This is a genomic window from Devosia equisanguinis (assembly GCF_900631955.1).
GTDB classification, from domain to species: domain Bacteria; phylum Pseudomonadota; class Alphaproteobacteria; order Rhizobiales; family Devosiaceae; genus Devosia; species Devosia equisanguinis.
This window is the reverse complement of sequence record NZ_UZWD01000022.1, coordinates 1-56161: the sequence shown is the minus strand read 5'-3', so window position 1 is coordinate 56161 and position 56161 is coordinate 1. Positions and strand designations below refer to the sequence as shown.

The following is a 56161-nucleotide window of genomic DNA, read 5'->3' as shown; positions in this document are numbered from 1 at the left end:
ATCGGTTTTATCAATGGCTGGCTGATCGCGCGGGTAAAGCTGCCGCCCTTCATCGTGACGCTGGGCATCTGGCAGATCGCGCTCGCCAGTAACTTCCTCTATTCCGGCAACGAGACCATCCGGGCTCAGGAGATCGAGACCCTGGCGCCGCTGCTGCAGTTCTTCGGCAAGTCCTTTACCCTGGGTGGGGCGGTTTTCACCTATGGGGTGATCTTCTTCATCCTGCTGGTCCTGGTGCTGGCCTATGTGTTGCGCCACACCGCCTGGGGCCGGCACGTCTATGCGGTGGGCGACGATCCGGATGCCGCCGAGCTTTCCGGCGTCAACACCAAGCGCATCCTGATTTCCGTCTACATGCTCTCCGGCCTCATCTGCGCCTTTGCCGGCTGGGTGCTGATCGGGCGCATCGGTTCGGTGTCGCCCACCTCCGGGCAATCGGCCAATATCGAATCCATCACCGCCGTGGTGATCGGGGGCATCTCGCTGTTCGGCGGCCGGGGCTCGATCCTGGGCATGTTCTTCGGGGCGCTGATCGTTGGCGTGTTCTCGCTCGGACTGCGCCTCCTCGGCGCGGATGCACAGTGGACCTATCTGCTGATCGGCGTGCTCATCATCGGTGCCGTTGCGGTGGACCAGTGGATCAGAAAGGTGTCGGCATGACCAATCCTATTCTTTCGGCCCGCGGCCTCAACAAGCGCTATGGGCGGGTGACCGCGCTCGACAATTGCGACTTCGATCTGATGCCGGGCGAAATCCTGGCGGTGATCGGGGACAATGGTGCGGGCAAGTCGTCGCTGATCAAGGCGCTGTCCGGTGCCATCACTCCGGACAGCGGCGATATCTTCCTCGAGGGAGAGAAGGTGGCGTTCACCTCGCCCATCGATGCCCGCAATGCCGGGGTGGAGACGGTGTACCAGACGCTGGCCATGTCGCCGGCCCTGTCGATCGCCGACAACATGTTCATGGGGCGCGAATTGCGCAAGCCCGGCTTCATGGGCACTGTGCTGCGCCAGCTCGATCGGCCGGCCATGGAGCGCATTGCGCGCGAAAAGCTGACCGAACTGGGTCTGATGACCATTCAGAACATCAACCAGGCGGTCGAAACCCTCTCGGGTGGTCAGCGGCAGGGCGTGGCGGTGGCGCGGGCGGCGGCTTTCGGCTCCAAGGTCATCATCCTCGATGAGCCCACCGCTGCATTGGGCGTCAAGGAATCCCGCCGCGTGCTCGACCTGATCCAGGATGTGCGCGCCCGCGGCATCCCGATCATCCTCATCAGCCACAACATGCCGCACGTGTTCGAAGTGGCCAACCGCATCCATGTGCATCGGCTGGGCCGCCGCCTCTGCGTCATCGATCCCAAGGACTACACCATGTCCGATGCGGTGGCCTTCATGACCGGGGCCAAGCTCGCTCCCGGTGCGACAGCGGCCAGCGCTGCCTGATCCGCGAAACGAACGGCTGGGCTGGTCCCGCCGTTCGTTTCGTTTTCGGATTTCGTCATTTCGTCATCGAATTGTCGGGTAAAGGTCACTGCATCGAAAACCGGCTGTCATTTTGCGCTCCTAGATGACTCGCGCCTCAAGGCGACCCATCGGAGAGACGCTCAAATGACACGCACCCGGCTGCTCGGCGCAGCGACCACCCTTACCGCGCTTGCGCTCGTTACCGCCCCTGCCATGGCCCAGACCAAGTTCGAGTTCTGGTACGGCCTGTCCGGCGATCTCAGCGAGCGTATCCAGGACATGTGCAAGACCTTCAACGAGTCCCAGTCGGACTATGAGATCGTCTGCGTCAGCCAGGACAATTACGACAACAACCTGCAGAACACGATTGCCGCGTTCCGCGCCAACAAGCAGCCGACCGTCACCCAGATCTTCGACGCAGGCACGCTCGACCTGATGTTGTCCGAGGCCTATGTGCCGGTGCGTCAGCTGATGGAAGAAAACGGCTACGACATCGATTGGTCGAATTATTTCGCCGGTGTCGGTTCCTATTATTCCACTTCGACCGGCGAACTGCTGTCGATGCCCTTCAATTCCTCGACTGCGGTGATCTATTACAATACCGATGCGCTGGCCAAGGTCGGCTTTGAGGGCACACCCTCGACCTGGACTGAGGTCGAAGACGTCGCGCGCAAGATGAAGGCCGCCGGCTATGACTGCCCGGTCGCGTTCGATCCGGCTGGTGCCTGGCAGTGGTTCGAGCAGTTCTCCGCCATTCACGACCAGCCGATCGCCACTTTGGGCAATGGCTTTGGTGGCCTCAATGCCGAAATGGCCGTGTCCAAGGGCAAGTTCGTCGACCAGCTGACCTGGATCAAGGCGATGTATGACGAAGGTCTGTTCGTCCTCAAGTCCAAGGATACCGGCGAGACCGCCAACGACGCCTTCGTCAACGGCAAGTGCCAGATCACCTCGTCCTCGATCGCCGACCACGGCACCTTTGGCAAGCAGGCCGCCGAAGGCGTGCACTGGACCGTCGCCATGCTGCCGATGCTGGAAGGCTTCGAGCGCCACAATTCCTTCGTGGGCGGGGCTTCGCTCTGGACCCTCAAGGGCAAATCGGCCGAGGAATATAAGGGCGCTGCCGCCTTCTACAACTTCCTCGCCACCCCCGAGCAGACCCAGTGGTGGTCCACCGTTACCGGCTATATCCCGGTCACCAATTCCGGTTTCGAGGCCATGAAAGCCGCCGGCTTCTATGACGGTGCTCCCTATAAGGGCCGTGAACTGGCTATCGAATCCCTGACCATGCCGGCCGGTGAAAACACCCGCGGCATTCGTCTGGGCGGCTATGCCTCGATCCGCGCCGAAATGGTCAAGACCATCCAGTCGGTGCTGTTCAACAATACCCCGGTTCCCGAGGCGCTGGCCGATTTCGACGCCAAGGGCAATGAAATGCTCCGCCGCTTCGAGCAGACCTACGCCGGCAAGACGCTCCCCTGATCGCTTGAACGCTTGCATGCGGGCGGCTTTGGCCGCCCGCAGTCCTGTTCCGATCTTTCAGGAGACTTCAGTTGGAACGATCCGCCTATTACCGCAACCGGGTGCTGCCCTGGCTGCTCCTGGCCCCGCAGCTGATCCTGGTGCTGGTGTTCTTCTACTGGCCGACATCGCAGGCGCTTTACTGGGCCTTCACGCTCGAGCAGCCTTGGGGTGGTGGCAATAGCTGGGTGGGGTTGCAAAACTTCATCAGCATTTTCGGCGACAAGTCCTATTGGTCAACCGTGCTGCGTTCGGGCCTTTATGCGGCGGTGACAACAGGCATTTCGATGTCTATCGCGCTGGTGCTGGCGTCGTTTGTCGACCGCTCGCTCAAGGGCACGAAGTTCTTCCAGTCCGTCTATGTCTGGCCCTATGCCATTGCAGCGCCGGCGGCCGGGGTCGCCTTCCGCTTTATCTTTGCCCCCGAATCCGGGCTGATCGGCGCGCTCAACACCATCTGGCCGGGCCTGTGGAATCCGGCCATCAATGGTGGCCAGGCGCTGCTGATGGTCATGGTGTGCCATGCCTGGCTCGGCATCGGCTACAATTTCATCTTCTTCCTCGCCGCCCTGCAGATGATCCCGCGCTCGATCAGCGAGGCCGGCGCCATGGATGGCGCGCGCCCGGTGCGGCGTCTGTTCGACCTGCAGCTGCCGCTGATCGCGCCGACTGTCTTTTTCCTCATGATCATGAACCTGATCTCGAGCTTCACCGACAGTTTCGGGCTCATCGATGTGATGACCGAAGGCGGCCCCTTCGGGCAGACCGAGGTGATGGTCTACAAGATCTATTTCGACGGCTTCAAAACGCTCGATTACTCCGGCGCTGCGGCTCAGTCGATCGTCCTCATGCTCATCGTCATCGCGCTGACCTTCGTCCAGTTCAAATGGGTCGAACGGCGCGTCCATTACAATTGAGGCGTCAGAGATGATCGAACGCTCCCCCATTTTCGACGCCGTCACTTACCTGGCCATGGCCATCGGGGCCTTTCTCGTGGTCGTGCCGTTCTGGATCACGCTGGTCGCCGGCAGCCAGTCGCTGCAGGAAGTGAGCCAGGTGCCCATCAACCTGCTGCCATCGTCCCACCTCTGGGAGAATTTGCAGGTGGCCTGGGCGCGGGCCGATCTCGGGCCCAAGATGATCAACAGCTTCATCGTCGCCGTCGGGGTGACGGTAGGCAAGATCGTGCTGGCCTCGCTCTCGGCCTTTGCCATCGTCTTCTTCAACTTCCGCGGGCGGATGATCAGCTTCTGGTTGATCTTCATCACCCTGATGTTGCCGCTCGAAGTGCGCATCGTGCCCACCTATGCCATCGCTGCGAACGCCTTCCTGCCGTTCCAGGTGATCCTCGATACGCTTGGCATCACCGGGCTGGTCGAGGCGGTGTCGAGCGTGCGCATCAGCCTCGAATGGAACCTGCTCAATTCCTATACCGGCCTCATCCTGCCGCTGGTCGCCACAGCCACCGGCACCTTCCTCTATCGCCAGTTCTTCATGACCATTCCAGATGAACTGGTCGAGGCCTCCAAGATGGACGGTGCCAGCCCCGTCCGCTTCTTCTTCGATGTGCTGCTGCCCTTGAGCCGCACCAATATGCTGGCGCTGGCCACCATCATGTTCGTGTCGAGCTGGAACCAGTATCTCTGGCCACTGCTGATCACCACCGATCGCGCCACCTACGGAACCGTGGTCATGCAGCTCAAGGCGCTGATCCCAGCCCAAAACGGCACGCCGGACTGGAATGTCACCATGGCCGGCGCCCTCATCATCATGCTGCCGCCGCTTCTGGTCGTTGCCTTCATGCAGCGCTGGTTCGTGCGCGGCCTCATTACCCGAGACAAGTGAGTATCCCATGGCTGCCATCAGCTTCACCGATGTGCGCAAGCGCTATCAGAAAAACGACGTGATCCATGGCGTGAATGTGGAGATCGAAACCGGCGAATTCGTCGTTATCCTCGGCCCTTCGGGTTGCGGCAAGTCCACCCTGCTGCGGATGATTGCGGGGCTCGAGGCGATCTCCGCGGGAACCATCGCCATTGATGGCCGGGTGGTCAACGCGCTCGAGCCGCGCGAACGTGGCTGCGCCATGGTGTTCCAGAACTATGCGCTTTATCCGCATATGAGCGTGCGCCAGAATATCGGCTATGCGCTCAAGGTCGCTGGCATGAAACGCGCCGAGCGGGACGCCAAGGTGCTCAAGGTCGCCAAGTCGGTGAGCCTCGAGCCCTATCTCGACCGCAAGCCGGGCGAATTGTCCGGCGGGCAGCGCCAACGTGTCGCCATGGCCCGCGCCATGGTGCGCGAGCCCAAGGTGTTCCTGTTCGACGAGCCCTTCTCCAACCTCGATGCCAAGCTGCGCGTCGCCATGCGGGCGGAAGTGCGCAGCCTGCACCGGAGCCTGGGCGTTACCTCGGTCTTCGTCACCCACGACCAGACGGAGGCCATGACCCTGGCCGACCGGCTGATCGTCATGAATGCGGGTATTGTCGAACAGGTTGGCACGCCTTCGGAGGTCTATCACCGTCCGGCAAGCCTCTTCGTCGCCGACTTCATCGGTTCGCCTGCCATGAACCTGATCCGGGGATTTTTCGGCGCGGACGGCTATTTCCGCCATGGCCAGGCGGGCATGATCCGCCTGCCGACCCTGGCGCCACATCATGTGAGCCGGGAAGTCTCGATCGGCATCCGCCCCGAATTGGTGCGTCGCGTCGATGCCGGCCACAAGGACGCCATTTCGGCAGTTGTGGACTATACCGAGGAGCTCGGCGCATCCCGCCTGATCTATGCCCGCGCCGATGGCAGCCCGATCATCGCCGTCGATGCCGCGAAGGATCCGCTCACCACCGGCATGCCTGTTCAGTTCGCATTTGCCGAAGACGATCTGCATGTCTTCAGCCACGACACCGGCCGTCGAATCGACCGGGCGCTCCAGAGCCAGCCCCTGCACACCCCCATCAATGCCTAATCAAGGAACCCCCATCATGGGCAATATCATCGGAACCGGTTTCAACGTGTCGTCGGCTGATGGCGAAATCGACAGTATGCACCAGGATCTGCGGGCGCTGGCTGAGATGGGCGTCGATACAGTCGAGCTCGGTATTACCGGCGTCGACATCATCGCCGGCGGTCGCATCATTCCCGAACGCCTGCAGCGTCTGCTTTCCAGCACCAGCCAGTTCGATTTCCGCTACACTGTCCATGGCCTGGTCTCTTCCAACTTCATGGACCCGGTGACGCAGCGTTACCAGCTCGACGCTGCCAAGGCGCTGGTTGAACTCTGCGACCGCGTCGGCGCCCGAGTGCTGGTGCAGCATGGCGGCAATCTGCGCGCCGACCAGATCGATGAACGTGCCGGCGCCGATGCGCGGGAACGCGAAGCGCTGACCGAACTGGCCGAATTTGCCCGTCCCTATGGCGTGCATATTGCGCTCGAGAACATCTTTACCACCGAGCCGGGCCAGTATCGCCAGACCCCGGCGCAGGTGGCCGAGACGGTTAAGGCGGTCAACCACCCCAATGTGGTGGCGCTGATCGACTTCAGTCACGCCTATATCGAAAGCACCTATCGCGGCCTCGATTTCTTCGCCGAGATTGCCGCCATGGCTCCGGTCACCGGACATCTGCATGTTCACGACAGCTTCGGTCGTCCGCAGGGGTTCTTCCGCGGCTACCACGTGCAGGAAAACACCGCGCTGGGCATTGGCGATCTGCATATGCCGCTGGGATGGGGTGATATCGATTGGGAGCGCATTTTCTCCGAACTCACCTTCTTGCCCGATACGGTGCTGATGATGGAAATCGGTCGCCGCTATCGCGCCGAGCAGCCGGCCAGCCTTGAGCGCGCCCGGGCGCTGGCTGGACTGCAGCCCATGATGCAGGCGGCGCAGTAAGCGCTGCGTTTTACGATCTCAGTGCGGGGGCAGGCTGCTGACGCGGCCCGCCCTTTGCCTTTCCTGGCCGCTGTGCCAAGAGAGGCGTGAATAGATCCACGCACGGGACGCAGCATGGCAGGCGCCAGAATCGGCATTATCGGAGGCGGCCCGGCCGGGCTGATGGCGGCGGAGGCCGCGGCCGGGCAGGGCGCCGAGGTGGTGGTGTTCGAGGCGATGCCGACCCTTGGTCGCAAGCTGCTGATGGCCGGCAAGTCGGGTCTCAACATCACCCATTCCGAGGCCGAACCGGCATTCACTGGCCGCTATGGTGCCGCCAGTGCGCGGCTGTCGACGGCGCTTGCGGAGTTCGGCGGCCCCGCCTTGCGCGTCTGGTGTGAGGGGCTGGGGATCAAGACTTTTGTCGGATCATCAGGGCGGGTGTTTCCCGAGGTGATGAAGGCGTCGCCGCTGTTGCGGGGGTGGCTGGCCAGGCTGGCGGGGCAGGGTGTGAGCCTCAGAACCCGGCATCGCTGGGTGGGGTTCGACGGCAACGCCGTTGTCTTCGAAACGTCCGACGGGCGGCAGGTCGAGCGCTTTGATGCGCTGGTCCTGGCGCTGGGTGGCGCGAGTTGGCCGCGCCTGGGCTCGGATGGACGCTGGACCGGCATTCTCGCCGACAGTGGCGTGCCGCTGACGCCCTTCCGCCCCGCCAATTGCGCCTTCGAGCGCGCTTGGAGCTCGATTTTCATTGAGCGTTTTGCCGGACAACCGATCAAGCCGGTGGTCGCCACCAGCGCCATCGGCAGCGTGCCGGGGGAATTCGTGATCAGCCGCTGGGGCGTCGAGGGCAGCCTCGTCTATGCCCATGCGGCGGCGCTGCGCGATGCTATCGCGCGGGACGGCGCTGCGACCCTGACACTCGATCTGGTGCCGGGGCGCGATGTCGAGCGACTGGCGCGTGATCTTTCCCGACAGCCCGCCAAGGCCAGCTTTGCCAACCGCTTGCGCAAGGGGGCGGGGCTTGATGCTGTCAAGGCTGGCCTCTTGCGCGAAGTGGCGCCTGAGGCAGCCAGCCTGCCGCCCGAGGCCCTGGCCAACCTGATCAAAGCGGTGCCGCTGGTGCTGGCGTCGACACGGCCGATGGAAGAGGCGATTTCCGTTGCTGGCGGCGTCGACCTTGCCGGTATCGACGAAAATTTCATGCTTCGACAAATGCCGGGCGTGTTCGTCGCCGGGGAAATGCTGGATTGGGAAGCGCCGACCGGCGGCTATCTGCTCACGGCGTGCTTCGCCACCGGCCGCGCGGCAGGGCTTGCGGCGGCGCGTTACATCCGGGCGTAGGTCGACGTTGACTGTTCCCCTCGGGTCGCCCGAGGGGAAGTTGGCGTAGTGTCAGCGCGGCGCGCGCTTGGCCAGAATGCGCTGCAGGGTGCGGCGGTGCATGTTGAGCCGGCGCGCGGTTTCCGAAACATTGCGGTCACAAAGTTCGTAGACGCGCTGGATATGCTCCCAGCGGACCCGGTCGGCCGACATCGGATTTTCCGGCGGCTCCGGCTTGTCTTCGCCCGTGGCCAGCAGCGCGTTGATGACGTCGTCGGCGTCCGCTGGCTTGCTGAGATAATCCATGGCGCCGAGTTTGACGGCGGTCACCGCGGTGGCGATGTTGCCATAGCCGGTGAGGACAACGGCGCGCGCCTCGGGGCGCTTCTGGTGCAGGGCCGAGACCACGTCGAGGCCATTGCCGTCTTCCAGGCGCAGATCCACCACCGCATAAGCAGGGGGACGTTCGCTGACGGCCGCCAAGCCTGCCGCCACTGTGCCGGCGATACGCACTTCAAAGCCGCGGCGCGCCATGGCGCGCTCGAGGCGGGTCAGAAAGGCCGCGTCGTCGTCGACGAGCAGGAGGCTCGGGTCGGCAGCCAGAAGATCTTCGATCGTACTCATGGCTTCTCCATATGCTGTTGCCGGCTCTACGTCAAAACGCGACTGTCAGATTGTGCGGCAAAAGCGCTGCGGGGCCAGGTGATGGTTACCCGCGCATTGCCCGCGGGCTGGTCATTGTCGAATTTGAGCCGCGCGCCGGTGCGCTCGAGCAGAGTTTTGGCGATGAAGATGCCGAGCCCCAGGCCGCCGGGCTTGTGAGAATCGCTGCCCGCCGGGTCGCGTGGGCGGCTGGTGAGATAGGGCTCGCCCAGCCGCGCGATAAGCTCGGGGGCAAAGCCCGGACCATCGTCGGTGATCGAGACGCTGATAGTGCTCTGGTCCCAGCCACTTTCGATACGGACTGTCTGGCGGGCGAAATCGGTGGCGTTCTCGATGAGATTGCCCAGTCCATAGAGCAAGCCGACGCTGCGCGGCAGCACCGGCGGCAGACCGGCGGCCTTTTCCGAATAGAAAAGAATGACCTTGCCGCGCCCCTCATGCGGGCGCGCCACTTCGGCAAGAATGTCGGTCAGTGGCGCCTCGGCAAACGGGTCGGCGGGATCGCTACCCAGATTGCGCAATTTGGCGAGGATGGCGCGGCAGCGCGCGGTCTGCGCGATGATGAGCTCGACGTCTTCGGCCAGAGGGCTGCCTTCCTCGGCTTCGGCCCGCATTTCCTTGGCGGCCAGCGCAATGGTGGAAAGCGGCGTGCCCAGTTCGTGCGCGGCGGCGGCGGCGAGGCCGTCCAGCGCCGAAAGCTGCTCCTTGCGCGACAGGGCCAGTTCGGTAGCCGCCAGCGCGTCGGCGATCTGGCGCGAATCATGGGCCACGCGATTGGTATAGGCGGAGATGAAGACCACGCCGCAGATGATCGACACCCAGATGCCGATGACATAGATGCGGTTGAAGACGATGATCTCGCCGGGAGCCCAGGGCAGGGGCAAGTGCAGCACCGATATAAGGGAGGCAATGGTCGCCGCGAGGACGGCGATCAGCAGTGCCGGGCGTTGCGGCAGAGTGGTTGCCGACACCGAAACCGGCGCCAGCAGCAGCAGCGAGAATGGATTTTGTAGACCCCCGGTCAGCGCCAGAAGGCCACCGAGTTGGCAGAGGTCGAAGGCCAGCAACAGGGCGGCGAAGCGCGCGGAGAGGCGCAGCGAATTGCCATGGCGCAGCACTAAACCAATATTGAGTGCGGCCGAGAGGGCGATCAGCGCCAGGCACTGCCAGAGAGGCAATGGAAAGCCCAGGCCCCATTGCACGAATAGCACGCCGATGGTTTGCCCGGCGACAGCCAGCCAACGCAGCAGCACCAGCGATTGCAACCGCAGGGGACGCCAGCCGGGCGGGCGGGCGAGATCGGGTTGATCGGTCAATATGGCCTCCCACTCGGCTCAACGGGCCGGCGCATAGGAAATGCCGGGGCCCATTTCAAGTCAAAAAACTCCATAGGCACAGGCTTGATCCCACCCCCTTGAGGACCACCTATCAAGCATCGTGACTGGGAGACGAAACGACATGAACACAGCACTTATCAAACCGCAATGGTCCCCTCTGACCATCGCTCTTATGGTCATCGGCTTCATCCTGTTCTGGCCGCTGGGCCTGGCCATGCTCGCCTACATCCTGTGGGGCGAGAAATTTGGTGGCTCTGCCGAAAAGGCGCAGGCCTACTGGAACAAGGGATGCAGCTATATGCGCAACAACAACAAGCGCCAGGGCTTCGGCCCGGCTCGCCACGCCTCGTCCGGCAATGCCGCCTTCGACGACTACCGCGCCGAACAGATGCGTCGTCTCGAGGAAGAGCGTGCGCGGCTCGATGCCGAAATCGACGCCTTCCACGAATATATGGCCAACCTCAACAAGGCCAAGGATCGTGAAGAGTTCGACCGCTTCATGAGCGAGCGTCGCGGCAATCGCCAGGGTTATGGCGACAATGGCGAGCAGAACAACAATTGGGGCCATAACGGCTAAGCCGGCCCCAATTTCTCCGACCTCCTCCTGACGAATGACTGGCGCCCCCAAAAGGGGCGCCTTTTTTGTCAGAGGCCGAAAACCAGGATGGCGATGAGCCCGGCGCCACCCACCAGGATGCGCCACCAGGCGAAGGGGGCGAAGCCATGTCGTGACACGAAATCGAGCAGGTATTTGACTACCAGGGCGCCGACCACGAAGGAGGCGGCGAAGCCGATGGCGATGTTGAGCCCTAGGCTCATGTCGATCAGCTCGCGGCTTTTATAGAGATCATAGCCGAAGGCGCCGATCATGATCGGCAGGGCGACAAAGAAGGTGAACTCGGCCGCCGAACGTTTGGAGGCGCCGAATAGCATGGCGCCGACTACGGTGGAGCCGGAGCGCGACACGCCGGGGATGAGGCTGAGCACCTGAAACAGGCCGACGACCAGCGCCAGATACCAGGGGAACTGATAGATATCGTCGTAGCGCACCGTCTTCGGCATGCGGTCCACCGCGAGAAGAACGATGCCGCCGAGCAAGAGGGAAATGCAGATCACCAAAGGCGATTCATAGATCACCTGCTGGATGTATTCGCGGAACAGGACGCCGATGATTACCGCAGGAATACAGGCGATGATTACCGCGACCGCAAAGTGCCAGGCATAGGCTTTGCCGGTCAGCGCGTCGCGGATCAGCACGCCCAATTTGGCGAAATAGATGGTCAGAACCGCCAGGATCGCCCCCAGCTGGATCAGTACGATAAAGGTGGCCGGCTGGCTGAGGCCGAAGAAATGTCCGGCCAGCAGCAGGTGCCCGGTTGAGCTGACTGGAAGGAATTCGGTAAGCCCTTCGATAATTCCCAGCACCAGCGGCACAAAAAGACCTTGATCGACGTTCATCTGATCCCCTAACTCGTTTTTTCGGATCGCATTGCCACCTGCTCTTAGTCCTGTTCGCAATGGGCGCCAAGGCGGCGGCGATCAACAGCCAGCAGAGCGTCATTTCATGCCAACACTCGTGCATTATCCCCTTGATCCGGCGTCCCGCCTCATTCGGCTGATGTGTGCCGAATATGGCGTGCCCCTGGATGTCGAGGAGGTGCGTCCCTGGTTGCGCGACGAAAATCTGCTGGAGCTCAATCCGGCCGCGACCTTGCCGATCCTGTTCGGCGATGCCGACACGCCGATCGTGGGGATCATGGCCTCGATCCATGCGGTGGAAGATTTTTACACGCCGACTGCGGTGCAGGGCCTGTTCCCCGCCGACCCCTATGTGCGCGCCGAGATGTGGCGACTGGTCGAATGGGTGCTGATCAAGCTCAATGACGAAGTGACGCGCTATCTGCTCGAGGAAAAGATTGCCAAGCGCGACCAGCGCGGCGCCACTCCGGAGCCGTCGGTGCTGCGCGCGGCCAAGGCCAATCTGGGCGAGCACATGCTCTATTTCAACTGGCTCCTCGCCAGTCGCAACTGGCTGGCGGGTGACGATATGAGCCTCGCCGATTTTGCGCTTGCTGCCCATCTTTCGACGCTCGACTATATGGGTGATATCGACTGGTCAAAGTCGCCCGAGAGCCGGGACTGGTATGCCCGGCTCAAGTCGCGCCCGGCCTTTCGCACCCTGCTCAACGACCGCGTCGTAGCCATGCCGCCGTCCAAGGGCTATGCAGACCTGGATTTCTGATCGTCTGCAATATGTCCCCTACACCGGCTCGTCACCCTCGGGCCTGACCCGAGGGCGTTTGCGATGATGGAAAAGCCTTCCGGCCAAGCCTGAGAATGACGATCTGGGAGTGTGAAGGTTGCGCGTTCCCTTGCTTGATCCGCAAAAACTGATCGCCGAGGTTAGGGCCCGTGCAGAAGCCTTGGGCTTTGACGCCTTCGGCATTGCGCGCGCCGATGCGCGGCCAGATCTGCCGGAGAAACTTGCTCATGCGCTGGCCGAGGGCTGGCACGCCGACATGGAATGGATGGCCGAGACCGAGGAAAGGCGCGGCGACCCGCGCCGACTTTGGGCGGAAGCGCGCTCGGTGATCCTTCTGGGCGTCAATTATGGGCCAGAAACTGACCCGATGGCGCTCCTTGCGGAAAAGAATATCGGCATCATTTCGGCCTATGCCCGCAATCGCGACTATCATGACATCATCAAGGGTCGGCTCAAGGAGCTTGCCGGGCTGATGGCGCGGCGTCTGGGCTCAGATGTCAAGGTGTTCGTCGATACCGCCCCGCTGATGGAAAAGCCTCTCGCAGAGGCCGCGGGGCTGGGCTGGCAGGGCAAGCATTCCGTGCTGGTCAGCCGGCAGTTCGGTTCCTGGCTGTTTCTGGGCGCCATTCTGACCGATGCAGAACTGCCCCCTGACACGCCTGGCGCCGAAAGCTGCGGCTCTTGCACGCGTTGCCTCGATATCTGCCCAACCGATGCCTTTCCCGCTCCCTTCCGGCTGGATGCGCGAAAGTGCCTCGCCTATTATTCGGTCGAGCACAAAGGGCCCATTCCGCGTGAATTTCGTGTGGCCATGGGCAATCGTGTCTATGGTTGCGATGATTGTCTGGCCGTGTGCCCATGGAACAAATTTGCCAGCGTCAGCCGCGAAGCCAAATTGCGCAGCCGGGCTGAATTCGAGCGACCGGCGCTGGCCGCGCTTGCATTGCTCGACGATGCAGGGTTCCGCGACCTGTTTGCAGGCTCGCCGGTCAAGCGCATAGGCCATGCCCGGTTTTTGCGCAATGTGCTGATCTGTATCGGCAATTCTGACAATGCCGCACATGTCCCCGCCGTTGTGGCACGTTTGGATGATGCGTCGCCGCTGGTACGTGGTGCCGCGATCTGGGCACTGCGCCGGCTCGACCCGCAAGGGGCCGATGCGGTAAGGCAGGAGTGGTTGGCGCAGGAAAGCGACGCCGACGTGCGCGAAGAATGGAACGGAGCGGTGTGATGGCGACCTTGTTTTTCGGCCTTGGTTTTTCCTCGCAGGCCAGCGCCAGAGCCATGCGCGCTTCCGGCGGTTTCGCGCCGATCTACGGCACGGTACGCACACCGGAAAAAGCCATAGCGCTGACCGGGGAAGGGGTCACCGGGCTGGTGTTCGATGGCGCCCAGGCCTCGCGTGAGGTGAGTGAGGTATTGCGGGGCGGCACGGTTGGTCATGTGGTGCTCTCCATCGCGCCCGATGCCGATGGCGATCCCGTGTTGCGCGAGCATCGCGCCGATCTCGATGCGGATAGCGCGCTGGAATGGCTCTGCTATTATTCGACGGTCGGGGTCTATGGCGATTTTGGCGGCGCGTGGATCGACGAGAGTGCTGAACTGGTGCCGCGCAATATGCGCTCGGATTATCGTGTCGTGGCCGAGCAGCAGTGGCGTGACTATGCCGCCGAACGCGGTGTGCCGCTTTGCATCCTGCGTTTGGCAGGGATTTATGGTCCGGGCCGCTCGAGCTTCGACAAGCTTCGAGACCGAACAGCGCGGCGGATCATAAAGCCGGGACAGGTATTCAACCGCATTCATGTCGAGGATATCGCCCGCGTCACCACGCTGGCAGCACAGAAGCGCCTCGCTGGGACTTTCAACATGGCCGATGACGAACCGGCGCCGCCCCAGGACGTAATCGCCTATGCTGCCGACTTGATCGGGATGGATGTGCCGCCCGACCTGCCCTTCGAGACGGCGGAGATGACGCCGATGCAGAAGAGCTTTTACCGCGACAATAAGCGGGTTTCCAACCGCGCCATCAAGACGGCCCTGGGCATTGAAATGCTCTATCCCAACTATCGCGCCGGCCTTGCCCAGATCCTGGAGAGTGAACAATGAGCCTCACGCCCGCCAAATCAGCACCCCAGCGCGTCGTGCTGGATGGTCGCTATGTGCGGCTGGAACCCATCGAGGATCGGCACGCCGCCGATCTTTATGCCGTCTCGAGCCTGCCGGGTGGGCCGGAGCGCTATCGCTGGCTTTTTAGCGACGCCCCGGCATCCCTGGCCGAGATGAAGGCGCGAATCGAACAGGTCAATGCCGGGGCGGACCGGTTCGTGGCCATCGTCGACAAGTCCAGCGGCAAGGCTGTGGGCCAGCAGGCCTGGATGCGTATTCGTCCCGAACATGGCTCGATCGAAATCGGCGGGGTCTATTGGGGCCTGCCAATGTCACGCACCCGCATGGCCACCGAAGCGCTGTATCTGTTTGCGCGTCACGCCTTCGATGATCTCGGCTATCGCCGGTTCGAGTGGAAATGCAATGTCCGCAACGAACCGTCCAAGGCTGCGGCGACGCGTTTCGGCTTCGTGTTCGAGGGCATTTTCCGCCAGGATATGATCCTCAAGGGCGAGAGCCGCGACACGGCATGGTTCTCCATTCTGGATGGCGAATGGCCCGCACTGCGCGCCGAATATGAGCGCTGGCTATCGCCAGAGAATTTTGACGCAGCGGGGCAGCAGAAGACCAAGCTGGCGATAAGGCAATAGGTCGCTATTGCGCTGCTAGACCAGCTCCAGGACCGCTTTGCGCAACACTGCAAGGTCTTCCTCTCGGCTCAGACGGTGGTCGCCATCTGGGATGCGGGTGAGTGTGGCAGGATCGTGCAGCAGATGGGTCAGGAGCTTTTCGGCATGGGCAGGCGGAACGTCCGGGTCCTTGCCGCCCTGCAGGATGTGGATGGGACAGCCGGTTTCGATGACGCTGCCGAAAAGGCTGTGGTTGGCGCCATCGGCGATCAGTCCGGCGGTGTAGCGATAGGGGCCGTCGCCATAGGCACTCTCTCGGTCAAAATAGCCCACTTGCTCGAGATCGGCCTGCTGCTTTGCGGACATGCGGGCAGGGATCAGGGTCGATGTGGCGTCCACGGCCGGGGCGATCAGCACCAGGCCCTTGAGTGGGGTGCCGCGCGCCAATTGCCGGCGGGCGAGGAGTAGCGCGATCCAGCCGCCCATGGATGAACCGCAGACGATCTGCGGGCCCGCAGTCGTTGCGAACACGGCCTCTGCTTCTTCCAGCCAGCGGCTGATGGTGCCGTCATCGAAGGCGCCGCCCGACGCCCCATGGCCGGAATAGTCGAAGCGGGTGACGGCAAGACTCCGTTCCGCCCCCAGAGCATCGAGCGCCTTGGCCTTGGCGCCACCCATGACCGAGCGGAAGCCATTGAGCCAGAAGAGGCCAGGCGTCGCGCCGGGGCGTTGTTCTACGGCAATGCTGCGCGCCGCCGGTCCACTGCCCAATTCTATGGAAAATCGCTTGATGGAACTCATGAGGAGCGCGTGACATTTCCCTTGCGAAGCAAGACAGGGTATAAGGGGCGCAAGACCTCAGAAAATCGCTGATTGCGCCAGTTGACTTCTGCTGCCGCTACCACGATTTTAGGGCCGATTTCACCCCCCTGGCACAATAGCATAAGGAAAGCTTGCCATTCGCCGTCCCATGAGACCCGTGGCGCCCCAGAAAGATGGGCCGCTTGCCAACGAGGATATTACCAGCCCCGACGTTCAGCTGATCGATGCGGAAGGGGAAAACCGGGGCATCGTACGCACCCGCGAGGCGCTGGCCGAAGCGCAGGAACAAGGTCTTGATCTTGTCCTGATCGCCGCCAATTCCAATCCGCCCGTGGCCAAGATGCTCGATCTTGGGCGTTACAAATATGCGGCGCAGAAGAAGGCCGCCGAAGCGCGCAAGAAGCAGAAGGTGATCGAGGTCAAGGAAGTTCAGCTGCGGCCGAACATCGATGACCATGACTACCAGACCAAGATGAAGGCCGTGCAGCGTTTTCTGGACGAAGGCGACCGCGTCAAGGTCACCATGCGTTTCCGTGGCCGCGAAATGGCCCACCAGGATTTGGGCATGCAGCTTCTGATCAAGGTCAAGGAGCAGACCGAGGCGATTGCCAAGGTCGAGAGCCAGCCGCGCTCCGAAGGCCGCCAGATGGTGATGGTGCTGGCGCCCAAGTGAGCCGCCAGGCTTTCAGATTTTGAAAGAGCGGGTCTTCGGGCCCGCTTTTTTATTGGTTGTTTCCGGGTTGGTGGCTCAGCGCCGTTCCTCTATTGTTCTCGCATCTGCAAGGGGAATCAATGTGGCAAAGCCTGCGCCTGTTTTGTCGAAAGCTGCGGCCCGTGCGCTCTGGTTGCGTGCGCAAAGGCTGGACGAGGCTGCGCCCTTCGGTGCGGGTCCGCAGGCGACGCTTAAGGCCATCGCCCATCTGGGCTATGTGCAGATCGACACCATCAACGTCATCGAACGGTGTCACCACCATATCCTGTTTTCCCGCATTCCCGACTATGCGCGCGCCGATCTGGGCCAGCTGCAATCGGCGGAAAAGTCGATCTTCGAATATTGGACGCATGCGCTGAGCTACGTGCCGGTCGAGGATTTGCCGTTCTTCGTGCCGGCGATGAAGGCCTATCGCACCAATCCGAGCGCCTGGTTCGGTTCGGTGACCAAGACGGAGGTTGCGGCGATGAAGAAGCGCCTGCGCGAACAGGGGCCGCTTTCCATCCGCGATATCGACGATGACGAGCTGGTCGACAAGACCCATCTCTGGGCCAGCCGCAAACCCTCCAAGCGCGTGCTGCAACTGATGTTCTATCAGGGTCTGGTGGCGATCTCGGGGCGCGACGGCATGCTCAAGACCTATGACCTGGTGGAGCGGCATTTCGGCTGGGAGACCATCCCCAAGGCGGCCACCGAGCGGCAGGTGACAAACTATCTGCTTGATCGGGCGCTGCGCAGTCAGGGCGTCGTCAGTCTTGATTCCATCTGTCATCTCAATGCCCGCGCCAAGACGGCAGTGCGCGAGGTCATTGAGGCCCGGGTGAAACGGCGGCAATTGGTGGCAGTGTCGCTGGACGGTGTCGAGACCGTGTCGCACTGGACCACGCCAGCGGCGCTCGAGGCGCCGTCGCTGCAGGCGAGCGGGCGCGTGCACATCCTCTCGCCTTTCGATCCGCTTATTATCCAGCGCAAGCGTCTCAAGCAGTTCTTCGACTACGACCACATCTTCGAGGCCTATGTGCCGGCGGCCAAGCGCCGCTATGGCTATTTCGCCCTGCCGGTCGTGGTCGATGATCGCGTCGTTGCCGCAATTGATCTCAAGACCGATCGGCAGGCGGGCAAGGTGCTGGTGCAGAAATGGAGCTGGCTCGAAGAGGTCGGGCAGGAGACCAGGATTGCCATCGATAGCGAACTTACTCGCTTCGAGCGCTTTCAACTGGACGCCTGAGGCGCGGGGCGGCTTTCCTTTGCGCGGCGGCGCGCGCTACAACCTCGGGGCGACGTGGGGATTGCAATGGCGACTTATACTGATATTGCGCGGCGGGTTTACAACCATACCTTCAAGCTCGACCCGATCGTGCGGAGCCTGCTCGACACCGATTTTTACAAACTGCTGATGTTGCAGATGATCTGGGGGCTCTATCCCAAGGTCGAAGCGACGTTCAGCCTGATCAATCGCACCAAATCTGTGCGACTGGCCGAGGAGATCGATATCGACGAATTGCGGGCCCAGCTCGACCATTGTCGCAGCCTGCGCTTTTCGAAAAAGGAAATGATCTGGCTGGCCGGCAACACCTTCTACGGCTCCAAGCAGATCTTCCAGCCAGGCTTCCTGCGCTGGCTGGAGAATTTCCAACTGCCCGAATACCGGCTGGAAAAGCGCGACGGGCAGTTCATCCTCGAATTCCCCGGACTCTGGGTGGAAACGACGATGTGGGAAATTCCGGCGCTCGCGATCATCAACGAGTTGCGTTCGCGCGCGGCCCTCAAGCATTACGGTCCCTTCGCGCTCGACGTGCTCTATGCGCGCGCCAAGGCCAAGATGTGGGAGAAGGTGGAAAGGCTGCAAAAGCTGCCTGACCTCAAGATTTCCGATTTCGGAACACGGCGGCGGCATTCCTTCCTCTGGCAACGCTGGTGCGTCGAGGCTCTGAAGGAAGGGATCGGCGAGAACTTCACCGGCACGTCCAATGTCAAGCTGGCCATGGATACCGATCTGGAGGCCTTGGGTACGAATGCCCATGAGCTGCCGATGGTGTTGGCGGCGCTGGCGCGGTCAGACGAGGAGCTGCGCGAAGCGCCCTACCGCGTATTGCAGGACTGGAAGAGCTATTATGGTGGCAATCTCCTGATCGTGCTGCCCGACGCCTTCGGCACGGATGCCTTCCTGCGCGACGCGCCGGACTGGGTCGCCGACTGGACCGGCTTCCGTCCGGACAGCGCGCCGGCCATCGAGGGCGGCGAAAAGATCATCGATTTCTGGCGGGCGCGCGGTCGCGATCCGCAGGAGAAGCTGCTGATCTTTTCCGATGGGCTCGACGTCGACATGATCGAGGAAGCCTATCTGCATTTCGACGGCAAGGTGCGGATGAGTTTCGGCTGGGGCACCAATCTGACCAATGATTTCGAGGATTGTGCGCCTGGCCCCAATCCGGGCCTCAAGCCGATTTCCATTGTCGCCAAGGTCAGTGAGGCCAATGGTCGCCCGGCGGTAAAGCTCTCGGACAATCCAGCGAAGGCCACCGGCGACACGTCCGAAATCGAGCGCTATATCAGGGTGTTCGGCGACAATGGACGGGTGGAGCACGCCGTCCGGGTGTAGAGTGTTCTGCCGCTGCGACAGGGCGTTGCGCCCTGCTTTTTTCAGGTGAAGCCGGCAGACTTTTTGCGTCTCGTCGCACCCAAGATCGTGGAAAGTCTGATTGGCGCCTCATTTCGCCCGCCTTGCCGGCTCAAACGGGCGGGCTGATTTGTCTTTTGTTTTCGCCTGTGGAGAACCCTCTGGCGGTGTCGCGGGTTAACGACCCGTGAACTTCCGCGGACCACTGTGTCCATTGGGGGCTCCACTGGAGCCAAGTATGCCTATTGAACTCATCGATATTGCCGTGGCTGAACGCCATGCCCACCCCAGCCTCTCGGATCGGATCACTGGAAAAGTCAGGGCGGTGCTGAGCGAAACCATAGATGGCCGCGACCAGCAGCATGAAATACTCGTCCCGGTGTGGACCGACCGCAATGCAGCAATGACCGATGAGGATGTCGACCTGGCGCTATTGGTCAAGGCTGCCGATATCGTTGGGCGACTGAAGCAGCGGCTGGCGCCACCTCAAGACGAGGCCTGAGCCTTGCCTATTGGCCCTGGCGGGCCAGTTCCTCGAAATAGCGGCGTTGGGTGTCCGAAAGGCCGGCGGTGCGGCGGGTCATCTCTGGGGACGTCGTCTGCGCCACCGGGGCGTGATAGCGATAGGCCGGAGCGGAGGCGAAATGGGCCGCGCGTTCTTCGAGGCGCCGGGCCGCGCGTTGGCGTTCGTCGCGGAAGAACCAGGCCGTGACCGAGATCACCAACGCCCAGATGATGACGAGCTGAAAAGTCATGTTGCGCTCCATTGCGATGGAGCCACACATAGATAATGAACCGTTAACGGCAAAGCGAAGTCGCCTGTTAGGCTTAACCGCTAAACTTGCTCCGATTGTGCCGTCGGCGCGGGCAGGGTGCCGGTGCGGTTGAGGGCGACAAGCATGGCGCGCACCTGCTGTTCCGCCGCCTTGGTCACGGCCTTGCGGTCGCTGCCGGCGGTAAGCGGCATCGGCGTGCCGAAGGCAACGGTGACGTCCTTGACCGGGCCCCCCAGGATTTCGCTGATATTCTGCCCGACGGATTTCGACTTGATCCAGGCGATCAGCGAACGCTCATTGCGGCTGACTGGCAGGCCCTGCAGCCTGGTATAGGCAATGGTGAGCGGCTGGATCAGCACATCGGTGGCACCGGCCTCGATCATGGCGTGCTGAGCAGCGCCGACCAGCGCCGAGCGGAATGGCAGGACGTGGGTGCCGATATCGGACTGCCCCTCGGCAAACAGCAGCACCGCATTGCCGCTGGCCATATGCGCACCCATGGCCTGGGCGGTACGCCCGGCATCGGTGCGGCGCGTGCGATCGACATAGATGGTCTTTTGCAGATTGGCCATCAGGCCGACAAAGGGCCAGTCGCCGACTTCGCGCTTGGCCACGAAAGTGACATCGGCCACCGAGCCGATGGCCACGATGTCGGTCCAGGAGATGTGGTTGGAGACCAGCAGCGTGGGGCGCCCGGTTGAGGGTTCGCCGAGGAGCGTCACACGCAGGCCGAGGAACGTGCAGCCCAGCTTATGAAAGAGGCGCGGCAATATCGGCCAGAAAGGGAGCCGCAGCGCCACGATCAATGCCTGAAGCGGGATTACCACGATCAGGAACGGCACGAGGACGAAGATGAAAAACAGCGAGCGAAACAGCATCGGCTTAGTCGGCCTTGGGACTCGACGGTTCGTTGAGGGGCACGGCATAGAGTTCGAGGCGATGATCGATCAGCCGATAGCCCAGTCGCTTGGCAATCAGCTCCTGGATGGCCTCGATCTCCTCATTGCGGAACTCGATGACCTTGCCGGTGCGGATATCGATGAGGTGGTCGTGGTGCTCGTCGGGGATCAGTTCGAACCGCGCGCGACCATCCTTGAAATCGTGCTTGGTGATCAGCCCTGCCTCTTCGAAGAGGTTGACCGTGCGATAGACGGTCGACAGCGAAATGCGCGCATCGATGCTGGAAGCACGTCGATAGAGTTCTTCGACGTCGGGGTGATCGGAGCTGTCCTCGATCACCCGGGCAATGACGCGGCGCTGATCGGTCATGCGCATGCCGCGCTGCACGCAGGCCTCTTCGAGCGTCGGTTCGGAAGGGTTCCGGCTCAAGCCATCGCTCCTTGTCTGAGGATTTGTCTTGGGGTTACCCAAGATCGCGCGCCATGACAAGCGCAGTGGCTGCAGACCCGTCAGGACGGGGATAATAGCCCTTGCGTGTGGAAATGCGCACAAAGCCGAGTTTTTCGTAGAGTCGGATGGCTGGCATGTTCTGTTCGTCGACCTCGAGGAACATGCGCCGGGCCGGCGACAGCATGAGATCGGCGAACACGGCCTGCATCAGTGCCCGCCCCAATCCCTTGCCGCGCCATTTGGGATCAACGGCGATGCTCAAGAGCTCGGATTCATCGAGAACGGTGCGGATAACAGCAAAGCCGGCCATACGCCGTTTGGCATCGCAGGCGATGTAGATGGGCGTCGCCTTGTCGTCGAGAAAGCGGGTGAACTCCTCGGAGGGCCAGCCGCGGAAGAAGCTCTGGGCATGGATGCGTGCCAGGTCCTTGGCATCTTGGGATTCCCCCGGTTCGATATGCAGGCCCGCCGGTGCCATCCAGAGCTTGATCATGGCTGGCGCCTCGGAATGCGCGAGGCGTCCTGCGGCTTGGCATCGGCATCGCGCACATAGGCGGCGTGGGGTGGATAGTCGGCCGGGTCGGCTGTGGCCGCAAAGCGGGCCATGGCGCCGATATCGACAAAGGGGGACTCGATGAGCGTCGAGTCGGGGACAATGGCGGCGCGCGCCTCGGCCATGGGCAGCAGGCGCGGGCCCTCGGCGCGTCGGCCCGGGGCCGGGAAGGCTTCGAAATAGGCTTCGTCGCGGCGGGCATCGAGCAGCACCGTCACCGGGCCCGAGGAGGCCCCGAGCGAGAGTGCAAGCAGGCTGGGTATGCCAAGTACCGGAATGGCGCGGGCCAGGCCCAGGCCGCGGGCTGCCGAGAGCCCGATGCGCAGGCCGGTGAACGAGCCCGGCCCGGTGGTGGTGGCGATGCGTTGCAGTTGCGCATAAATGACGCCGTTGCGCGCGAGAAGCGTGTCGACGCGCGCGAACAATAGCTCGGCATGACCTTTGGCGATGTCCTCGACCAGCGTATCAACCCGGCCGTCGTAGCGCAGCAAGGCCAGTTGCAGGCGCGGCGCGGCCGTGTCGATGGCAAGGGTCAGCGGCTGCGGCACGACATCATCACTCAAGGCGCAAACTCCCTGGCCCTGCGGCGACTGGCCTTTGCGTGAGGCCGGGGCTTGAGGGGCGGCGGGCCCATCACGAGCCCTGCGATATTGTCCAGCACTCCTAGCCCTGCACCGGGCCCAAGTCCACCGCCTTGACGCCTCATCCGCGCGCGACCACCTTGCGGCATGACCTCTGATTCGCTCCCGATCCGCGCATGACCTGGCTGGCCAATTTCGCCATGCTTAGCCAAGGCTGGCGCCGCTTTGTGCTCCTGTTCGTCGCGGGGGCGGTCGCCGGGCTTTCGGTTCCCCCCTTCTTCATTCTGCCAGCCTTGTTCATCGCCATGCCGATCTGGGTCTGGGCGCTTGACGGCGCTGAACGGCGGCGCGGGTGGCGGCGCCTGTTCGGGCCGGCCTTCACCATCGGCTTTGCCTTCGGCTGGGGGTATTTCCTCGTGGCTTTCCACTGGTTGGGGGCGGCTTTTTTCGTCGATGGCGGCTGGGTCCTGGCAGCCATGCCGCCGGCCATTGCCGCGCTGGCCGCGATGATCGCGCTGTTCTGGGGCCTTGCCTCGGCACTGGCGCATCTGACCTGGAGCCATGGCGCGGCGCGCATCTTTGCCTTGACCGGCTGGCTCACCGTTGCCGAGTTTGCGCGCGGGCATGTCTTGACCGGCTTCCCCTTCGATCTTCTGGGCTATTCGCTCACCGGCACCGACGAGATGATGCAGCTGGCGTCGGTGGTCGGTGTCTATGGCCTGACATTCCTGGCGCCTCTCCTCGCCATGACCCCCGCCCTGGTGTGGCCCGCCGATGACAGGCCGTTAAGCCGGCGGTTGGCGCCGTTCTTCCTGGCGCTGGCGGTGATCGCCGCGCAACTGGGTTATGGCTGGAACCGGTTGGCGGGAATCACCGCGACGGAGCGGCAGGACATAACGTTGCGGCTGGTGCAGCCGCTGGTCTATGAGCATGCAGATTTCGGCAATGTCGATGCGGCGGCACTGATCGACCGACTGCTGATGCTGTCGGATATGCGCATGAACCCGAACGACCAGGGTTTGGCCGATATCACGCATCTGGTGTGGCCGGAATCGAGCGTGCCGTTCTTCCTCTCCACCTATCCGGACGCCTTGGCGCGCATTGCCCGCATGCTGGCCGAACAGACCGTGCTGCTCGCCGGCGTGCCGCGCCAACCCTATAGTCTTGAGGTCGGCACCAAGCGCGAGCCGCCCTATAATGCTGTGATCGCCGTCAACACCGATGGCGAGGTGATTGCCAGCTATGACAAGGCGCATCTGGTGCCGTTCGGCGAATTCTTGCCCTTTGCCGACCTGCTCAAGCAGATCGGTATTACCCAGTTCGTGCCGGGGGCCGACGGGTGGTCGCATGGCGATGCCAAGCGGCGGTTGATGAGCCTGCCCAATACCCCGGCGATGCTGGTCCTGATCTGCTACGAGATCATCTTTTCGGGCGATCTGGGCGATGTGCAGGGCGCGCAATTCCTGCTTAATGTCACCAATGACGCCTGGTTCGATGGTTCGATCGGGCCGGCTCAACATGCCCACCACGCGCGGTTGCGGGCGGTGGAAGAGGGGATGAGCCTGTTGCGGGCGGCGAATACCGGGCTGACTTTTGCGACCGATCCGCTGGGGCGGATTACGGCCGAGCTGGTGCCGGGGCAGATGGGGGCGCTCGATGTGCGGCCGCACCAGAAGCTGGCGACCACGGTGTTCGCGCAACTGCGCCACTGGCCGCTGCTGATCGCGGTGCTGGCATCGCTGCTGATCGGCTTTGTCGGTGCGCGGCTGGGGCGGCGGCGCCTGCCGCAATAGGCAATGGCGCTTGCGCCAAAAACAAGAAAGCCGCGCAAGCCATTGAGGCTGCGCGGCTTTCTTGCAAAATTGGTGCCCAGAAAAGGACTCGAACCTTCACGCCTTGCGGCACACGGACCTGAACCGTGCGCGTCTACCAATTCCGCCATCTGGGCGACGGCCGTGTAACTAGGGGGCCATAGCCGCAATGTCAATGCGGATTTGCGGGTCTTGTGAAAATCGTTGTGCCAAGACCAATTGACCTGTGGGTAAGTGGTCTGATGCCGCCAAATATCGCCTCCAGTCCGGCGCACAACCCGCAGAGATGACCGCGTTATGAACGAAAGATGAACGCGTGTCCGATCAGGACGCGCGCGACATAAGTGAAGCGCCGTTCGGCAAGGCTCGACAGCGGCGCGGCCAGTGCGCTAGAAGCGGGCGATATCGACTGCATGACCTGGAGCCCACCATGGATCGTCTCGCCCCCAAGCTGGTTACCGTCTTCGGTGGTTCGGGATTTGTCGGCACGCAATTGGTGCAGCTGCTGGCGCGCCAGGGCCATCGCGTCAGGGTGGCGGTGCGCCGTCCGGATCTGGCCGGTGACGTGCGCATGTTCGGCAGCGTCGGCCAGGTGCTGCCCATCCAGGCCAATCTGCGCAACGAGGCCTCGATCCAGCGCGCCGTTGTCGGTTCCGACATCGTCATCAATCTGGTTGGCATCGGTCATGAAAGCGGCAAGCAGCGGTTCGAAGCCGTGCATGTCGAGGGCGCAGGTGCCGTTGCACGTGCAGCCAAGGCCGCCGGCGCGACCAGAATGGTGCATCTGTCGGCGCTCGGCGTCGACAAGGCGGCTGAAGTCAGCGCCTATGCCAAGAGCAAGCTCGATGGCGAAGCTGCCGTTCTGGCAGCCTTTGCGGATGCGATCATCCTGCGTCCCAGCCTGATCTTCGGGCAGGACGACGGCTACACCAATCTCATGGGCGGACTGTCCCGCGTGTTGCCGTTCATGCCCCTGATCGGCGGCGATACACTGCTGCAGCCCATCTATGTCGGTGACGTGGCCGAAGCTTTGGCCAAGGCCGCCGAAGGTGCGGTCAAGGGTGGACGCGTCTACGAGCTGGGTGGTCCCGATGTCGAAACGCACAAGGCGTTGATGCAGCGCGTGCTGCGCGAATCCGGCCGCAATCGCCCGCTGGTCCCAGTCCCCGCCGGGCTCGCCAAGCTCGGCGCCGGACTGCTTGGCGTCCTGCCGTTCAAGCCGCTTGTCACCGCCGACCAGATCGAATTGCTCGGGGTCGACAATGTCGTCTCCGAAGCGGCGATCAAGGACAAGCGCGGGATCGATGCCTTCGGCATTGCGCCCAAGAGCATGGACACGGTCCTGCCCACCTATATGTGGCGCTTCCGCCGCAATGGCCAGTTCGACCGCGATGCCGAAAACGGCACGGGCCTGACGGCTTAAGGGCCGGCTGTGGCGCATTTGCGCCGCTGGTGAAGTGGCATCATTTCCAACCGAGCCGCTCACCTCGTTCGGATATGACGTCCATCGCCCCTAGGCTTGAGGGCGCTGTATACCCCCACCCAACCTCCCCCTGAAGGAGGGGGAGGGGCCGCATCGCGTTTGCGGTGCGATGCTGCCAAAGGCAATGGCCGCCTCCTCTGGTCCAAAAGACTCCAGTGCTGCGTGGTGGCTCGCCGACACGCCCTGGCGTCGAGCCCGAGGGCGACAGGGTGCTTGTTGCCGGCGCAGTTGAAATGATCTGCAAGAACGCGAACGGGCTTACCGTTTGAGGTCGTCGAGGGTCTGGCGCAGGTGCTGGCCGGGGGTCAGCACGACTGTGTTGCGGGGGGAGATGATGTGTTCTTTGCCGGTGCGCGGGTTGCGGCCAATGCGTTCGGCGCGGGCGCGGACCTGAAGCGAGCCAAAGCCGGTGAGCTTGACCGTCTCGCCTGACATCAGCGCTTCGCCGATGAGCTCGAACATTCGGTCGGTCAGGCGTGTGGCCTCGGCCTTCGACAGGCCCGCCCTCTGGGCTACCGACTCGCTCAAATCGGCGCGCGTGATGGTCTTGCTCACCTTGTCACCTCTCCCACAATAAATTCATATTGTGAACTTATTGCGCTGTCCAGTGTGCCGCGTGCCGCTTTTGGGGTGAAAAACATGATTGGGCGTTTCAGGATTAATTGACATTTTTTAGAATGGTTATAAGTTACGACGGCAACAAGACGAAAACGCGGATGCCGCGTAGCCCTCTGCAACAGGATATTGCCTCGTGAGACTGACCCGCCAATCCAACTATGCCATCCGCACGCTGGTCTATTGCGCCGTGAACGAGCCGGGCCTGAGCCGTGTCGCCGAAATCGCGCGGGCTTATGGCATCTCCGAATTGTTCCTGTTCAAGCTGATCAAGCCGCTGGTGGAAAACGGGCTCCTGCAGACCGTGCGCGGACGTCATGGCGGCATCAAGCTGGGCAAGCCGGCCGAGCAGATCACGCTGCTGGAAACGGTGCGTCTGACCGAAGAGAACTTCGCTTTGGCCGAGTGCTTCGAAGATGGGGCCGACTGCCCGCTGATCGGGGAGTGCGATCTCAATAGCGCACTGCGTGAGGCGCTGGGCGCCTTCTTCGAAGTGTTGAGCCGCCATACCATTGCCGACCTGGCCAAGAAGAAGCGCTCGATCCGCGAGCGGCTGGGCATCACCACGGCAGAGGCGGTCAGCGAGAGCGTGGCGGCGATTTCCGCAGCCTGATCGAAAATCTGACAACAAAACTCAAATATGAGTTTGACAATCAAGTTTAGCCATGGTTGATAGGGGCCATGGCGCTTCCGACCCCTTGGGGCCTGTGGGTCGGGCGTCGTAACGACGGGGCTTGCTGCTGCCGTCTCCCCGGGCCGGCCAGGATCCTCAACGTCCTGTCCGGCCTTTTTCTTTTATCGGCCTGCCGATTGATCCGCGGGGGCCGCTATGCTCTATCGCGGCGGACAGGTTTTCTCCCGGATCATGCATGGCCGCGCCCCCGCTTCTTTCGCTCCAGAATATCCAGCTGACCTTTGGCGGCACGCAATTGCTCGAGGCGGCGGAACTGATCGTCTCGCCGGGGCAACGCATTGCCCTGGTCGGGCGCAACGGTTCGGGCAAGTCGACGCTGCTCAAGATCGCCGCCGGACTGATCCAGCACGATGCCGGGGTGCGCTTCGCCGAGCCAAGCGCCACCATCCGCTATCTGCCGCAGGAGCCCGACCTCACCGGACATGCCACGACGCTCGCCTATGTGGAAGCTGGGCTGGCGCCAGGCGATGATCCCTATCGCGCGCAATATCTGCTCGAGGCGCTGGGGCTGACGGGCACGGAAGATCCCAAGACGCTTTCGGGGGGCGAGGGGCGTCGCGCGGCGCTGGCCCGGGTTCTGGCGCCGCAGCCGGACGTGCTGCTGCTCGATGAGCCCACCAACCATCTGGACCTGCCGGTGATCGAGTGGCTGCAGGACGAGCTCAGCCAGATCCGCTCGGCGCTGGTGCTGATCAGCCATGATCGGCGGTTCCTCGCCGATCTCACCCGCTCGACCGTCTGGCTCGATCGCGGCGTCACCCGCCGCATCGAAAAGGGTTTTTCTGCATTTGAAGGCTGGCGTGACGAGGTGTTGGAGCAGGAAGAAAAAGACCGGCACAAGCTCGACCGCCAGATCGTACGCGAAGAGCATTGGCTGCGCTATGGCGTGACCGCAAGGCGGAAGCGCAATGTGGGGCGCCTGGAGCGGCTGGCGGGGTTGAGACAGGACCGGCGCGAACAACGCCGCGCCACCGGCAATGTCACCATGGCGGTAAGCGAGGGCCGCACCTCCGGCGCTTTGGTGGCCGAGGCCGAGAACGTTTCGAAAAGCTTTGGCGGCCGGGCCATCGTCAAGGAATTTTCCACCCGCGTGTTGCGCGGCGACCGGGTGGGGATTGTCGGGCCGAACGGGGCCGGCAAGACGACGCTGATCAAGATGCTGACCGGGCTGTTGGAACCCGATAGCGGCAGCATCAAGATGGGCTCGGCGCTGGAACTGGCCATGCTCGACCAGGGGCGGGCGCGGCTCGACCCGGATACGCGGTTGCGCGATGCGCTGACCGGCGGGGGCAGCGATACGCTCAAGATCAATGGCGAATCCAAGCATGTCGTCGGCTATATGAAGGACTTCCTGTTCACCCCCGAACAGGCCAATACGCCAATCGGCAAGCTTTCGGGGGGCGAGCGGGCCCGCGTGGCCCTGGCGCGTGCTTTGGCTTTGCCCAGCAATTTCCTGGTGCTCGACGAGCCGACCAACGATCTGGACCTCGAAACGCTCGACCTGCTCGAGGAAATGGTGTCCGACTATGCCGGCACCGTGGTCGTGGTAAGCCACGACCGCGATTTTCTCGACCGGGTGGCGACGTCGGTGATCATGGCGGAGGGCGATGGGCGCTGGACCGAATATGCCGGCGGCTATTCCGACATGGTGTCCCAGCGCGGCGCCGGGGTGTCGGCGCGCGTGGTCGACAAGGCGCCCAAGGCGGAAAAGCCAAAGGCCGACGCGCCGGCGCCCCAGGCCAGCGCCAAGCGCAAGCTGAGCTTTAAGGAAAAGCACGCGCTCGAAACCTTGCCAAAGGAGATCGACAAGCTCGACGGAGAAATCCGCACGATCAATGCGGCCCTGTCCGACCCCAATCTCTACACCAAGGACCCCAATGGCTTTGCGGCCAAGTCCAAGGCGCTGGAGGCAGCCGAAGCCAGGAAGGCGGCTGCAGAGGAGCAATGGCTGGAACTGGAAATGCTGCGCGAGGAACTGGAGGGCTGAGGGGCAGCCTCTCTAGCCGTTTACTCGCGCCAGCCGATCCTGGGTGCAGCTACATAGGTAAGATCGTCGGTGGCGCCGGAAATGCGGCGCAAGAGGATCGAGCCAAGATGGAAGCCGGCATCGACGAAATCCTCGTGCACGGTTTCGGCGCTGGGCTGGAAGGCATCGAACATGGGTGAGCTCTGCTTGGTCACCACATGCACGTCCTGGCCCACGGTCTTGCCGGCGTCGTTGAGGGCGCCGAGTACGGCCAGGGCCGAGACTTCCGACACACAGATCCAGCCATCGGGGCCGTCCGGCCGGCGGGCGCGTTTGCCCACATAATTGCGCAGCGCATCCGAGGGGCTGAAGCTGTTGACGTCGGTCGAGAACTCATAGGCGATGCCCGCCTCGTTGGCGGCGCGGATCACGCCGGCCCGCAGATGCTCGGCATAGGTGAGGGCGCTTTCGGGCAGAACGATACTGACCTTCTTGCAGCCTTTCTGTGCCAAGCGCCTGGTTGCGGCATAGGCATAGGCCTCGTTGTCGAAGTCCACCGAGGGGTGCGGCTCGCTGTACTGGCTGCGGCCGTGGCTGACAAAGGGAAAATCATTGTCGATGAGGAAGCGGATGCGCTCGTCGAAACTCTCGGTCTTGGAGAAGATGACGCCATCGGCCATGCGATTGCGCACGATGTGGCGGATCGGCTCCATCGGCGACACGCCGCGGAACAGCGGCGTGATGACGAGGTGATAGGGCGTGTTGCGCAGGGCCTCGGTGATGCCCGCCATCAGCGAGGAGCCGAAGCCGTAGATCTGCTCGTCCGGCTCGAGCACCAGCGAAATGACATTGGTGCGGCCGGTCTTGAGGCGCAGCGCGGCGCGATCGGGCAGGTAGCCGATCTCGGCTGCGATCTTCTGCACGCGGTCACGGGTTTCCTGGGCCAGTTCCGGCGCATTGTTGAGCGCGCGGGAAATGGTGGTAACCGCCAGCCCCGTCATTTGCGCTATCGTTTTGAGGGTCGGCTTGCCGGAGGGCTTTGCCCCCCTCTTGCCCCGCACGACGGGAGGCAATTCGTCTTCAGACACCTGACAGTCCCCTTGCTCCCGAGGACGGGAGACAGATCCAAGACAATCAAAAGACCAGATTGTGGGGGCCAGTTCAAGGTGACGCGTGAGATTATAATCTGATCTAAAAACTCATATTATCTGCCATAGGCCGAAAGTCGAGCAGGGTTTTTCGTCTTTTTGGCCATTTACGCATGATGGGGCACTGGAAAAATCTCCGAGCCGGCCCTATCTTGCCCTTGCTGCGCCGCAAAGGCGTGGTGAAACGAACCAGTCCAACACTCGCTCAGGAGAGGAATGACGATGACGACATCGACACACTTCAATTTCCAAGCCCTGTGTTCGACCCTCGTAACCCGACAGCATGGCGCCAAACGCTGGCAAGGGACTTGCTTCTGCAAACGAATGTGACCCGCCGTCACACCACCGTCTCACAGAATCAATAAACCCTGCAGCGACCGAGGCCGGAGCCAAGGCAGATGCCTTGAGTTCATGGCGCGCGGATTCGGTGCGGAAGTGGAGCTTCCACCATGCAAGAACCAAGTTTGAAGACGGCCGAAAAGATCCGGCCAACCGTTATCGAAGTCGGCGGCGAGCCCCTGGGTGTCGTCGTGCCGGATGCCGAAGGCTACCGCTTCCTCGCGGTGAAGCTGCCGGCCTTTCCGATCGACGGACAGCATTTCCCCTCGATCGAGACCGCGCATTTCGCGGTCAGCCAGGCCGTGCGCGGCGATCAGGCGATCTGAAAAAGCCGGTGGCAGGTCCACCGGCTTTTGCACGCCCGGATTTTGAGGGGAACGGCTACAGCAGGCCGCTTTTTTGCAGCAGGCCCAGGCGCTTGGCGTCGTAGTAATAGCCGCGGGCATAGAACTGCACCGCCTGGTCGTGATTGCCGCGGGCGGTGACATAGGCGCCGGCCAGGTAGCGTACGGCAAAGCGCAGATTGGTTTCGGCGTCGAGCAGGGCGGATGGGTCGCCGGAAAAGCCCATGCCGCGGGCGGTGGCGTGGCTGATCTGCATCAGGCCCCAATAGGGGCCATTGCGGGCGGCGGGATTGTAATTGCTTTCGCGCACGATGATGCGGCGCACCAGCTCTTCGGGCACCTTATAGGCATTGGCGTAATGGGTGATGAGCCCATCGAGCGCGCCATGGCGGCTGCCGGTATAGCCCATCAGCATGGCGCTGGGCGCGGTCGGCACGGCGGAGGCCTTGGGCACATAGCCCTCGCGGCTCTCATTGGCCTCGGGGGCGAGCGCAGCAATCGCTTCGGTCGCGGGGATGGCGGCGCGGGAGGCATTACCAGGCAAGGGTTTGACGCCGGCAAAGGTGCAGCCGGAAACCAGCAGCGCCATCGCCAATAAGCCAATCACCCGTGCCGTCATGCATCCGTCCCCGACCAATCCGTCGCAATCCGAGCGCATTACGCGCCAATCGCGGCGGCTTGATGGCCGAATTCCGGCGCCCTGGCAAGCCCGGGCGCCGAATCAGTTGGGCTCAAATGCTCTGCATTTCGCGCAATAGCAGCGCCGGCCGCCGCGCCAGCACCCGCAGCAACGTGGTGGCGCCGAGAATGGCAGTGACCACGACGACACCCAGGGCCACGAGCAGAACGGTGGTGGGATCGAGGGTAAAGGCGACGTTGAGCAGGATGCTGCTGAGCATCCAGGCTGTGGCAAGACCGGCCGGGATGGCGAGAAGCGCGGCAAAGGCGGCGAGCAGCAGGAATTGCAGCAGCGCCGTGGCGAGGATGTCGCCGCGCCTGGCCCCCAGCACGCGCGTGATCACCGCATCGGTCTCGCGCTGGCGCCGACCGGAGGCGAGGCTGCCGATGAGAATGAGCAGGCCATTGGAGACGGCAATGCCCCCGACAGCGGCCACGGCGAGGGACAGTTGGCCCAAGGCGGCGGTGATGCGTTCGAGCGTGGCGCCGATGGCGATGAACTTGATGTCGATGAACTCGGCAGCGAGGAACCGCTCCACCTCCTCTTCACGTCCGCGCTCGGCCGTCACCGCTGCGAGCAGCGTCGAGGGGTAGAGATCGAGCGTTCCGGGGGAGAACGAGACGAGGAAGTCAATGCCGCCTTGCCAGGCATAGTCGCGGAAACTGGCGATGCGCGCGGTGACGGTATCGCCAAAGATGTCGAAGCTCACCGTGTCGCCGAGCTTGAGGCCAAGGCCCTGGCGCAAGTTCTGGTGCAGGGACACCAAGGGCTCGCCGGCATAATCCGGGCCCCACCACTGACCCTCGACGACGCGAGAGGCAGGGGGCAGGACATTGCGATAGGTCATGGGGATTTCGCCCGACAGCAGGAACGCAGCTTCCGGGCCATTGGCCTGCAATTGGCCGATGGGACGGTCATTGATCGCCGTGAGGGCACCGCGCAGCATCGGAGTGGTGACCACCTGGGCGATGCCGTGCTCGGGGCCGACCAGGAGATTGAGGCTTTCCGCCTCGTCCTCGAAGAGATCGGATGCGACCAGGGTTGGCGCATCGAAGACCGAGGCGCCGAGGAATTCATTGCGCAGGTTGACGGCGAGAATCTGCACCACGACCAGGATGAGCACGGCGAGGCCCACCGCGGTGACCACGGCGGCGCTGGCACGCACCGAGCCGGACATGGCACGCAGGGCCTGGCGCAGCGGCATCCAGCCGGGTTCGCCGGTGTGGGGAATGCGGTGCAGGACGAAGCGGCTGCCAAACTGGAATAACAGGGTCGCCAGCAGGCAGGCAGCAGCGAAGGCCAGGACCAGCAGCACGTCGCCGGTGAGGATGACGGCCAGCCAGAAGAAGGCCGCAATAGCTATGACCAGCGGCCAGAGCGCTGGAGAGGCGACGAGCCGACGCCAGCGAATGGGCGGGGCGCCGAGGCCACGGGCGCGGAACAGGCTTGCCGGGCTGACCATCTGCGCCTGTACCAGCGGCAGGTAGGAAAAGGCAAAGGCGGTCAGCAGGCCAACCGCCGCCGCAACCAGCAGAGCCGCGACATCGAGCCCGCCATCAAGCGCCACGCCAATGGCTTCGCCGACGACTGGCAGCACCAGAAAGCCGATGCCGGCACCAATGGCGACGCCGATACCGACGCCGATCAGCGCCAGAGCCAGCACCTGGACGAGGAAATGCACCATGACCCGGGCGCGCGAGGCGCCGAGGCTGCGCAGCACGGCAATAACGCCGGAGCGCTCCGCCACATAGGCCGACATGACGCTCCAGACGCTGACGCCGCCGATGAGCAGTGAGCCCAGGCCCACCACGACGAGGAAGCCGGTAAAGAGCTGATAATAGCGCAGCATCGGCCCGAGTCCGTCCAGTGCCGACCGGATCTCCCAGCCGGCATCGTCGAGCGCGGCGACCAGTTCGGCGCGGGCCGGTTCGATCGCCAATTCGCTGAGCAGCAGCTTATAGCGGAAATTGGTGCCGAGGCCCGGCAAAGGCGAGGTGCGGTCGGAAATCTTGGCGAAGCCATCGCTGTTGATGAGGGCGGTCAGCCCCAGGCGAAAACCGCGCACCGGACCGTCAGGCAGGGCGCCCAGCGTGCCGCGCACCTCGAAATCAGTGCCGCCGATGCGGATGATGTCGCCGGTCCTGAGGCCTAACTGGTCGAGCATGACCGGATCGACCAGCGCGCCAAAGGTGTCCTCGACCTCGCCCAGGGCGGCGAAGGGGGTGGTGGCGGCGTCGGTGGCGCTGGTGTCGAGCTGGCCGAGAAGGGGGTAGCCGGGGCCGGCGGCGACGAGATCGACAAAGGCTTCGCTGGTGTCGGATTCAGCGCTGAGATTGGTTTCGGTGAGGGCGGCGACGCGGCCGAAGCGCTCGAACAGGGCCAGTTCATCGGCATTGGCGGCGCGGTCGGAGCGGGTGAGCTCGAGATCGCCGCCCATCAGGACGGCGGCATTCTGGTCGACGGCGCGGGTGATGGCGCCGCTGACCGAGCTGACGCCGGCAATCAGCGCGGTGCCGACGGCCAGGCACAGGATCAGCAGCCAGAAGCGCTTCCAGTCGCCGGCCATTTCGATCAGCCCAACGCGGGCTGCAGCAATCATGGCGCGCATCAATGCGCTCCGCCGGTGTTTTCGCTGAGCCGGCCCTGCGTCATGGTAAAGCTGCGATCGGCGCGGGCAGCGAGATTGGGATCATGCGTGATCAGCACCACGGTGGTGTTGTTGCGCCGGGCCAGGTCGAACATCAGATCGACCACCACCGCACCGGTATTCTGGTCGAGATTGCCGGTGGGCTCGTCGGCCAGGAGCAAGGGCGGTTTGGTGACCAGGGCACGGGCGAGGCCGACGCGCTGCTGCTCGCCACCCGAGAGGGCAGCGGGGCGATGATCGAGACGCTTGCCCAGGCCCACGGTGTCGAGCGCGGCGGCGGCGGCTTCGCGCACCTTGGCCAGCGGCAGGTCGGGTTGGGCGATCTCGAGCGCCAGCCCGACATTGTCGAGGGCGCTGAGCGAGGGGATGAGGTGGAAGCTCTGGAAGACGATGCTGAGCGTCTTGCGGCGGAATACCGCCATGGCGTCTTCATCGAGATTGGTGATGTCGGTGCCGCCAATAGTGATGCGGCCGGCGGTTGCCCGTTCGAGCCCGGCCAGCAGCATCAGCAACGAAGTCTTGCCGCTACCGGAGGGACCGACAATGGCCACCACTTCGCCCGGCGTCACAGCGAGATCGACACCCTTGAGGATCTGCAGCGGCTTGCCAGCCATGTCGACGACATAGTCGACGCCGCTGACCGTAATAATCGGCGTTGAACCCCCGGAGTGGGGGGCGCGGGGCGCGGAATTTTCCTGCATGACGGGGATGTGTTCAGGAGGAAGCACGGGAACTCCGCTTTTGCGTATCGAAATCGGTGACAGCGTTATATTTGAGTCTCAGTATTAAGATGGCATTGTTGGATGAAGTCCTAAATTCGATTTCGACAATGAAAACTGGTGGGAACACAGCCTCTGCATCGGCCGTTTCCGTCCGGTGCCAAGGGCGGCAGCAACAAGACGGCAGGCGGCGCTGGAACGCCCCGGCTGAAACGAGGAGTGGATTGACGTGGTGAAGGGTGCGTTGACGCGTTTGGGGGCAGCAGCGCTTGCCATCGGCATGATGGGCGCAGGAGCGGCCTATGCCGGCCCGGCCGAACAGCAATTGCTGGCGCAATATATCGGCAGCTGGCGCGGCGAGAGCACGCTGGTGGGCAGCGACAAGCCGGAGCCCTTCCGCTGCCGCCTCTCGGTGAGCCAGGGCAACCAGTCCAAGATCAATTATACCGGCCGCTGCACGCTGGTGAACATGAACCTGTCGGTCAGCGGCACCATCGCCTTTTCGGAAGCCAATGCGCGCTATGAGGCGGTGATGACATCCAATGCCGGCTTTTCGGGCCTGGCCGTGGGCCGCAAGAACGGCAATCAGATCGGTTTCGATCTCACCGAGCGCCAGCGCGATCGCGGCGGCAATGACGTGCAGATCGGCTCCAAGATTTTCCTCGTCGATGACACGATCATCGTCGAGTTCCAGGTGGAATTCAACGATTCCGGCAAGGTCATGACCGCCAGCGTCCCCTTCGCGCGCTAGGGAGCTGCAAGCGGGTTGCTGCGCTGAGATTATCTGCGACTTTCTGTTCCTTCGCCTCCCTCCCCCTTGAGGGCAGGGCTATCGCATCCGGGCTTGAGCGTGCTGCACACCCCCTCCCAACCTCCCCCTGAAGAAGGGGGAGGAGCCGCATCGCGTTGTGGGTAAGAGTCGGTCAAAATAACCGGTCCGTCTCCCTCCCCCTGGAGAAGGGGGAGGGAAAGCAGGAGGCGAAGCCTAAGCGCCTCCCAACGCGCTAAAAGTGAACACTTCGCTCAAGGGGGGCTGCAATTGGATGCAGGCAGCGGCGCCCGTTACTTCATCGTCGGCATCTGGAATTCGGCACCGTCCTTGATGCCGGATGGCCAGCGGGCGGTGACGGTCTTGGTGCGGGTCCAGAACTTGATCGCGTCCATGCCGTGCTGGTTGAGGTCGCCAAAGGCACTGGCCTTCCAGCCGCCAAAGCTGTGATAGGCCAGCGGCACCGGCACAGGCACGTTGATGCCCACCATGCCGACATTGACGCGGGCGGCGAAATCGCGGGCGGCATCGCCATCGCGGGTGAAGATGGCGGTGCCATTGCCATAGGGATTGTCCATGGTCAGCTTCAGCGCCTCTTCGTAGCTCTGGCTGCGCACGACGCTCAGCACCGGGCCAAAGATTTCTTCCTTGTAGATATCCATCTCCGCGGTGACCCGGTCGAACAGGGTCGGGCCGACGAAGTAGCCGTTTTCATAGCCCTGGAGGCTGAAGCCGCGGCCGTCGACCACCAGTTCGGCGCCCTGCTCGACGCCCTTGCCGATCAGGTGCTTGATGCGGTCCTGGCTGGCCTTGGTGATCACCGGGCCCATTTCGGAGCTCGCATCGGTGGCGGGGCCGACCTTGAGCTTTTCGATGCGCGGCTTGAGCGCGGCGATGATGCGGTCGGCGGTCTCGGCGCCCACCGGCACCGCCACCGACACGGCCATGCAGCGCTCGCCGGCAGAGCCGAAGCCCGCGCCCATCAGCGCATCGGCGGCCTTGTCCATGTCGGCATCGGGCATGATGATCATATGGTTCTTGGCGCCACCGAAGGCCTGGACGCGCTTGCCCTCGGCCGCAGCCCGGCCATAGACATAGCGGGCAATCGGGGTGGAGCCGACAAAGCTGATGCCGCCAATGGCGGGATGGTCGAGAATGCCGTCGACCACCGACTTGCCGCCATGCACCACGTTGAGAATGCCCTTGGGCAGGCCGGCCTCGATGGCCAGCTGCGCCAGTTTCACCGGCACTGAAGGATCGCGCTCGGAGGGCTTGAGGATGAAGGCATTGCCGGCGGCGATGGCCGGCGACAGCATCCAGAGCGGGATCATGGCGGGGAAATTGAATGGGGTGATGCCGGCGCCGATGCCGACCGGCTGGCGCATGGAATACATGTCGATGGCCGGGCCGGCGCCATCGGTGAACTCGCCCTTGAGCAGATGCGGGGCGCCGGCGACGAATTCGGCGACTTCGAGGCCGCGCTGAATGTCGCCCTTGGAATCCTCGACCGTCTTGCCATGTTCGGCGCTGAGCAATTGGGCCAGCTCGTCCATGTCGCGATTGATCAGTGCCACGAAATTGAAGAAGACGCGGGCGCGACGCTGCGGATTGGTGGCCGCCCATTTCGGCTGGGCAGCGGCGGCGGATGCCACTGCGGCCTCGAGATCGGCGGCATCGGCGAGGGCGACGCGGGCCTGGACATCGCCGGTGGCGGGGTTGAACACGTCCTGGAACTGGCCGCTCTGGCCGGTGGTTTCGGTGCCGTCGATGAAGTGGCCGATGGTGCGCATGGGGCGTCCTCCTTGTTGTGCTGTCGAGATGCAGCTATAATCCATGCAAAGCAACTGCAGAAAAATCGCATCCGATGTGCGCAGAATATAGCCGGATGAACTGGGACGACGTGCGGGTGTTCCTGGCGGTGGCGCGGCAGGGGCAATTGCTGGGTGCGGCGCGGAGCCTGGGGCTCAACCATGCGACAGTGGCGCGGCGGCTCAATGCGCTGGAACAGGCGCTGGGCAGCACCTTTTTCATCCGCCGCACCAATGGCACGGAATTGTCGGGCGAGGGCGAGCGGTTTCTGATCCATGCCGAGCGGATGGAAAGCGCCATGCTGGCGGCGCAGGAGGCGGCGGGCGCCGACAGCCAGATTGCCGGCACGGTGCGGGTGGGCGCGCCGGACGGCTTCGGGGTGGCATTCCTCGCGCCGCGCCTCGGCCGGTTGACGCGGCGGCATCCGGGGCTGCGGGTGGAGCTGGTACCGGTGCCGCGGGCGTTTTCGCTGTCGCGGCGGGAGGCCGATATTGCGGTGGCCATCGAGCGGCCGCGCGAGGGGCGGCTGGTGGCGCGCAAGCTCACCGACTATCAGCTGGGGCTCTATGCGGCGCGAGATTATCTTAACGAGCGCGGCGTGCCGGCTTCGCTGGAGCAATTGGGCGAGCACCAGCTGGTGGGCTATGTCGAAGACCTGATCTTTTCGCCCTGGCTCGATTATACCGGCGAATTCTCGCGCCAGTGGCGGTCGAGCCTGGCCATTTCATCGGCCATGGGACAGGCCGAGGCGGTGCGGGCGGGGGCCGGGATCGGTATCTTGCACACCTATATGGCCAAGGGCGACGAGCGGCTGGTGCCGATCCTGCCGGAACACAAGCTGACGCGCAGCTATTGGACCGTGGTGCACGAGGATTTGCGGGCTATTCGCCGGGTGGCGCTGGTGTCGGAATTCCTGTCCGAGATCGTGGCCGAGGCGCGCGGGTATTTCTGACCCGGCGCCTCGACCGAAACTGCATCAGGCCTGGTTGTTGCCCTTCCAGGCGAGGAGGCGCATGGCATTGGCGGTGACCAGCACGGTGGCGCCAGTATCGGCGAGGATGGCCGGCCATAGTCCGGTAACGCCGATAATGGTGGTGACGAGGAACACCGCCTTCAAGCCCAGCGCGATGGTGATGTTCTGGCCGATATTGGCCATGGTGGCGCGCGACAGACGGATCATGTTGGCGACATCTCCAACCCGCCCATGCAGCACGGCGGCATCGGCGGTTTCAAGCGCCACATCGGTGCCGCCCCCCATGGCGATGCCGATATCGGCGGCGGCGAGGGCGGGCGCGTCATTGATGCCGTCGCCGACCTTGGCCACGGTCTTGCCCGCGGCTTTGAGCTCACCGACGATGCGCTGCTTGTCCTGTGGCAGCAGCTCGGCGCGTGGGGTAATGCCGAGATCGGCAGCGATGGCCTTGGCGGTGCGGGCATTGTCGCCGGTGAGCATGATGACGTCGGCACCGAGGCGCTTGAGTTCGGCGAGGCCGGAACGGGCGTCGTCACGCGGCTCGTCGCGCATGGCGATGACCCCGGCAATGGCATTGTCAGCCAGAAGCACCGAGACGGTCTTGCCTTCGTCGTTCAAGGCCGCAATGCGCGCCGAAAGTTCAGGAGCAAGCGGCGTCGTGGCAGCGGCGGCCTTGGGCGAGCCGAGGAAGAGCGATACGCCTGCAACCGTGCCGACAATGCCCTTGCCGCCAACCGCGCCGGCGTTTTCGGCCTGTGGCGGCACGATCCCGTCGGCCTTGGCCCGGTTGAGGATGGCGAGGGCGAGCGGGTGGCTGGAGCCCGTTTCGAGCGCGGCAGACAGGGACAGGACCTCTGCCTCGGTCTTGCCGAAAGCGATGATGTCGGTGACTTTGGGCTTGCCCTCGGTCAGCGTGCCGGTCTTGTCTAGCGCCACCATGTCGATCTTGCCCAATTGTTCGAGCACCGCGCCGCCCTTCATCAACAGCCCCCGGCGTGCACCGGCCGACAGAGCGGCGGCAATGGCGGCGGGTGTTGAGATGACCAGCGCGCAGGGGCAGCCGATCAGCAGCACGGCGAGGCCCTTATAGACCCACTCGTCCCAGGGCTGGCCCGTCAGCAGCGGCGGCAGGATGGCAATGAGAGCGGCAACCACCATGACGCCGGGGGTGTAATAGCGCGAAAACCGGTCGATGAACCGCTCGGTCGGCGCCTTGGATTCCTGGGCTTCCTCGACCAGGGCAATGATGCGCGCAATGGTATTGTCGGCGGCGGCCGCAGTCACCCGGATGCGCAAAGCGCCGTCCTGGTTGATGGTGCCGGCAAAGACCGGATCGTCGGCCTGCTTGCGCTTTGGCACGGATTCGCCGGTGACCGGTGCTTCATCAACGGCGCTTTCACCCGAGGCCACCAGACCATCAGCGGGAATGCGGTCGCCGGGGCGGACCAGGACGATATCGCCCACGGCCAGTTTCTCGGCGGGCATTTCGGCGACGGTTTCGCCGCTCTCGCGCAGGGCCATGCGCGGCACGAGATTAGCCAGCGCCTTGATGCTGGCGCGGGCCCGGCCGGTGGCTACGCCTTCCAATAGTTCGCCGATCAGGAACAGCAGGACGACGATGGCCGCTTCTTCGGCGGCATTGATGAACACAGCGCCAATGGCCGCGACGGTCATCAGCGTCTCGATGGAAAAGGGGCTGCCATTGACCGCGCCCATCCAGGCGCGGCGGGCAATGGGCACGAGGCCGACCACCATGGCCAGCACGAAGGCCCATTGCTCCAGCGCTGGGAAAAACTGGCCGGCGGCAAAGGCCAGGACGACGGCCAGCGCGCTGAGCAGCGTGAGCCTGGCCTTGGTCGTCTGCCACCAGGGGCCGGATTCAAGGCTATGGTCGTGACCATGCATGCCGGCCAGGGCATCCTTGGACTTGCCGCGATTGTCCGCACCATGATCGTGCCCGTCATGGTCGTGATCATGGGGCGCGCCGGGTCCCGACATGGGGGCTGGTGCCGTGGCGGAGAGCGGCGCGGTCTTGTAGCCGAGGCTCGTCACCTTGCGGGCAATCATGTCGGCCTCGGTGTGGCGGTGGCGCACGGTCATGGCGCCGCCGACGACGGAAACAGACACATCTTCCACCCCCGGCAGGCGGCGCACGGCAATGTCGATCTTGCTGGCGCAGCTGGCGCAATCCATGCCCTCGACACGGAAACGTGTGGTTTCGATTTCTGCTGACATGGCGACTGCTCCTTGCATTTCTGGGAACAGGCCTACATTCTCTAGTGACTAGAGGAGCAAGAGCGAAATGAGCATTGGTGTCGCTATCGGCAAAGTGTCACAGGCCAGTGGGGTCAAGGTGCCCACCATCCGCTATTACGAGCAGATCGGATTGCTGCCGGTGCCGCCGCGCACCGATGGCGGGCGCCGCAGCTATGATCGCAAGGACATGGAGCGACTGACCTTCATCCGCCATTCGCGCGAGCTGGGTTTCGAGATCGACGAGATCAAGACGCTGCTGAAACTGCAGGACCAGCCCGAGCAATCCTGCGAGCGGGCCGACGGTATCGCCAGGGAACATCTGGTGGCCGTCAAGGCCAAGATCGCCAGCCTGCAGGCCCTGCAGCACGAGCTGGAGCGGATGGTGGAAGGCTGCTCCCACGGCCGGGTCGAAAGCTGCCGGGTCATCGAGATCCTCGCCGACCACGGCCAGTGCCAATATCACGGCGAGGCGGCTTAGGTTTTGGGGTCTGGTGTGGCGAGCGGTGGGCACTGGAGCATTTCAAACTGAGGTGGAGTCCGGGCTCCTTCGCCTCCCTCCCGCTTGAGGGGAGGGAATGAGGGAGGGGGTCCATCAGTGGATCGCTAAACGACCCCACCCCAACCCTCCCCCTCAAGGGGGGAGGGGGCGATGGAGCCGCATTGCCCAGAACAGGAAACACTCTATTTCACCCTCGGCCTTGAGCCGAGCGGTCTTGTTTGTGGAAATGCCGGCAAGTGTAGAGCCCTCGGGTCTTCGCCCGAGGGTGACGGCCGGTGGTGGATGACGGCCGGGTGTGGGGGGCGATCAAGCGGCAGCGTTATCGCACATGGTTGGGAGCGTGTTGCACACCCCCACCCAGCCTCCCCCTGAAGGAGGGGGAGGAGCTGCATCGTGTTCTGGGCAGATGGTGCCAAGGGCGATGGCCGTTCGGGACGGCCTCGTACTCTTAATGCCGCTGCGGAGCTGCCGGTTTGTTGGCCATGATGGTTTCGATCTGCTCGAGCACTTCTGGGGTCAGCTTGTCCTTGTGCTCGAGGGCGGCGAGGTTGTCCTTGAGCTGGTCGAGCTTGGAGGCGCCGAGGATCACCGTCGAGACATGGGGATTGCGCAGGCACCAGAGCAAAGCCAGGTGGGTGATCGAGATGCCGATATCGCCGGCAAGGGTGGCCAGCTGGCGGATCTTGTCGAGCTTGGCCTTGCCGGCTTCGTTGGTCCACTGGTCGCGCAGCCATTCATAGCCGGGCAGGCTGAGGCGGCTGTCGGCGGGGATGCCGTCATTATATTTGCCGGTCAAGAGGCCCGAGGCCAGCGGCGACCAGATGGTGGTGCCCAGGCCGAGCAGTTCATAGACCGGCAAATAATCGGCCTCGACCTTTTCGCGCACGAACAGATTGTATTGCGGCTGTTCCATGGTGGGCGGGGTGAGGTGATTGGCGCGGGCCACGCCCCAGGCCTCGGTCAACTGCCGCGCGTTCCATTCGGACGTGCCCCAATAGAGGATCTTGCCCTGGGTCACGAGGTTATGCATGGCCCAGACGGTTTCCTCGATCGGGGTATCGACGTCGGGGCGATGGCAGAAATAGAGATCGAGATAATCGACCTGCAAACGCTTCAGCGCTGCATGCGCCGCCTCGGTCACATGCTTGCGGCTGAGACCCTTCTGCGTCGGCCTGGAGCCGCCCCAAAAGACTTTCGAGGACACCGAATAGGTGTCGCGGCCCCAGCCGAGCTTCTTAAGCGCTTCGCCCATCAGCACTTCGGACTCGCCGGCTTCATAGCCCTCGGCATTGTCAAAGAAATTGATGCCGGCGTCATAAGCGTGGCGCATCAGCGCAATGGCGTCCGACTGGTCCACCTGCTTGGAGAAGGTGACCCAGCTGCCGAGCGAGACTTCGCTGACCTTGAGGCCGGATTTGCCCAGGCGACGATATTCCATGTTTGGGATTCCCGTAATGCATGGCGGCAGGGCCGCAGGAGAATGGAGCCGACCCGGGGCAGGCCCGTAAGCTAAAGGCGCGGGGTTAGGGAAGGTTGCGGAGGAAGCCGGCGAGGTCGCCGGTGATGTGATGCACATGCGGACCGGTGGTGCGGCCCAGCTCCCAGGCGTCGACCTGATCATGGCTATAGTCGTCGGCGGCGACCACCTGCACGGTGGCCATGCCGATTTCGTGCGGCACGACGAGGTTCTTTTCCAGGTCGTCGAACATGATGGCGCGGGCGGGATCGATGCCCTGGCGGGCGAGGAAGCCATCATAGGCCTGGCGGTGCGGCTTGGGCACATAGGTCATGGCGCGGATGTCGTAGACATCCTCGAACAGGTTATCGCCGCCCAGTCGCGACAGCACGGCGCGGGCATGGCCGGTATCGCCATTGGTGAGGATGAACTTGCGGCCGGGAAGGTCGCGGATGGCAGCCACCAACTCGGGATGAGCTGTCACCGGGCTATAGTCGATGGCGTGCACGGTGTTGAGGAAATGGTCGGGATCGATGCGATGGCGGGTCATCAGCCCGTTCAGTGTGGTGCCGAAATCCCGATAGTATTCCTTCTGCAGGGTCCGCGCGGCGTCGAATTCGAGCTGCGTCACATCCATGACATAGCGGGTGATGCGCACATCGATCTGCGCGAAGAGATTGCATTCGCGCGGATAGAGGGTGTTGTCGAGGTCAAACACCCAGTCGGTGACGTGGTCGAGATTTTTCGGCGGGATCGAAGCAGGAAGGGTCATGGCGGCAGTATCGCAGAAAAGCGTTGATGCTTCATCCCACCTTTTGGGGACAGTTCCTGGCGGGAGATAGGCAGGCATAAAAAAGGCCCCTCCGGAGAGGGGCCTTTCGGGCGTTCGGATTACTGGTTGGCGGTAACGGCCAGGCCGATGGCCGAGATGAGACCGGCCGGGTTGGAGGCGGCGGCAGTGAGGACCAGTAGGCTGGTCGGCTGCGGCGGCTTGACCGAGATTTCAAGGCTCTGCGGATCGTCGAGGAAGGCGGAGACCGGCGGCACGACCAGATCGGTCAGCGCCGGAATGCCGCTTTGAGCGACGATCCCCGGCAGGGTGGCCTTGAGGCCTTCGACGAAGGCAGCACGGTCGGTGCCGGACTGGGCGGCGAACACATCCAGCAGCTTGCCGGCGAGCGAAGCGTCGTCATAGCGGATCGAGGCGCTGGAGATGGACAGGGCCTGGAGCAGTTCCATGCCGACCATCATCTGCTTGGCCTGGGCTTCTTCGCTGGTTGCCTCGAGGCCTTCGCCCTGCATGGCGTAGATCTTGTCGAGGATGGCCGGGGTGAAGCCGAGCACGTCGAGCTTGAAGTCGATGGCGCCGGCATCGGCGAGGTCGAGCTTGGACTCTTCGAGCACGAGGTGACCATCGCCCATCGACCAGGTCATGGTCTGGTTGAAGTCGCCATTGATTTCGGTGAGGCCGAGGGCTTCGATCATGGCACCGGCGTCGGGCTCTTCGTCCTTGACGGTGGACAGATCGGCCCAGAGGCCGGCAATCGAGGTGGTGGTGACGAGGCTTTCCAGCGCGCCGGCAGCGTCATGGGTGAACTCGGAGGTCATGTCCATGCTGTCGATGGAGATGACTTCGGCGCCATCGCGGGTCACCGACAGCGGGCCGGTGGCCACGACGCCGGCCGTCTGCATCAGCGCGGCAGAACCGGTGACGCCTTCGGGCGGCAGCACGATGTTCTCGACGCGGATATCGGTGAGGGACAGGTGGCCGACCGGGTCGGCGGAGAAATCGGTGTCGATGTCGGGAATGGTCAGGCTGTCGGCAGTGAAGCCGCCATCTTCGGTCTCGGCAACGCCGGAGAAGGTGAGGGTGGTGTCGAACTTCATCGGCTCGTCGCCCAGCCCGACAATGCCCAGGGTGCCGCCATCGACGGTGATGGTGTCGCCATCAAGGGTAGCGGGGCCGAAGCTGAAGTCGTAGCCCATGACCTTGTAGACGGTCTCGATGCGGTTGACGAAGGTCTCGGCATCCAGAGCCATGGCGGGCTGCAGCAGGGCCAGGGTCGCGAGCCCGCTGGCAAGCATCAGGCTGGTGGTCTTGGACAGGCTCATCATCGTGTTTTTATCCCTCGGATATGGTTCAAGAATTGCGCGCCCGATGCACCCCGGCTCGCGCGTTGAAAGCAGCAGATCGCCCCTTGCCCGTTCAATTGCAATGGCTTGTGGGCGGAAATACGTCAGCCGATGTAGTTGCGGTATATTTCAGGTTGATGTCGAACCCGGTTTTGGGGTGGTCTCGTTGATATCGAGAAACTGTCGATAGGCCGGGTTTTCGGTTTCGTCCCAGTACGGGAAGCCGATGGCGTCGATATGGGCGAAGAAGTCGGCGCGCGTTTCTGGCGGAACTTCGATGCCGACCAGAACCCGGCCATAATCGGCGCCGTGATTGCGGTAGTGGAACAGGGAGATGTTCCAGGCGTCGTTGAGCCCCTCGAGGAATTTGAGCAGGGCCCCGGGCCGCTCGGGGAACTGGAAGCGGAACACCATTTCATCGGCAAGGCCGGCGACGCGGCCGCCCACCATGTGGCGGACATGGAGTTTTGCCACCTCATTGTCGGTCATGTCGGTGACGGCGAGCCCCGCGCGCTCGAGCAGGTCGATGATTTCGCGCTTTTCCGCATCGCCACCGGCCAGCTTGATGCCGACGAAAATGCGGGCCGAACTGCCCTGGGCATAGCGGTAGTTGAATTCGGTGATGGCACGCTGGCCGACGAGGCGGATGAAGGCGCGGTAGGAGCCGGGGCGCTCGGGAATGGTGACGGCGAGCAGGGCCTCGGCGCGTTCGCCGATCTCGGCCCGCTCGGCGACATAGCGCAGGCGGTCGAAATTGACATTGGCGCCCGAATTGATGGCGATAAGCGCGCCCTGGGGCGCATTGCCGTTCTCGACATCGCGACGCAGCCCGGCCAGAGCCAGGGCGCCGGCCGGTTCGGTGATGGCGCGGTGATCGTCAAAAATGTCCTTGATGGCGGCGCAGATTTCGTCGGCACTGACGGTGACGATGTCGTCGAGCAGGTCGCGGCAGAGGCGGAAGGTCTCGTCCCCCACCTGGCGCACGGCGACGCCGTCAGCGAAGAGGCCCACCTGGTCGAGCGCCACGGGATGGCCGGCGGCAATGGCGGCCTTCATACTGGCCGCTTCCTCCGGCTCGACGCCGATGACGCGGATTTCCGGGCGCAGGAATTTGACGAAGCTGGCAATTCCCGCGGCAAGGCCGCCGCCGCCGACCGGCACATAGATGGCGCCGATGGGGCCGGGATGCTGGCGCAGCAATTCGAGCCCGATCGTGCCCTGACCGGCAATCACGTCGGGATCATCGAAAGGGTGGACGAAGACATAACCATGCCGTTCGGCAAGGCCCGACGCATGGGCGCGGGCGGCGTCGAAGCCGTCGCCGAACAAGACGACCTCGCCGCCGAGGCGGCACACGGCATTGACCTTAATGGCGGGCGTGGTGGTGGGCATGACCACCACGGCGCGGATACCCAGCCGCGTGGCAGAGAGGGCGACGCCCTGAGCGTGATTGCCGGCCGAGGCGCAGATGACGCCGCGGGCGCGCTCCTCGGCGGTGAGGTGGGCGATGCGGTTATGGGCGCCGCGAATCTTGAAGGAAAAGACCGGCTGCATGTCCTCGCGCTTGACCAGCACACCGCGCCCGAGGCGGGCGGAGAGCAATTCCATGGGCTCGAGCGGGGTCTGCTCGGCAACCTCATAGACGGAAGAGGTCAGGATCTTGCGGACATAATCGGTCATGGTGCGCTCCACAAACAACTGCGGTGATGGACGCCTGCTGACAGCAAATGTCAACCGCGCGTGGCACGCCATCGATAGATGGGATTGTCGCAAAAGTTCATCAATCAAGTGATTGATTAATTCCTGTGACAGGCGTATTGGGGCGCCATGGAACAGGATAGTCAAAAACGCGAAAGCACCGATGACAGGCGCGCCGCCATTGCCGCGGCAGCGCGCGACCTGATTGTCGAGAAAGGGCTCGAAGGCCTGCGCACGCGAGACATCGCGGCCCGCGTCGGCATCAATATCGCGACCCTGCATTACCATGTGCCGAGCAAGGAAGCGCTGATTGCGCTGGTCGCGCAGAGCATCAAGGACGAATTTCGCGCCCAGGGTCTCGCACGATCCCGGCAGGGAAAGAACGGCATCGAAATGCTGCATATGGAATTCGAAGACGCCCTCGAATCCCAGGAGGAGGCGCCCGAGCGTATCGCGGTCATGGCCGAACTGGTCGAGCGCGCCCGCCGCGACCCGGCAATCGCCGCCATCATGCTGCCGATGCGCGCCCATTGGCACGGCTTGCTGGCCGCGATGTTTCAGCAGGGCGCCGCCGACGGCACGCTTCGTGCTGACATCGACCCCGACGCGGCGGCCCATATCTTTATCGGCATGATTGCCGGCACCCGCAGCATCAAGACCAATCGCGACCACATGATCGCGGTTTTCGCAGAATTCGAGCGCGCTTTTGCCGCTCGCCCCCACACCGTCCCCGAGGTCAACTAATGTCTTCCCCCTATGCCGCAGCAGCGGCTACGCCGCCCGATCCGCGTCGCTGGCTGTCGCTGGTGATCCTTTTGATCGCCAATTTCATGAATCTGATCGACGTCACCATCGTCAATGTGGCGCTGCCCTCGATGCGGGAAAATCTCGGCGCCACCGACAACCAGATCGAATGGGTCGTGGCCGCCTATGTGCTGGCCTTCGCGCTGGGTCTTTTGCCTTTCGGCCGGCTCGGCGACATTGTCGGTCGCACCAAGATGTTCCTCTGGGGCGTTGCCGCCTTCACCGCCGCCTCGGCGCTTTGCGGCCTGGCGCATAATATCGAAATGCTGATCTTTGCCCGCGTCCTGCAGGGCATTGGCGGCGCGATGATGACGCCGCAGGTCCTGGCCATCGCCACGGTGACATTCCCGCCGCATGAGCGCGGTCAGGCCTTTTCGCTGTTCGGGCTTTCCGCCGGCCTTGCCTCGGTCTGCGGGCCGATCCTGGGCGGGCTGCTGATCGATGCGCAGCTGTTCGGGCTCGACTGGCAGCCCATCTTCCTCGTCAACATTCCCATCGGTATTGGTGCCATTATCGCCGGCTGGATGCTGATCCCCCGCCTGCCGGGTCATGCCGAGCTCAAGAACGACTATGTCGGCATTGCTCTGTTCGGCCTCGGCATCGTGGCGGTGGTGTTTCCCATTGTCGAGGGCCGCGCCTATGGCTGGCCGGTCTGGGCTTTCGGCATGATCGGTGCCGGCCTGGTGCTGTTGGGGCTGTTCTATATCTGGCAGGGCAAGCGCGCCGCCGCCGGGCAGCCGCAATTGCTCAACTATGACCTGTTGCGCAACAAGGACTATATGTTCGGCGCCTTCGTGGTGACGGTGTTTGCCTCGGGCATTCCGGGCATGTTCATGGTGATTTCGCTGTTGCTGCAGTCCGGCTTCGGCTTCTCGCCCCTGCAGTCTGGCCTGACCAATACGCCGTTCTCGGTGGGCGTGCTGATCGCCTCGGCCATTGCCGGCCGGTTCGGTGCACGTTACCTGCGGGCCCGGCTGGCTGCGGCCGGGGCGCTCCTGGCCGGTGGTATCGGCTGGCTGCATTTCATCATTGCCGGCGTCACAACCTCCATCGACAGCTGGACCTTCCTGCCGCCGCTGTTGATCGCGGGCATCGGGCTGGGTCTGGGCTTCTCCTCGCTGTTCCAACTGGTGTTGCGCAATGTGCCGCCGCGCGATGCCGGTGCCGGTTCGGGGGCTCTGCAGGCCTTCCAGCAGGTCGGTGGGGCGCTCGGTATCGCGCTGGTCGGCGAAATCTTCTTCACCCATCTCGCCGGCAGCTTTGCCAGCGGCGCGACGCCCAATATCGCCTTCGCCGAAGCTGCGGCCCTGGCGCTGTGGTATCAGGTGGTGGCGTTCGGCATCGTCCTGGCCATGGCCTTCGTGTTCAAGAAGTCGCCTTCCGGCCCCGCCGCTGCCCAAGCGCAGCATGCCACGGTGGTGGAGGTGTAGCGCGCTGCAGACCCCCTCCCAGCCTCCCCCTGAAGAAGGGGGAGGAGCCGCATCGCGCCTATTGGTACGCTGTTCCAAGCCGCGTCAAACACGTTTGAAGGCCGCCCTCGGGCGGCCTTTTTCATGCGCTCAACAATTGCCAGGTCTGGAAACAGGCCAGCGACACCACGAGCCCGCCGACCAGCATCATCAGGCGCTGGGGAGGGATGATGCGCACGACAAAGCCCGCAAGTGGCGCGGCGAGGACGCCGCCGACGACAAGGCCCGCCACCGACCAGATATAGCGGTCGATGCCCTCGGCCTCTTCCCAATGGCCGGTGAGCAGGGCGGTGATAAAGGCCACCGAGACGGCGGTGGTGACGAAGAATTCGACGGTATTGACCGTGCCCACGACATAGCGCGGGGCGCCGCCCGAGCCGATCAGGCTGGAAGTGACGATGGGACCCCAGCCGCCACCGCCGGCCGCGTCGACGAAACCGCCGGCGACCCCCAGGGGCAGCACCATGCCGGTCTTGGGCTCCTTGAAGGCGGCGCGGATGCGGAAGGCGCGATAGAGAATATAGATGCCCAAGAGGCCGAGATAGACGGTGACGAAGGGGCGTAGCACGGCGCCGTCAATGGCGGTGAGCACATAGGTGCCCAGAATGCCGCCCAGCACGCCGGCCGGGGCGAGGCGCCAGAACAGGCGCCAGTTCACATTGCGCTGGCTGACATGGGAGGTGGCGGAGGCCGCGGTGGTGAACATTTCGGCGGCGTGGACGCTGGCGGAAGCCGCGGCCGGGGAGACACCGAAGGAAAGCAGCATGGTGGAGCTGACGACGCCATAGGCCATGCCCAAAGCGCCATCGACGATCTGGGCGAAAAAACCGATCGCCGCAAAAATGAAAAACTCTGTTCCCAAGCGGTTCCCTGCCCCCGTGCGGCACCGTTGCCAATAGTAGACAAAGCGCCCGAAGGCGCTTTGTTCCGTCAGCGGACGATCAGCGTGCCGGCGCCGAACTCGGTGAAAAGTTCGACGAGAACCACGTGTGGCTGCTTGCCGTTGAGGATGACCACGCCCTCGACGCCATTGTCGAGCGCTTCGAGGCAGGTCTCGACCTTGGGGATCATGCCGCCCGAAATGGTGCCGTCGGCGATCAGCTGCTTGGCTTCGCGTACGCTCAATTCGGGGATCAGCTTGCCGTCCTTGTCGAGCACGCCGGGCACGTCGGTGAGGAACAGCAGGCGCTTGGCGCCGAGCGAGCCGGCAATGGCGCCGGCAAAGGTATCGGCATTGATATTGTAGGTATTGCCGTCGCGGCCGGGGGCCACCGGGGCAATGACCGGGATCATTTCCGAACGGGCCAAGAGGTCGAGCAGGGTGCGGTCGACTTCGACCGGTTCGCCGACAAAGCCGAGATCGAGCACGCGCTCGATATTGGAGGTGGGGTCCTTGACGGTCTTTTCGGCCTTCTTGGCAAAGACCATGTTGCCGTCCTTGCCGCACAGGCCAATGGCCCACTCGCCCTCGGCATTGATCAGGGCGACGATTTCCTTGTTGATGGAGCCGGCCAGCACCATCTCGACCACTTCCATGGTCCGGGCATCGGTGACGCGCAGTCCGCCTTCAAACTTGGATTCGATGCCGAGATTCTTCAGCATGGAGGCGATCTGGGGTCCGCCGCCATGGACCACGATCGGATTGACCTTGGACTGCTTGAGCAAGGCGATGTCACGGGCAAAGGCCTGGCCGAGCTTGAGATCGCCCATGGCATGGCCACCATACTTGACCACGACGGTCTTGCCCTCATAGCGCTGCATATAGGGCAGGGCCTGGGCGAGGATGCCAGCGTCGTGGCTGAACCGTTCGGTAGCGGAGGCGTCGGTCGACATGAGTGGGGTGGCTCCCTGGCAAGGCCTGCAATCGGGCTAAGGGTCTAGTCGATTTTCACCAGCGATGAAATCGTCTTTGCCGACATTTTCAAGGCGGGGGCGGATTTGTCCGCAGAGTTGTTGGATAGGGGCGTCGCCGAGCGTCTCAGTCGATCAGCAGTTCCACTTTTACCCGCTCATCGAAGGACCAGCCGCCCAGCGCCAGCAATTGCCCGGCGCTGTCGTGGACGATGGGGGCGGTGCGGATGGCTTCGGCGGGGCTGGTGACCTTGAAGCCGAGCAAGGCCTCGAGGCGATGACGGGGCAGGAAATCGGTGGGTCCGGCCTGAATGCCGGCTTCGCCGGAGAGATTAGAAATCAGGAAGCGCTGGTCCCAGACCAGATCGGCGCCGGGGAGCAGGGTCTGGGCTTCGGGCAGCATGCGACCGGGTTCGCGCGAGATCACGAGGCTCTCGGCGCGCGGGCGAATGACAGCGCCGAGCAGGGTCAGCGGCTTGCTGATGCCACCCAGGATCTGCTCATGCAGGCGCTCGACCTGCCCGAGTGCGCGCGGCTTCTGGCGGCCGCCGACGATGTTGAGCACCCGGGAGAGCACCCGCTGGGCAATGGCGGGACTGAGCTCGGTCAAGGCGGCGCGGGGCAGGCTGGCAGCGCCAAAGCCATCGAGGCGAACCAGTTCGTCGAAGGCGGCGTCGGCCATCTGGGTGAGGGCCGCATCGGCCTCGGCCATGCGGGTGGCGAAACGGGAGAGGGTGGCGGCGTCGAGGCCCTCGGCGGCAAGCGTGGGCAGCAGTTGGCGCCAACGCACCCGCTCATAGGCCGGATCGGTATTGGAGGGATCGGCGGCGGGGATGAGCCCGGCCTCGGCGACCAGCGCGGCCAGCGAAGCCGGGTCGCAATCGAGCAGCGGGCGGAAGAGGGGGACGCCCTCGACGCGGGACAACGGCGACATGGCTTTGAGCCCTTCGAGGCCGCTGCCATGGGCGAGCCGCATCAACACGGTTTCGGCCTGGTCGGCGCGATGGTGGGCGGTCAGCAGCAGGGTGGCGCCATCCTCGGCCATGGCACCCCCGATCAGGCCGTAGCGCGCCTGGCGGGCGGCTTCCTGCAGGCCGGTTTCGGGCTTTATATCGTCCCAGACCAGGCCGCGAGCGGCAAGGCCAAGATTGTCCGCCGCGGCCAGCACCATGGCCACCTCGTCGGCGGCTTCGGGGCGCAAGGCGTGGTCGAGGCTATAGACGATGAGCTTTGGGGGCTCGGCAAGCGTTGCGGCCCAGCGATGGGCCAGGAGCATCAGCGCCAGGCTATCGGCACCGCCGGACACGGCCAGGCCGATGATCTTGTGGTCGCGTGCCGGCGCGAACAGGCGCGCCAGCACATCCGGATCGCCCAGATCGGGCGTCAGGCCGGTGGACATTCGGCCCGCGCCATTTCTTCGGAAACGCGTGTCTTGAAGGCTGGCGCGGTATCCGGATAGCGCAGGTTGACCTCGGTCAGGGTGCGGCAGGCGGTTTCCCGCTCGCCGGCGCCAGAAAGAGAGACACCGATCTTGAGCAGGAGGTCCGGGGCCCGTGGGCTGTCCGGGGCCTTCTGATAGGCATCGAGCAGCACTTCGGCCGCCTGATCGTAGGCGCCGCGCACCAGCAGCGCCTCGCCCAGCCAATTGGCCGCATCGGTGACCTGCGGGTGGTTGGGATAGAGCGCGAGGAACTGGCTGAACTGGTCCTCAGCAAAGGCATAGTCGCCCTCGACAATTGCCTGATAGCCGGCGGCGAACTGCGCATCGGCATCGGCATTGCCGCTATCGACGGCGCGCGGATCGTAGCTGAGGTTCAGCGGCTGGCCGGTGACGAGGTCGACGCTGCCACCCTGGCCGGTGCCGACCAGCGGATCGGCCGATTCGCCGACGGAGCCGTCGTCAAAGGTCGGATCGAACTCCTGCTCACCCGGCAGGGGCTGCACGCCCTGTTCGGGAATGATGGTGGGTGAGGGAGCAGCATCGGTGGGAACGGTAGTTACGCCGGGGCTCTGCGGCAACGCCTCGGGCTGCGTCACGCCGCCCGGTTGGGTTGCCGCCTCAGTTTTTCCCCCGGCACCGCCTTCCAATGCCTGGAAGCGGAACTCGGCATCTTCCTGAAAGCGGGTGAGGATTTCCTGCATCTGGGTGATCTGGAAGGTCAGGCCTTCGACCTGGCCATTGAGCAGGCGGATCTGCTCTTCCAGTTGCTGGATGCGCACCATGAGCTGGGCCTGGTCGGCCTGGGCCACGAGCACGCGGCCGCCATTGGTGAAGCTCAGGCCCGCCAGCTCGGCAGGGGGTAGCGTGGTCTGGGCCATGGTGGCGGGGACGGGGGCAACAAGCCCGACGCCCAGCGCACAAAGCGCCGCCCGGCCGAATTTGGACAGTCTGCTGAGGGTCAAGCCAGTCTCCCGATCGAAAATCTCTCGTCTAGATGGGTGCTATGGGCCCGTTGATAAAGGCCAAATTTGGTCAAAACAAAACGCCCGGGCCAGAATATCCGGCGCCGGGCGTCCTTGCCTCCAGTTTTCACTGGATTTTCAACGCCCCGAAGGGCGCGTGTCTTTTACTGGACCACGGTCACGGCGCGGCGGTTCTGGCTCCAGCAGGAGATGTCGTTACAGATGGCGACCGGGCGTTCCTTGCCGAAGGACTGGCTGGTGATGCGCTGGCCATTGACGCCGCGCGACACGAGATAATTCACGACGACCGAGGCACGGCGGGCGCCGAGCGCGATATTGTATTCGCGGGTGCCGCGTTCGTCGGCATGGCCTTCGATGAGGATGCGATAGTTCTGGTACTGGTTCAGCCACGCGGCCTGCTTGTCGAGCGTGGCCTGGGCTTCTGCGGTCAGCGAGCTGGAATCGGTGGTGAAGAAGACGCGGTCGCCGACAGTGACGAGAAATTCCTGCTGGCTGCCGGGGGCACCGCCACCGGGACCGACATTGCCGACGCCGGTGAGGCCGACATTGTCATTGGCGCTGCGCGAACAGGCGGCAACGACGACGACGAAAAGCAGCATCGCGGCAGCGCGCAACGCGGTAGAAATGGGTGCGGGGATGGCCACGGGAGGCTCCTGAATAGGCAACAATCTTAAGCACGGCATTTACCGCGCTTATTCTTAAAACCGGGTTTGCCGGTTTGGTTAATCAATGCCTATTCCGGCGCGAATGTGGCGGGAATCTAGGCTTTTTCGTGACGTTGCTGTGATGCAACAGCAGTTTGACGCGATCACGTTAAGGTTAAGCGGGGTGGTGTCGGCAGGCGGCAGAACGCCGGTGCGCGGGGTTCACCCCCTCCCGGCCTCCCCCTGAAGGAGGGGGAGGAGCAGGACAGTGGCGCGTGACCGGTGAGGTTGAGCGCGATGTGTTTCTTCTCTCCTGTAGGCAGGTATCGCCTATAGGTTTAAGCGTGCTGCGCACCCCCTCCCAGCCTCCCCCTGAAGAAGGGGGAGGAGTGGGGCGGTGGCTAGTGGAGATCGAGTTTGAACACGATCAGTTCCTCCCCCTTCTACAGGGGGAGGTTAGGTGGGGGTATGCGGGATCAAAGTTAACCGGGGTTTCGCCACCGGCCGTTCGCGGGGCTCACGGCGTGATTTCCTAAAAACGCTCCACCGGAGCGTTTTTACCCGCGAAGCGGGTCGGAAATCACCCCTCCGTAAGCTTGAATTCTATGCGGCGGTTGCGGCGGTAGGCTTCGTCGGTGTCGGCGGGGTCGAGGGGGGCGAATTCGCCGAAGCCGGCGGCGACGAGGCGGGCCGGGGCGACGCCCTTGGAGACCAGATATTGCGCCACCGAGATGGCGCGGGCCGCCGACAGCTCCCAGTTGGAGGGGAAGCGGGCATTGGAAATCGGACGCTTGTCGGTATGGCCGTCGATGCGCAGCACCCAGTTGATATCGGGCGGAATCTCCTGCTCCAACTGCAGGATGGCGTCGGCCAGAGCATCGAGTTCGGGGAAACCGGCAGCCGAGACATTGGCCTGGCCGGCATCGAACAGCACTTCGGACTGGAAGACGAAGCGATCGCCAACCACCCGCACATCGGCACGGGTTTCCAGAATCTGGCGCAAACGACCGAAGAAGTCGGAGCGATAGCGCGACAGGTCCTGCACGCGCTGGGCCAAGGCCAGGTTGAGCCGACGTCCAAGATCGGCGATCTGGGTGCGGCTCTCGGTGTCCCTAGCCTCGGAGGCTTCGAGGGCGGATTCGAGTGCTGCGATCTGGGTGCGCAGAGCGGCCAACTGCTGATTGAGCAATACCACCTGTGCATTGGCCTCGTCTGAGAGGCGCTCGGCGTCGATCAGGTCCTGCTGCAGCCCGGCAATGGTGCTGTCGCGATCGCCCAAGCCGGCACCGATGCCCGAGAGCTGGGTGGTGAGCGAGGCATTCTCCGCCTCGGCGCCGGCGAGTGTCGCTGTCAGGGTAGCCAACTGGCTGGTCAGGTCGTCGGAATTGGCGCGCTCGAGCTGCAGCAATTCGGTCAGTTCGGCGATCTGGCTGTTGAGGCGAGCCAGAGCGGTGTCGCGGCCCTGGATCTCCTGGCCGAGAAAGAACTGCGTCAGCATGAACAGGCTGAGCATGAAGATGATGACGAGCAGCAGGCTCGACAGGGCATCGACGAAACCCGGCCAGTAATTGGCTTCCTGTCGGCGGCGGGACCGGGGGAGGGCCATGCGGCTAGTCCCGACGCTCGTTGTCGGGTTCGTTGAGCATGGCCTCGATCAGATCGCGCAGGCGCTTATTGGTCTCGCCCTGTTCATTGATATATTTGCGCAGATCGTCCTGTTCGGTGCGGATGTGCTTGACCAGGCCATCAATGCCGCGCGCCAGCTCGGCCATGGCGCGGATTGCGTTCTGGGAAGCATTCTGGTTCTGCATATTGGCGCCCAGCCGCTCGATGGCCGCCTGCATGTCGGCGCCGCCACCCGCCATGGAATTGGCCTGCATGGCGGTCACCGGATGGTCGAGCTCGGTCATCGAGGTCATCCAGTCCTCAAGATCGGTATAGAAGGCGTTCTGGGCCTGGCTGGTCTGCAGGTCGAGAAAGCCCAGCACCAGCGAACCGGCAAGGCCGAACAGCGAGGACGAGAAGGCGGTGCCCATGCCGCCGAGCGGGGCGGCGAGGCCTTCCTTGAGATTGCCGAACAGCGCGGCACTGTCGGCGGAGGTGACGTCGAGGGCGTTGATGACGCCGGCCACCGAGCTCACGGTCTCGAGCAGGCCGTAGAAAGTGCCCATCAGGCCCAGAAACACCAGGAGGCCGGTGAGATAGCGCGAGGTGTCCTTGGCTTCATCGAGCCGGTTGCCGACGGAATCGAGAATGGAGCGCATGGAGGAGGGCGTGATGATTGCCTCCCCGATCCGTTCGCGCAGCAGGCCGGCAACCGGGGCCAGCAAGACGGGCGGGCGG

54 protein-coding genes and 1 tRNA gene (1 of these 55 cut by a window edge) are annotated in these 56161 nt (G+C 63.6%); 27 read left to right on the top strand and 28 right to left on the bottom strand.

Features of this window, described 5'->3' with window-relative positions; genetic code table 11:
• The 8 genes from DEVEQU_RS07095 to DEVEQU_RS07060 all read left to right on the top strand — a co-directional run.
• A protein-coding gene (locus DEVEQU_RS07095) for an ABC transporter permease (RefSeq protein ID WP_126149888.1) crosses the window boundary here: on the top strand, window positions 1–660 show its 3' portion. Its footprint begins 399 nt before the window's first position; the window shows 660 of its 1059 coding nt (coding positions 400–1059); its start codon lies off the left edge, out of view; the stop codon is at window positions 658–660.
• Window positions 657–1442 (top strand): ATP-binding cassette domain-containing protein, encoded by a 786-nt coding sequence (locus DEVEQU_RS07090; RefSeq protein WP_126149887.1) that lies wholly within the window; start codon window positions 657–659, stop codon window positions 1440–1442. Before DEVEQU_RS07095 ends, DEVEQU_RS07090 begins: the two co-directional genes overlap by 4 nt.
• A gap of 165 nt (window positions 1443–1607) precedes the next feature.
• Window positions 1608–2945: an extracellular solute-binding protein gene (locus DEVEQU_RS07085; RefSeq protein WP_126149886.1), complete on the top strand. Its 1338-nt coding sequence runs from the start codon at window positions 1608–1610 to the stop codon at window positions 2943–2945.
• Window positions 2946–3016: 71 nt separating this feature from the next.
• Window positions 3017–3901 carry an ABC transporter permease subunit gene (locus DEVEQU_RS07080; protein WP_126149885.1) on the top strand — a complete coding sequence of 295 codons (885 nt, stop codon included), beginning with the start codon at window positions 3017–3019 and terminating at the stop codon, window positions 3899–3901.
• Between the two features lie 10 nt (window positions 3902–3911).
• Window positions 3912–4829, top strand: a complete 918-nt coding sequence (locus DEVEQU_RS07075) for an ABC transporter permease subunit (protein WP_126149884.1) — start codon at window positions 3912–3914, stop codon at window positions 4827–4829.
• A gap of 7 nt (window positions 4830–4836) precedes the next feature.
• Entirely contained in the window at window positions 4837–5949 is a 1113-nt protein-coding gene (locus DEVEQU_RS07070; protein WP_126149883.1) for an ABC transporter ATP-binding protein, read from the top strand.
• Window positions 5950–5965: 16 nt separating this feature from the next.
• The gene (locus DEVEQU_RS07065; protein ID WP_126149882.1) at window positions 5966–6874 is read left to right on the top strand and encodes a TIM barrel protein; all 909 of its coding nucleotides are present in this window, start codon (window positions 5966–5968) and stop codon (window positions 6872–6874) included.
• A 114-nt stretch (window positions 6875–6988) separates the two neighbouring features.
• Window positions 6989–8197 (top strand): TIGR03862 family flavoprotein, encoded by a 1209-nt coding sequence (locus DEVEQU_RS07060; protein WP_126149881.1) that lies wholly within the window; start codon window positions 6989–6991, stop codon window positions 8195–8197.
• A gap of 51 nt (window positions 8198–8248) precedes the next feature.
• Here DEVEQU_RS07060 and DEVEQU_RS07055 read toward each other — a convergent pair whose 3' ends face one another.
• Entirely contained in the window at window positions 8249–8800 is a 552-nt protein-coding gene (locus DEVEQU_RS07055; RefSeq protein WP_126149880.1) for an ActR/PrrA/RegA family redox response regulator transcription factor, read from the bottom strand.
• Window positions 8801–8826: 26 nt separating this feature from the next.
• On the bottom strand, window positions 8827–10155 hold the full coding sequence (locus tag DEVEQU_RS07050) for an ActS/PrrB/RegB family redox-sensitive histidine kinase (RefSeq protein ID WP_126149879.1): 1329 nt from the start codon (window positions 10153–10155) through the stop codon (window positions 8827–8829).
• Between the two features lie 142 nt (window positions 10156–10297).
• Here DEVEQU_RS07050 and DEVEQU_RS07045 point away from each other — a divergent pair, with 142 nt between their 5' ends.
• Window positions 10298–10753 (top strand): DUF2852 domain-containing protein, encoded by a 456-nt coding sequence (locus DEVEQU_RS07045; protein WP_126149878.1) that lies wholly within the window; start codon window positions 10298–10300, stop codon window positions 10751–10753.
• Window positions 10754–10821: 68 nt separating this feature from the next.
• On the opposite strand, the gene DEVEQU_RS07040 is transcribed toward DEVEQU_RS07045, so the two are convergent.
• Complete coding sequence (locus DEVEQU_RS07040; protein WP_126149877.1) at window positions 10822–11634, bottom strand: undecaprenyl-diphosphate phosphatase; 813 nt, start codon at window positions 11632–11634, stop codon at window positions 10822–10824.
• A 106-nt stretch (window positions 11635–11740) separates the two neighbouring features.
• On the opposite strand from DEVEQU_RS07040, the gene DEVEQU_RS07035 reads away from it, so the two are divergent.
• From DEVEQU_RS07035 to DEVEQU_RS07020, 4 genes are all read left to right on the top strand, one after another.
• A complete protein-coding gene (locus DEVEQU_RS07035) occupies window positions 11741–12418 on the top strand; it encodes a glutathione S-transferase family protein (RefSeq protein WP_126149876.1) in 678 nt (225 codons plus the stop codon).
• 118 nt (window positions 12419–12536) lie between these two features.
• Window positions 12537–13670: a tRNA epoxyqueuosine(34) reductase QueG gene (queG, locus tag DEVEQU_RS07030; RefSeq protein ID WP_206437805.1), complete on the top strand. Its 1134-nt coding sequence runs from the start codon at window positions 12537–12539 to the stop codon at window positions 13668–13670.
• Window positions 13670–14545: an SDR family oxidoreductase gene (locus tag DEVEQU_RS07025; protein ID WP_126149875.1), complete on the top strand. Its 876-nt coding sequence runs from the start codon at window positions 13670–13672 to the stop codon at window positions 14543–14545. Before queG ends, DEVEQU_RS07025 begins: the two co-directional genes overlap by 1 nt.
• Entirely contained in the window at window positions 14542–15195 is a 654-nt protein-coding gene (locus DEVEQU_RS07020; protein WP_126149874.1) for a GNAT family N-acetyltransferase, read from the top strand. The genes DEVEQU_RS07025 and DEVEQU_RS07020 overlap by 4 nt, the downstream gene beginning before the upstream one ends.
• A 15-nt stretch (window positions 15196–15210) precedes the next feature.
• Here the strand turns inward: DEVEQU_RS07020 and DEVEQU_RS07015 are convergent, their stop codons facing one another.
• On the bottom strand, window positions 15211–15975 hold the full coding sequence (locus DEVEQU_RS07015; protein WP_126149873.1) for an alpha/beta hydrolase: 765 nt from the start codon (window positions 15973–15975) through the stop codon (window positions 15211–15213).
• Between the two features lie 157 nt (window positions 15976–16132).
• On the opposite strand from DEVEQU_RS07015, the gene infC reads away from it, so the two are divergent.
• The 4 genes from infC (at window position 16133) to DEVEQU_RS06995 (ending at window position 19830) form a co-directional block, all read left to right on the top strand.
• A complete protein-coding gene (infC, locus tag DEVEQU_RS07010) occupies window positions 16133–16669 on the top strand; it encodes a translation initiation factor IF-3 (RefSeq protein ID WP_126149872.1) in 537 nt (178 codons plus the stop codon).
• Between the two features lie 121 nt (window positions 16670–16790).
• Window positions 16791–17936 carry a winged helix-turn-helix domain-containing protein gene (locus tag DEVEQU_RS07005; protein ID WP_223214131.1) on the top strand — a complete coding sequence of 382 codons (1146 nt, stop codon included), beginning with the start codon at window positions 16791–16793 and terminating at the stop codon, window positions 17934–17936.
• Between the two features lie 66 nt (window positions 17937–18002).
• Entirely contained in the window at window positions 18003–19310 is a 1308-nt protein-coding gene (gene pncB, locus DEVEQU_RS07000; RefSeq protein WP_126149871.1) for a nicotinate phosphoribosyltransferase, read from the top strand.
• Between the two features lie 256 nt (window positions 19311–19566).
• Window positions 19567–19830, top strand: coding sequence for a hypothetical protein (locus tag DEVEQU_RS06995; RefSeq protein WP_126149870.1), 264 nt, complete (start codon window positions 19567–19569; stop codon window positions 19828–19830).
• A 7-nt stretch (window positions 19831–19837) separates the two neighbouring features.
• Here the strand turns inward: DEVEQU_RS06995 and DEVEQU_RS06990 are convergent, their stop codons facing one another.
• The 5 genes from DEVEQU_RS06990 to tsaB all read right to left on the bottom strand — a co-directional run bounded on the left by DEVEQU_RS06990 (window position 19838) and on the right by tsaB (window position 22570).
• Window positions 19838–20083: a hypothetical protein gene (locus tag DEVEQU_RS06990; protein ID WP_126149869.1), complete on the bottom strand. Its 246-nt coding sequence runs from the start codon at window positions 20081–20083 to the stop codon at window positions 19838–19840.
• 80 nt (window positions 20084–20163) lie between these two features.
• Entirely contained in the window at window positions 20164–20982 is an 819-nt protein-coding gene (locus tag DEVEQU_RS06985) for a lysophospholipid acyltransferase family protein (protein WP_164550300.1), read from the bottom strand.
• Window positions 20983–20986: 4 nt separating this feature from the next.
• Complete coding sequence (locus DEVEQU_RS06980; protein ID WP_126149994.1) at window positions 20987–21379, bottom strand: Fur family transcriptional regulator; 393 nt, start codon at window positions 21377–21379, stop codon at window positions 20987–20989.
• 88 nt (window positions 21380–21467) lie between these two features.
• Window positions 21468–21947: a ribosomal protein S18-alanine N-acetyltransferase gene (gene rimI, locus DEVEQU_RS06975; protein WP_126149867.1), complete on the bottom strand. Its 480-nt coding sequence runs from the start codon at window positions 21945–21947 to the stop codon at window positions 21468–21470.
• The gene (gene tsaB / locus DEVEQU_RS06970; RefSeq protein WP_164550299.1) at window positions 21944–22570 is read right to left on the bottom strand and encodes a tRNA (adenosine(37)-N6)-threonylcarbamoyltransferase complex dimerization subunit type 1 TsaB; all 627 of its coding nucleotides are present in this window, start codon (window positions 22568–22570) and stop codon (window positions 21944–21946) included. The genes rimI and tsaB overlap by 4 nt, the downstream gene beginning before the upstream one ends.
• A gap of 194 nt (window positions 22571–22764) precedes the next feature.
• On the opposite strand from tsaB, the gene lnt reads away from it, so the two are divergent.
• A complete protein-coding gene (lnt, locus tag DEVEQU_RS06965) occupies window positions 22765–24381 on the top strand; it encodes an apolipoprotein N-acyltransferase (RefSeq protein ID WP_126149865.1) in 1617 nt (538 codons plus the stop codon).
• Window positions 24382–24451: 70 nt separating this feature from the next.
• Here lnt and DEVEQU_RS06960 read toward each other — a convergent pair.
• Window positions 24452–24536: transfer RNA gene (locus DEVEQU_RS06960), tRNA-Leu, on the bottom strand.
• Window positions 24537–24829: 293 nt separating this feature from the next.
• On the opposite strand from DEVEQU_RS06960, the gene DEVEQU_RS06955 reads away from it, so the two are divergent.
• A complete protein-coding gene (locus DEVEQU_RS06955; protein WP_126149864.1) occupies window positions 24830–25822 on the top strand; it encodes a complex I NDUFA9 subunit family protein in 993 nt (330 codons plus the stop codon).
• A gap of 318 nt (window positions 25823–26140) precedes the next feature.
• Here the strand turns inward: DEVEQU_RS06955 and DEVEQU_RS06950 are convergent, their stop codons facing one another.
• Window positions 26141–26437, bottom strand: a complete 297-nt coding sequence (locus DEVEQU_RS06950; RefSeq protein ID WP_126149863.1) for an integration host factor subunit alpha — start codon at window positions 26435–26437, stop codon at window positions 26141–26143.
• A gap of 196 nt (window positions 26438–26633) precedes the next feature.
• Here DEVEQU_RS06950 and rirA point away from each other — a divergent pair, with 196 nt between their 5' ends.
• Both rirA and DEVEQU_RS06940 read left to right on the top strand, forming a co-directional pair.
• Window positions 26634–27110, top strand: coding sequence for an iron-responsive transcriptional regulator RirA (gene rirA, locus DEVEQU_RS06945; RefSeq protein ID WP_126149862.1), 477 nt, complete (start codon window positions 26634–26636; stop codon window positions 27108–27110).
• A gap of 256 nt (window positions 27111–27366) precedes the next feature.
• Window positions 27367–29178 (top strand): ABC-F family ATP-binding cassette domain-containing protein, encoded by a 1812-nt coding sequence (locus DEVEQU_RS06940; protein WP_126149861.1) that lies wholly within the window; start codon window positions 27367–27369, stop codon window positions 29176–29178.
• Window positions 29179–29198: 20 nt separating this feature from the next.
• Here DEVEQU_RS06940 and DEVEQU_RS06935 read toward each other — a convergent pair whose 3' ends face one another.
• Complete coding sequence (locus DEVEQU_RS06935) at window positions 29199–30245, bottom strand: LacI family transcriptional regulator (protein ID WP_353744196.1); 1047 nt, start codon at window positions 30243–30245, stop codon at window positions 29199–29201.
• A gap of 524 nt (window positions 30246–30769) precedes the next feature.
• On the opposite strand from DEVEQU_RS06935, the gene DEVEQU_RS06930 reads away from it, so the two are divergent.
• A complete protein-coding gene (locus DEVEQU_RS06930) occupies window positions 30770–30970 on the top strand; it encodes a hypothetical protein (RefSeq protein WP_126149859.1) in 201 nt (66 codons plus the stop codon).
• 55 nt (window positions 30971–31025) lie between these two features.
• Here DEVEQU_RS06930 and DEVEQU_RS06925 read toward each other — a convergent pair whose 3' ends face one another.
• From DEVEQU_RS06925 to DEVEQU_RS06915, 3 genes are all read right to left on the bottom strand, one after another.
• Window positions 31026–31646 carry a transglycosylase SLT domain-containing protein gene (locus DEVEQU_RS06925; RefSeq protein ID WP_126149858.1) on the bottom strand — a complete coding sequence of 207 codons (621 nt, stop codon included), beginning with the start codon at window positions 31644–31646 and terminating at the stop codon, window positions 31026–31028.
• Between the two features lie 73 nt (window positions 31647–31719).
• Complete coding sequence (locus DEVEQU_RS06920; protein WP_126149857.1) at window positions 31720–34275, bottom strand: ABC transporter permease; 2556 nt, start codon at window positions 34273–34275, stop codon at window positions 31720–31722.
• The gene (locus DEVEQU_RS06915; RefSeq protein WP_126149856.1) at window positions 34275–35015 is read right to left on the bottom strand and encodes an ABC transporter ATP-binding protein; all 741 of its coding nucleotides are present in this window, start codon (window positions 35013–35015) and stop codon (window positions 34275–34277) included. Before DEVEQU_RS06915 ends, DEVEQU_RS06920 begins: the two co-directional genes overlap by 1 nt.
• Window positions 35016–35262: 247 nt before the next feature.
• Here DEVEQU_RS06915 and DEVEQU_RS06910 point away from each other — a divergent pair, with 247 nt between their 5' ends.
• Window positions 35263–35784, top strand: a complete 522-nt coding sequence (locus DEVEQU_RS06910; RefSeq protein WP_126149855.1) for a heme-binding beta-barrel domain-containing protein — start codon at window positions 35263–35265, stop codon at window positions 35782–35784.
• Window positions 35785–36095: 311 nt separating this feature from the next.
• Here DEVEQU_RS06910 and DEVEQU_RS06905 read toward each other — a convergent pair whose 3' ends face one another.
• Window positions 36096–37592, bottom strand: a complete 1497-nt coding sequence (locus DEVEQU_RS06905; protein WP_164550298.1) for a CoA-acylating methylmalonate-semialdehyde dehydrogenase — start codon at window positions 37590–37592, stop codon at window positions 36096–36098.
• Between the two features lie 95 nt (window positions 37593–37687).
• Between DEVEQU_RS06905 and DEVEQU_RS06900 the strand changes: the two genes are divergently transcribed.
• Window positions 37688–38563: a LysR family transcriptional regulator gene (locus DEVEQU_RS06900; RefSeq protein WP_126149853.1), complete on the top strand. Its 876-nt coding sequence runs from the start codon at window positions 37688–37690 to the stop codon at window positions 38561–38563.
• A 24-nt stretch (window positions 38564–38587) separates the two neighbouring features.
• Here the strand turns inward: DEVEQU_RS06900 and DEVEQU_RS06895 are convergent, their stop codons facing one another.
• Window positions 38588–40819, bottom strand: a complete 2232-nt coding sequence (locus DEVEQU_RS06895) for a heavy metal translocating P-type ATPase (RefSeq protein WP_126149852.1) — start codon at window positions 40817–40819, stop codon at window positions 38588–38590.
• 67 nt (window positions 40820–40886) lie between these two features.
• Here DEVEQU_RS06895 and DEVEQU_RS06890 point away from each other — a divergent pair, with 67 nt between their 5' ends.
• Window positions 40887–41318 carry a MerR family transcriptional regulator gene (locus DEVEQU_RS06890; RefSeq protein ID WP_126149851.1) on the top strand — a complete coding sequence of 144 codons (432 nt, stop codon included), beginning with the start codon at window positions 40887–40889 and terminating at the stop codon, window positions 41316–41318.
• Window positions 41319–41787: 469 nt separating this feature from the next.
• Here DEVEQU_RS06890 and DEVEQU_RS06885 read toward each other — a convergent pair whose 3' ends face one another.
• The 4 genes from DEVEQU_RS06885 to ilvA form a co-directional block, all read right to left on the bottom strand.
• Window positions 41788–42777: a potassium channel beta subunit family protein gene (locus DEVEQU_RS06885; RefSeq protein WP_126149850.1), complete on the bottom strand. Its 990-nt coding sequence runs from the start codon at window positions 42775–42777 to the stop codon at window positions 41788–41790.
• Window positions 42778–42862: 85 nt separating this feature from the next.
• On the bottom strand, window positions 42863–43567 hold the full coding sequence (locus DEVEQU_RS06880; protein WP_126149849.1) for a pyrimidine 5'-nucleotidase: 705 nt from the start codon (window positions 43565–43567) through the stop codon (window positions 42863–42865).
• Window positions 43568–43686: 119 nt separating this feature from the next.
• Window positions 43687–44910 carry a hypothetical protein gene (locus DEVEQU_RS06875; protein WP_126149848.1) on the bottom strand — a complete coding sequence of 408 codons (1224 nt, stop codon included), beginning with the start codon at window positions 44908–44910 and terminating at the stop codon, window positions 43687–43689.
• 147 nt (window positions 44911–45057) lie between these two features.
• Window positions 45058–46608 (bottom strand): threonine ammonia-lyase, biosynthetic, encoded by a 1551-nt coding sequence (gene ilvA, locus DEVEQU_RS06870; RefSeq protein ID WP_126149847.1) that lies wholly within the window; start codon window positions 46606–46608, stop codon window positions 45058–45060.
• Window positions 46609–46755: 147 nt separating this feature from the next.
• On the opposite strand from ilvA, the gene DEVEQU_RS06865 reads away from it, so the two are divergent.
• The gene (locus tag DEVEQU_RS06865; RefSeq protein ID WP_126149846.1) at window positions 46756–47370 is read left to right on the top strand and encodes a TetR/AcrR family transcriptional regulator; all 615 of its coding nucleotides are present in this window, start codon (window positions 46756–46758) and stop codon (window positions 47368–47370) included.
• Window positions 47370–48860, top strand: a complete 1491-nt coding sequence (locus DEVEQU_RS06860; RefSeq protein ID WP_126149845.1) for an MFS transporter — start codon at window positions 47370–47372, stop codon at window positions 48858–48860. Before DEVEQU_RS06865 ends, DEVEQU_RS06860 begins: the two co-directional genes overlap by 1 nt.
• A 121-nt stretch (window positions 48861–48981) precedes the next feature.
• Here DEVEQU_RS06860 and DEVEQU_RS06855 read toward each other — a convergent pair whose 3' ends face one another.
• The 7 genes from DEVEQU_RS06855 to DEVEQU_RS06825 form a co-directional block, all read right to left on the bottom strand.
• The gene (locus DEVEQU_RS06855; protein WP_223214129.1) at window positions 48982–49761 is read right to left on the bottom strand and encodes a sulfite exporter TauE/SafE family protein; all 780 of its coding nucleotides are present in this window, start codon (window positions 49759–49761) and stop codon (window positions 48982–48984) included.
• A gap of 68 nt (window positions 49762–49829) precedes the next feature.
• A complete protein-coding gene (gene argB, locus DEVEQU_RS06850; RefSeq protein ID WP_126149844.1) occupies window positions 49830–50732 on the bottom strand; it encodes an acetylglutamate kinase in 903 nt (300 codons plus the stop codon).
• A 145-nt stretch (window positions 50733–50877) separates the two neighbouring features.
• Window positions 50878–52149, bottom strand: a complete 1272-nt coding sequence (gene tilS, locus DEVEQU_RS06845; protein WP_126149843.1) for a tRNA lysidine(34) synthetase TilS — start codon at window positions 52147–52149, stop codon at window positions 50878–50880.
• Window positions 52134–53153, bottom strand: coding sequence for a tol-pal system protein YbgF (gene ybgF, locus DEVEQU_RS06840; RefSeq protein WP_126149842.1), 1020 nt, complete (start codon window positions 53151–53153; stop codon window positions 52134–52136). Before ybgF ends, tilS begins: the two co-directional genes overlap by 16 nt.
• Window positions 53154–53317: 164 nt before the next feature.
• Window positions 53318–53773: a peptidoglycan-associated lipoprotein Pal gene (gene pal / locus DEVEQU_RS06835; protein WP_126149992.1), complete on the bottom strand. Its 456-nt coding sequence runs from the start codon at window positions 53771–53773 to the stop codon at window positions 53318–53320.
• A gap of 625 nt (window positions 53774–54398) precedes the next feature.
• Window positions 54399–55424 carry a peptidoglycan -binding protein gene (locus DEVEQU_RS06830; protein WP_126149841.1) on the bottom strand — a complete coding sequence of 342 codons (1026 nt, stop codon included), beginning with the start codon at window positions 55422–55424 and terminating at the stop codon, window positions 54399–54401.
• Window positions 55425–55428: 4 nt separating this feature from the next.
• Window positions 55429–56161, bottom strand: a 733-nt coding sequence (locus DEVEQU_RS06825) for a flagellar motor protein MotA (RefSeq protein WP_126149840.1), incomplete at its 5' end; no start/stop codon positions are given.

Bases quoted from the DNA above. Each gene is read 5' to 3' on its own strand.
- DEVEQU_RS07090 (WP_126149887.1), top strand. From the start codon at position 657: ATGACCAATCCTATTCTTTCGGCCCGCGGCCTCAACAAGCGCTATGGG.
- DEVEQU_RS07085 (WP_126149886.1), top strand. From the start codon at position 1,608: ATGACACGCACCCGGCTGCTCGGCGCAGCGACCACCCTTACCGCGCTT.
- DEVEQU_RS07075 (WP_126149884.1), top strand. From the start codon at position 3,912: ATGATCGAACGCTCCCCCATTTTCGACGCCGTCACTTACCTGGCCATG.
- DEVEQU_RS07070 (WP_126149883.1), top strand. From the start codon at position 4,837: ATGGCTGCCATCAGCTTCACCGATGTGCGCAAGCGCTATCAGAAAAAC.
- DEVEQU_RS07065 (WP_126149882.1), top strand. From the start codon at position 5,966: ATGGGCAATATCATCGGAACCGGTTTCAACGTGTCGTCGGCTGATGGC.
- DEVEQU_RS07060 (WP_126149881.1), top strand. From the start codon at position 6,989: ATGGCAGGCGCCAGAATCGGCATTATCGGAGGCGGCCCGGCCGGGCTG.
- DEVEQU_RS07055 (WP_126149880.1), bottom strand. From the start codon at position 8,800: ATGAGTACGATCGAAGATCTTCTGGCTGCCGACCCGAGCCTCCTGCTC.
- DEVEQU_RS07045 (WP_126149878.1), top strand. From the start codon at position 10,298: ATGAACACAGCACTTATCAAACCGCAATGGTCCCCTCTGACCATCGCT.
- DEVEQU_RS07040 (WP_126149877.1), bottom strand. From the start codon at position 11,634: ATGAACGTCGATCAAGGTCTTTTTGTGCCGCTGGTGCTGGGAATTATC.
- DEVEQU_RS07035 (WP_126149876.1), top strand. From the start codon at position 11,741: ATGCCAACACTCGTGCATTATCCCCTTGATCCGGCGTCCCGCCTCATT.
- DEVEQU_RS07025 (WP_126149875.1), top strand. From the start codon at position 13,670: ATGGCGACCTTGTTTTTCGGCCTTGGTTTTTCCTCGCAGGCCAGCGCC.
- DEVEQU_RS07020 (WP_126149874.1), top strand. From the start codon at position 14,542: ATGAGCCTCACGCCCGCCAAATCAGCACCCCAGCGCGTCGTGCTGGAT.
- DEVEQU_RS07015 (WP_126149873.1), bottom strand. From the start codon at position 15,975: ATGAGTTCCATCAAGCGATTTTCCATAGAATTGGGCAGTGGACCGGCG.
- pncB (WP_126149871.1), top strand. From the start codon at position 18,003: ATGGCGACTTATACTGATATTGCGCGGCGGGTTTACAACCATACCTTC.
- DEVEQU_RS06995 (WP_126149870.1), top strand. From the start codon at position 19,567: ATGCCTATTGAACTCATCGATATTGCCGTGGCTGAACGCCATGCCCAC.
- DEVEQU_RS06990 (WP_126149869.1), bottom strand. From the start codon at position 20,083: ATGACTTTTCAGCTCGTCATCATCTGGGCGTTGGTGATCTCGGTCACG.
- DEVEQU_RS06985 (WP_164550300.1), bottom strand. From the start codon at position 20,982: ATGCTGTTTCGCTCGCTGTTTTTCATCTTCGTCCTCGTGCCGTTCCTG.
- DEVEQU_RS06980 (WP_126149994.1), bottom strand. From the start codon at position 21,379: ATGCGCATGACCGATCAGCGCCGCGTCATTGCCCGGGTGATCGAGGAC.
- rimI (WP_126149867.1), bottom strand. From the start codon at position 21,947: ATGATCAAGCTCTGGATGGCACCGGCGGGCCTGCATATCGAACCGGGG.
- lnt (WP_126149865.1), top strand. From the start codon at position 22,765: ATGACCTGGCTGGCCAATTTCGCCATGCTTAGCCAAGGCTGGCGCCGC.
- DEVEQU_RS06955 (WP_126149864.1), top strand. From the start codon at position 24,830: ATGGATCGTCTCGCCCCCAAGCTGGTTACCGTCTTCGGTGGTTCGGGA.
- DEVEQU_RS06940 (WP_126149861.1), top strand. From the start codon at position 27,367: ATGGCCGCGCCCCCGCTTCTTTCGCTCCAGAATATCCAGCTGACCTTT.
- DEVEQU_RS06925 (WP_126149858.1), bottom strand. From the start codon at position 31,646: ATGCGCTCGGATTGCGACGGATTGGTCGGGGACGGATGCATGACGGCA.
- DEVEQU_RS06920 (WP_126149857.1), bottom strand. From the start codon at position 34,275: ATGCGCGCCATGATTGCTGCAGCCCGCGTTGGGCTGATCGAAATGGCC.
- DEVEQU_RS06915 (WP_126149856.1), bottom strand. From the start codon at position 35,015: ATGCAGGAAAATTCCGCGCCCCGCGCCCCCCACTCCGGGGGTTCAACG.
- DEVEQU_RS06905 (WP_164550298.1), bottom strand. From the start codon at position 37,592: ATGCGCACCATCGGCCACTTCATCGACGGCACCGAAACCACCGGCCAG.
- DEVEQU_RS06900 (WP_126149853.1), top strand. From the start codon at position 37,688: ATGAACTGGGACGACGTGCGGGTGTTCCTGGCGGTGGCGCGGCAGGGG.
- DEVEQU_RS06895 (WP_126149852.1), bottom strand. From the start codon at position 40,819: ATGTCAGCAGAAATCGAAACCACACGTTTCCGTGTCGAGGGCATGGAT.
- DEVEQU_RS06890 (WP_126149851.1), top strand. From the start codon at position 40,887: ATGAGCATTGGTGTCGCTATCGGCAAAGTGTCACAGGCCAGTGGGGTC.
- DEVEQU_RS06885 (WP_126149850.1), bottom strand. From the start codon at position 42,777: ATGGAATATCGTCGCCTGGGCAAATCCGGCCTCAAGGTCAGCGAAGTC.
- DEVEQU_RS06880 (WP_126149849.1), bottom strand. From the start codon at position 43,567: ATGACCCTTCCTGCTTCGATCCCGCCGAAAAATCTCGACCACGTCACC.
- DEVEQU_RS06875 (WP_126149848.1), bottom strand. From the start codon at position 44,910: ATGATGAGCCTGTCCAAGACCACCAGCCTGATGCTTGCCAGCGGGCTC.
- ilvA (WP_126149847.1), bottom strand. From the start codon at position 46,608: ATGACCGATTATGTCCGCAAGATCCTGACCTCTTCCGTCTATGAGGTT.
- DEVEQU_RS06865 (WP_126149846.1), top strand. From the start codon at position 46,756: ATGGAACAGGATAGTCAAAAACGCGAAAGCACCGATGACAGGCGCGCC.
- DEVEQU_RS06860 (WP_126149845.1), top strand. From the start codon at position 47,370: ATGTCTTCCCCCTATGCCGCAGCAGCGGCTACGCCGCCCGATCCGCGT.
- argB (WP_126149844.1), bottom strand. From the start codon at position 50,732: ATGTCGACCGACGCCTCCGCTACCGAACGGTTCAGCCACGACGCTGGC.
- tilS (WP_126149843.1), bottom strand. From the start codon at position 52,149: ATGTCCACCGGCCTGACGCCCGATCTGGGCGATCCGGATGTGCTGGCG.
- pal (WP_126149992.1), bottom strand. From the start codon at position 53,773: ATGCTGCTTTTCGTCGTCGTCGTTGCCGCCTGTTCGCGCAGCGCCAAT.
- DEVEQU_RS06830 (WP_126149841.1), bottom strand. From the start codon at position 55,424: ATGGCCCTCCCCCGGTCCCGCCGCCGACAGGAAGCCAATTACTGGCCG.